General features: G+C 63.7%; 46 protein-coding genes and 3 tRNA genes. 37 read left to right on the top strand and 12 right to left on the bottom strand.

The annotated features are described in order from the left end of the window. Both QQF40_RS12910 and QQF40_RS12915 read left to right on the top strand, forming a co-directional pair. On the top strand, positions 1-335 hold a 335-nt coding region (locus QQF40_RS12910; RefSeq protein WP_285461584.1), incomplete at its 5' end, for a hypothetical protein. 296 nt (positions 336-631) lie between these two features. Then, positions 632-910 carry a hypothetical protein gene (locus QQF40_RS12915; RefSeq protein ID WP_175089081.1) on the top strand — a complete coding sequence of 93 codons (279 nt, stop codon included), beginning with the start codon at positions 632-634 and terminating at the stop codon, positions 908-910. Positions 911-1,067: 157 nt separating this feature from the next. Here QQF40_RS12915 and QQF40_RS12920 read toward each other — a convergent pair whose 3' ends face one another. After that, a complete protein-coding gene (locus QQF40_RS12920; protein ID WP_175089082.1) occupies positions 1,068-1,913 on the bottom strand; it encodes an acyl-CoA thioesterase in 846 nt (281 codons plus the stop codon). 200 nt (positions 1,914-2,113) lie between these two features. On the opposite strand from QQF40_RS12920, the gene tadA reads away from it, so the two are divergent. After that, positions 2,114-2,560 carry a tRNA adenosine(34) deaminase TadA gene (gene tadA / locus QQF40_RS12925; RefSeq protein ID WP_175089083.1) on the top strand — a complete coding sequence of 149 codons (447 nt, stop codon included), beginning with the start codon at positions 2,114-2,116 and terminating at the stop codon, positions 2,558-2,560. Between the two features lie 84 nt (positions 2,561-2,644). Here tadA and QQF40_RS12930 read toward each other — a convergent pair whose 3' ends face one another. Both QQF40_RS12930 and mltF read right to left on the bottom strand, forming a co-directional pair. Next, positions 2,645-4,600, bottom strand: a complete 1,956-nt coding sequence (locus QQF40_RS12930; RefSeq protein WP_175089084.1) for a GGDEF domain-containing protein — start codon at positions 4,598-4,600, stop codon at positions 2,645-2,647. 82 nt (positions 4,601-4,682) lie between these two features. Beyond that, on the bottom strand, positions 4,683-6,176 hold the full coding sequence (gene mltF, locus QQF40_RS12935) for a membrane-bound lytic murein transglycosylase MltF (protein ID WP_285461585.1): 1,494 nt from the start codon (positions 6,174-6,176) through the stop codon (positions 4,683-4,685). Between the two features lie 172 nt (positions 6,177-6,348). Here mltF and purL point away from each other — a divergent pair, with 172 nt between their 5' ends. From purL to nadA, 12 genes are all read left to right on the top strand, one after another. After that, positions 6,349-10,263, top strand: coding sequence for a phosphoribosylformylglycinamidine synthase (gene purL / locus QQF40_RS12940; RefSeq protein ID WP_175089086.1), 3,915 nt, complete (start codon positions 6,349-6,351; stop codon positions 10,261-10,263). A 189-nt stretch (positions 10,264-10,452) separates the two neighbouring features. Next, positions 10,453-12,147 carry an FMN-binding glutamate synthase family protein gene (locus tag QQF40_RS12945; RefSeq protein ID WP_285461586.1) on the top strand — a complete coding sequence of 565 codons (1,695 nt, stop codon included), beginning with the start codon at positions 10,453-10,455 and terminating at the stop codon, positions 12,145-12,147. 213 nt (positions 12,148-12,360) lie between these two features. After that, on the top strand, positions 12,361-13,182 hold the full coding sequence (locus tag QQF40_RS12950; RefSeq protein ID WP_285461587.1) for a crotonase/enoyl-CoA hydratase family protein: 822 nt from the start codon (positions 12,361-12,363) through the stop codon (positions 13,180-13,182). A 243-nt stretch (positions 13,183-13,425) separates the two neighbouring features. Further along, entirely contained in the window at positions 13,426-15,216 is a 1,791-nt protein-coding gene (gene radD, locus QQF40_RS12955) for a DNA repair helicase RadD (RefSeq protein WP_175089088.1), read from the top strand. A gap of 131 nt (positions 15,217-15,347) precedes the next feature. Next, on the top strand, positions 15,348-16,562 hold the full coding sequence (locus tag QQF40_RS12960; RefSeq protein WP_285461588.1) for a nucleotidyl transferase family protein: 1,215 nt from the start codon (positions 15,348-15,350) through the stop codon (positions 16,560-16,562). 126 nt (positions 16,563-16,688) lie between these two features. Beyond that, on the top strand, positions 16,689-17,726 hold the full coding sequence (locus tag QQF40_RS12965; protein ID WP_285461589.1) for a segregation and condensation protein A: 1,038 nt from the start codon (positions 16,689-16,691) through the stop codon (positions 17,724-17,726). Beyond that, on the top strand, positions 17,723-18,802 hold the full coding sequence (gene scpB, locus QQF40_RS12970) for an SMC-Scp complex subunit ScpB (RefSeq protein ID WP_285461590.1): 1,080 nt from the start codon (positions 17,723-17,725) through the stop codon (positions 18,800-18,802). The genes QQF40_RS12965 and scpB overlap by 4 nt, the downstream gene beginning before the upstream one ends. A gap of 32 nt (positions 18,803-18,834) precedes the next feature. Continuing rightward, positions 18,835-19,887 carry a 23S rRNA pseudouridine(2605) synthase RluB gene (gene rluB, locus QQF40_RS12975; RefSeq protein WP_254627043.1) on the top strand — a complete coding sequence of 351 codons (1,053 nt, stop codon included), beginning with the start codon at positions 18,835-18,837 and terminating at the stop codon, positions 19,885-19,887. A 268-nt stretch (positions 19,888-20,155) separates the two neighbouring features. Next, a tRNA-Lys gene (locus QQF40_RS12980) sits at positions 20,156-20,230 on the top strand. A gap of 36 nt (positions 20,231-20,266) precedes the next feature. After that, positions 20,267-20,341: transfer RNA gene (locus QQF40_RS12985), tRNA-Lys, on the top strand. Between the two features lie 16 nt (positions 20,342-20,357). Then, positions 20,358-20,432: transfer RNA gene (locus QQF40_RS12990), tRNA-Lys, on the top strand. A gap of 317 nt (positions 20,433-20,749) precedes the next feature. After that, positions 20,750-21,808 carry a quinolinate synthase NadA gene (nadA, locus tag QQF40_RS12995; RefSeq protein WP_285461626.1) on the top strand — a complete coding sequence of 353 codons (1,059 nt, stop codon included), beginning with the start codon at positions 20,750-20,752 and terminating at the stop codon, positions 21,806-21,808. Between the two features lie 110 nt (positions 21,809-21,918). Here the strand turns inward: nadA and QQF40_RS13000 are convergent, their stop codons facing one another. Then, on the bottom strand, positions 21,919-23,421 hold the full coding sequence (locus QQF40_RS13000) for a M48 family metalloprotease (protein WP_175089092.1): 1,503 nt from the start codon (positions 23,419-23,421) through the stop codon (positions 21,919-21,921). A 255-nt stretch (positions 23,422-23,676) separates the two neighbouring features. Here QQF40_RS13000 and QQF40_RS13005 point away from each other — a divergent pair, with 255 nt between their 5' ends. Both QQF40_RS13005 and QQF40_RS13010 read left to right on the top strand, forming a co-directional pair. Then, positions 23,677-23,943, top strand: a complete 267-nt coding sequence (locus QQF40_RS13005) for a sulfurtransferase TusA family protein (protein WP_175089093.1) — start codon at positions 23,677-23,679, stop codon at positions 23,941-23,943. Next, on the top strand, positions 23,940-25,031 hold the full coding sequence (locus QQF40_RS13010) for an AI-2E family transporter (RefSeq protein WP_285461591.1): 1,092 nt from the start codon (positions 23,940-23,942) through the stop codon (positions 25,029-25,031). The genes QQF40_RS13005 and QQF40_RS13010 overlap by 4 nt, the downstream gene beginning before the upstream one ends. Before the next feature lie 136 nt (positions 25,032-25,167). Here QQF40_RS13010 and QQF40_RS13015 read toward each other — a convergent pair whose 3' ends face one another. Beyond that, the gene (locus QQF40_RS13015) at positions 25,168-25,644 is read right to left on the bottom strand and encodes a peroxiredoxin (protein WP_175089095.1); all 477 of its coding nucleotides are present in this window, start codon (positions 25,642-25,644) and stop codon (positions 25,168-25,170) included. Positions 25,645-26,091: 447 nt separating this feature from the next. On the opposite strand from QQF40_RS13015, the gene dapA reads away from it, so the two are divergent. The 4 genes from dapA to purC all read left to right on the top strand — a co-directional run bounded on the left by dapA (position 26,092) and on the right by purC (position 29,763). After that, positions 26,092-26,976, top strand: coding sequence for a 4-hydroxy-tetrahydrodipicolinate synthase (dapA, locus tag QQF40_RS13020; RefSeq protein WP_043336386.1), 885 nt, complete (start codon positions 26,092-26,094; stop codon positions 26,974-26,976). Then, on the top strand, positions 26,976-27,914 hold the full coding sequence (locus QQF40_RS13025; RefSeq protein ID WP_175089096.1) for a hypothetical protein: 939 nt from the start codon (positions 26,976-26,978) through the stop codon (positions 27,912-27,914). Before dapA ends, QQF40_RS13025 begins: the two co-directional genes overlap by 1 nt. 155 nt (positions 27,915-28,069) lie before the next feature. Further along, the gene (locus tag QQF40_RS13030; RefSeq protein ID WP_285461627.1) at positions 28,070-28,852 is read left to right on the top strand and encodes an MBL fold metallo-hydrolase; all 783 of its coding nucleotides are present in this window, start codon (positions 28,070-28,072) and stop codon (positions 28,850-28,852) included. 194 nt (positions 28,853-29,046) lie between these two features. Beyond that, positions 29,047-29,763, top strand: coding sequence for a phosphoribosylaminoimidazolesuccinocarboxamide synthase (purC, locus tag QQF40_RS13035; protein ID WP_175089098.1), 717 nt, complete (start codon positions 29,047-29,049; stop codon positions 29,761-29,763). Positions 29,764-29,905: 142 nt separating this feature from the next. On the opposite strand, the gene QQF40_RS13040 is transcribed toward purC, so the two are convergent. Together QQF40_RS13040 and tsaA are read right to left on the bottom strand one after the other, a co-directional pair. Next, positions 29,906-30,484 carry an NADPH-dependent FMN reductase gene (locus QQF40_RS13040; protein ID WP_043333775.1) on the bottom strand — a complete coding sequence of 193 codons (579 nt, stop codon included), beginning with the start codon at positions 30,482-30,484 and terminating at the stop codon, positions 29,906-29,908. Positions 30,485-30,669: 185 nt separating this feature from the next. Continuing rightward, positions 30,670-31,410 carry a tRNA (N6-threonylcarbamoyladenosine(37)-N6)-methyltransferase TrmO gene (tsaA, locus tag QQF40_RS13045; protein ID WP_285461628.1) on the bottom strand — a complete coding sequence of 247 codons (741 nt, stop codon included), beginning with the start codon at positions 31,408-31,410 and terminating at the stop codon, positions 30,670-30,672. Between the two features lie 359 nt (positions 31,411-31,769). Between tsaA and QQF40_RS13050 the strand changes: the two genes are divergently transcribed. The 4 genes from QQF40_RS13050 (at position 31,770) to QQF40_RS13065 (ending at position 34,320) form a co-directional block, all read left to right on the top strand. Further along, entirely contained in the window at positions 31,770-32,435 is a 666-nt protein-coding gene (locus QQF40_RS13050) for a methylthioribulose 1-phosphate dehydratase (protein ID WP_285461592.1), read from the top strand. Continuing rightward, a complete protein-coding gene (locus QQF40_RS13055; protein WP_285461593.1) occupies positions 32,432-33,028 on the top strand; it encodes a 1,2-dihydroxy-3-keto-5-methylthiopentene dioxygenase in 597 nt (198 codons plus the stop codon). Before QQF40_RS13050 ends, QQF40_RS13055 begins: the two co-directional genes overlap by 4 nt. Beyond that, on the top strand, positions 33,025-33,705 hold the full coding sequence (gene mtnC, locus QQF40_RS13060) for an acireductone synthase (protein WP_107335985.1): 681 nt from the start codon (positions 33,025-33,027) through the stop codon (positions 33,703-33,705). Before QQF40_RS13055 ends, mtnC begins: the two co-directional genes overlap by 4 nt. Before the next feature lie 93 nt (positions 33,706-33,798). Then, on the top strand, positions 33,799-34,320 hold the full coding sequence (locus QQF40_RS13065) for a GNAT family N-acetyltransferase (protein WP_254627044.1): 522 nt from the start codon (positions 33,799-33,801) through the stop codon (positions 34,318-34,320). Positions 34,321-34,459: 139 nt separating this feature from the next. Here the strand turns inward: QQF40_RS13065 and QQF40_RS13070 are convergent, their stop codons facing one another. From QQF40_RS13070 to nadC, 3 genes are all read right to left on the bottom strand, one after another. Then, a complete protein-coding gene (locus tag QQF40_RS13070) occupies positions 34,460-35,254 on the bottom strand; it encodes an SDR family NAD(P)-dependent oxidoreductase (RefSeq protein WP_285461594.1) in 795 nt (264 codons plus the stop codon). A 136-nt stretch (positions 35,255-35,390) separates the two neighbouring features. Then, positions 35,391-36,050: a class I SAM-dependent methyltransferase gene (locus QQF40_RS13075; RefSeq protein ID WP_285461595.1), complete on the bottom strand. Its 660-nt coding sequence runs from the start codon at positions 36,048-36,050 to the stop codon at positions 35,391-35,393. A gap of 110 nt (positions 36,051-36,160) precedes the next feature. After that, positions 36,161-37,024 (bottom strand): carboxylating nicotinate-nucleotide diphosphorylase, encoded by an 864-nt coding sequence (nadC, locus tag QQF40_RS13080; RefSeq protein ID WP_175089103.1) that lies wholly within the window; start codon positions 37,022-37,024, stop codon positions 36,161-36,163. 171 nt (positions 37,025-37,195) lie between these two features. Between nadC and ampD the strand changes: the two genes are divergently transcribed. From ampD to QQF40_RS13120, 8 genes are all read left to right on the top strand, one after another. Next, positions 37,196-37,807 carry a 1,6-anhydro-N-acetylmuramyl-L-alanine amidase AmpD gene (gene ampD / locus QQF40_RS13085; protein WP_285461596.1) on the top strand — a complete coding sequence of 204 codons (612 nt, stop codon included), beginning with the start codon at positions 37,196-37,198 and terminating at the stop codon, positions 37,805-37,807. A gap of 448 nt (positions 37,808-38,255) precedes the next feature. Beyond that, the gene (aceE, locus tag QQF40_RS13090; RefSeq protein WP_285461597.1) at positions 38,256-40,931 is read left to right on the top strand and encodes a pyruvate dehydrogenase (acetyl-transferring), homodimeric type; all 2,676 of its coding nucleotides are present in this window, start codon (positions 38,256-38,258) and stop codon (positions 40,929-40,931) included. 105 nt (positions 40,932-41,036) lie between these two features. Beyond that, the gene (gene aceF / locus QQF40_RS13095) at positions 41,037-43,085 is read left to right on the top strand and encodes a pyruvate dehydrogenase complex dihydrolipoyllysine-residue acetyltransferase (protein WP_285461598.1); all 2,049 of its coding nucleotides are present in this window, start codon (positions 41,037-41,039) and stop codon (positions 43,083-43,085) included. A 272-nt stretch (positions 43,086-43,357) separates the two neighbouring features. Next, positions 43,358-44,119 (top strand): TerC family protein, encoded by a 762-nt coding sequence (locus QQF40_RS13100; RefSeq protein WP_043333781.1) that lies wholly within the window; start codon positions 43,358-43,360, stop codon positions 44,117-44,119. A 554-nt stretch (positions 44,120-44,673) separates the two neighbouring features. Beyond that, on the top strand, positions 44,674-45,330 hold the full coding sequence (adk, locus tag QQF40_RS13105; protein ID WP_175089108.1) for an adenylate kinase: 657 nt from the start codon (positions 44,674-44,676) through the stop codon (positions 45,328-45,330). Positions 45,331-45,620: 290 nt separating this feature from the next. Beyond that, positions 45,621-46,316, top strand: a complete 696-nt coding sequence (tsaB, locus tag QQF40_RS13110; protein WP_285461599.1) for a tRNA (adenosine(37)-N6)-threonylcarbamoyltransferase complex dimerization subunit type 1 TsaB — start codon at positions 45,621-45,623, stop codon at positions 46,314-46,316. Between the two features lie 204 nt (positions 46,317-46,520). Next, a complete protein-coding gene (locus tag QQF40_RS13115) occupies positions 46,521-47,339 on the top strand; it encodes an undecaprenyl-diphosphate phosphatase (RefSeq protein ID WP_285461600.1) in 819 nt (272 codons plus the stop codon). Positions 47,340-47,635: 296 nt separating this feature from the next. Continuing rightward, positions 47,636-48,334, top strand: coding sequence for a class I SAM-dependent methyltransferase (locus tag QQF40_RS13120; protein WP_285461629.1), 699 nt, complete (start codon positions 47,636-47,638; stop codon positions 48,332-48,334). Positions 48,335-48,454: 120 nt separating this feature from the next. On the opposite strand, the gene plsB is transcribed toward QQF40_RS13120, so the two are convergent. Beyond that, positions 48,455-51,067, bottom strand: coding sequence for a glycerol-3-phosphate 1-O-acyltransferase PlsB (gene plsB, locus QQF40_RS13125; RefSeq protein WP_285461601.1), 2,613 nt, complete (start codon positions 51,065-51,067; stop codon positions 48,455-48,457). 289 nt (positions 51,068-51,356) lie between these two features. On the opposite strand from plsB, the gene QQF40_RS13130 reads away from it, so the two are divergent. Next, complete coding sequence (locus QQF40_RS13130) at positions 51,357-52,478, top strand: phospholipase D-like domain-containing protein (RefSeq protein WP_175089112.1); 1,122 nt, start codon at positions 51,357-51,359, stop codon at positions 52,476-52,478. 103 nt (positions 52,479-52,581) lie between these two features. Here the strand turns inward: QQF40_RS13130 and QQF40_RS13135 are convergent, their stop codons facing one another. After that, on the bottom strand, positions 52,582-53,310 hold the full coding sequence (locus tag QQF40_RS13135) for a YecA/YgfB family protein (protein WP_175089113.1): 729 nt from the start codon (positions 53,308-53,310) through the stop codon (positions 52,582-52,584). 181 nt (positions 53,311-53,491) lie between these two features. Here QQF40_RS13135 and QQF40_RS13140 point away from each other — a divergent pair, with 181 nt between their 5' ends. The 3 genes from QQF40_RS13140 (at position 53,492) to QQF40_RS13150 (ending at position 57,625) form a co-directional block, all read left to right on the top strand. Next, positions 53,492-54,148 (top strand): SprT family zinc-dependent metalloprotease, encoded by a 657-nt coding sequence (locus tag QQF40_RS13140; protein WP_175089114.1) that lies wholly within the window; start codon positions 53,492-53,494, stop codon positions 54,146-54,148. A 276-nt stretch (positions 54,149-54,424) separates the two neighbouring features. After that, a complete protein-coding gene (gene acs, locus QQF40_RS13145; protein WP_175089115.1) occupies positions 54,425-56,371 on the top strand; it encodes an acetate--CoA ligase in 1,947 nt (648 codons plus the stop codon). Positions 56,372-56,668: 297 nt separating this feature from the next. Next, complete coding sequence (locus QQF40_RS13150; protein ID WP_254627045.1) at positions 56,669-57,625, top strand: DMT family transporter; 957 nt, start codon at positions 56,669-56,671, stop codon at positions 57,623-57,625. Positions 57,626-57,671 lie beyond the last annotated feature (46 nt).

Raw genomic sequence — 57,671 nt, forward strand, 5'->3', positions numbered from 1 at the left:
TCCATGTGAGAGTAGGTCATCGTCAGGCACTTATACTGAACCGCCCCTGTAGCCTTGCTGCAGGGGCGGTTCTCTTTGTGCGCAGGAAAAATTGGCGCAAAAGAAAAGCCGTGAGCAGAAAGACGTGCATGGAAAAGTGGTGCGAGAGAAAAGCCTTCCCAGGCTGCGCAAGAAGAAAGTCTTTGGCTCATCATCATGCTGTGATGGTTCTGTCATTGACGGAAAATGATGTGCGCTCTTTCTTTATCCCCGGTCTTGCCAAGAACCTCTCCTTGAGCCTTTACTGTGAGGGTGTATTTTTATACGGCTTGAAGCGCCTGGTATGGAGCTCTTAGCGGTGGGTCCATCATATTGATATTCATTTGGTAGTGTAGAGTTTCTTCATGTGAAAGTAGCGGATGGCCGCCCCGGCCCTCGTCAGGCACTTATCCCGAACCGCCCCTGTAGCCTTGCTGCAGGGGCGGTTCTCTTTCTGCTCAGGAAAAGTTGGGCTCTATCGAGGGTGATTCCCACCGGCAGGCATTCCACGCTATCGAGAGATATCTTTGCTGTTGCAGCACCTGCTCGGTGTCTGCGCTGTCATTGAATATCACTCATTGAAGCTATCCGTGAACAGGCGCAAGGAGGCGACATGTCGAGGGGCTTTTCGTGTTCTTCATCAAGACTTCTATTGGCAGGAATGATGGCTCTTTTGGTGGGGCTGATGTCATCAGAAATGGCATCTGCCGGGGAGCGAGAGAGGAAGATAGAGCGCTGTCAGTTCATCAAGGACAAGATCGAATATTATACCGATAGGCGTCGCGGCGGCGGATCGTCGGGCCAGATGCGAAGTTGGCAGTCACAGCGTAATGACTACAAACAACGCTATCGAGATGAAAACTGCACGCGTGTCAGGGCAGCGCTGAAGTGACCCTCGTAATGCCGAAATAATGGTGAATAGCAGTGCGCTACTCTCAGCGCTGTAGATTGTAGGTTGTAGATAGACGCAGCCAAAATGACAATGCCCCTCCTGAGAATGTCTCAGGAGGGGCATTGTTGTTCAGGACGATTCGCTCAGAGCGATTCGTTCAGGGGCGTTTTCGCAGGCGGGTCAGGCCTTCCTGGGCGCTGGATGCTACCAGCTCGCCGTACCGGTTATACAGACTGCCGCGAGCGAAGCTGCGTGCGCCTCCTGCCCATGGGCTGTCCATCTCGTAGAGCAGCCAATCATTGACGCGTACATCACGGTGGAACCATAGCGAGTGATCCAAGCTCGCCATTTGCAGTTCGGGCGAACCGAACCGCACACCATGTCCGCCGAGGCCGGTCGCCAGCAGGTTGAAGTCGGAGCTGTATGTCAGCAGGTAGCGATGCAGGGCATCATCTTCCGGCAGCTCGCCTGCCAGTCGGAACCATAGCCGCTGGCGTGGTGGTGGGCAGGCGTCATCATCACTCGCCGTGATCGGCGCCTTCAGGCGCAGGAACTCGATGGGGTGGCCTTCGTAGCGCTCGATGCGTGCCCCCTGCTCGATCAACCGCTCTGGCGATTCGATGTCGGGCATGGCGAGTTGATGCTCGAAGCCTGCCTCCTTGCCATGGAAGGAGGCGCTGCAGAAGAAGATGGTCTTGCCATTCTGGATGGCACTGATGCGGCGGGTCGTGAAACTGCCGCCATCGCGGACGCCATCAACCTGATAGATGACAGGCTTGTGGGCATCGCCCGGGCGCAGGAAGTAGCCATGCAGAGAGTGGACCTGGCGTTCGACCGGTACCGTGCGTGTCGCTGCGGACAGCGCTTGTCCGAGTACCTGCCCGCCAAACAGCTGAGGGAAGCCGAGGTCCTGACTGTGCCCCCTGAACAGGTTCTCTTCCAGGGTCTCAAGACCCAGCAGGGTGACCAGAGCCTCAAGAGGCGCAGTAGCTGTTTGGGTCATGAATCTATCCTTGTGCTGAGGGGCAGGCGCTCGGAGCAGTGCCATCCCGCGCGGGGCGGCAATGCAGGAGGAAGCGCGAGCGCCAAGCCGTTATCATGGTGAGCGAAACAATGGCCTCAGGATACCGGAGAACAACGGTGAGTGACGAGTTGGCGATAGCGCCTCAGGCCCGGAGTGGGCCACGTGGGGATCATTACTATATGCATCGGGCGCTGGACCAGGCGCGGCTGGCATTCGAGGCTGGCGAGGTGCCTGTCGGCGCGGTGGTGGTCAATCCCCAGGGCGACATCATCGGCACTGGCTACAATGCACCGGTCAGCACCCCGGACCCGACGGCACATGCCGAGGTGCAGGCCTTGCGCGCGGCGGCGGCCCGACTGGGCAACTATCGTCTCGACGATTGCACGCTGTATGTGACGCTGGAGCCCTGCATGATGTGCAGTGGCGCCTTGATCCACGCGCGGGTGAAGCGGGTCGTCTACGGGGCGGCAGAGCCGAAGACCGGCATGGTGGTATCGCGTGCCAATCTGTTTGCACAGCCTTGGCATAACCATCACGTCGAGGTGGAAGGGGGACTGTTGGCCGCTCACGCCAAGCGCTTGCTCAAGTCGTTCTTCGCTGAGCGGCGCGGTGAGCTTCCGCGCTGAACCTTTCATGTTGAACCTTTCGCTCAGATCCGCCCGCGATGAGCCTCCCGCACAGATCTCTCCGCGTTGCGAACGTGTTGGCCGTCAGGCAGCGACCTGAACCTGATTGCGACCACTGGACTTGGCACGATACAGCGCCTCATCCGCCGCCTGCAGCAGTGCATCCAGCCGCAACGGAGCGCGTGCCACACATGCCATGCCCACGGATACCGTGACGACGCTGTCCGTGGCAGGCTGCGGCAGTCCTGCAGCCTGAACGGCGCGCCGCAACTCTTCCGCCAGAGTGCGGCCTACCGCGCGCGGGCATTCCGGAATGCACACCACGAACTCCTCGCCACCGAAGCGCGCCAGTATGCCGCCGGCAGACTCCACGGGCGCTCGTGAGACGGCGGCAATCTTCTGCAGGTAGCGATCTCCCTCCAAGTGTCCCAGCTTGTCGTTTATCGTCTTGAAGAAGTCGATGTCCAGAATCATGACCGTCAGGGGCATCTTGCCGCTGAAGCTCTGCACCTGCTCGAGGAAATAGCGACGATTGGGCAGCTGTGTCAGCTCGTCGTGACGCGCCAGCCACTGGATCTCGTTCTGCAGTCGCTCCCGCCGTACCATCTCTTCGCGAAGTGCATCATTGGCATTCTTGACGATGCCGTGCTCCTGCGAGACGCGGCGATACATGTAGATCACGAGAAAGAGCAGGTAAGCCAACAGAATCCCCGTCAGCAATGTCACTTCCGGCAGACGGCCACGAGTGGCCGCCAGGAACTGCTGTGTCGGCTGCAGGCCCAGTGTCAGGTCGGTGGCGGGTAGCTCGATGGGAATGCGATGCCCCCAGGGCGCCAGACGGCTCTCCGGCCCGACATGGATATAGATGTTGCCGCGCTCTGACAGGGTGACCGCAAATGCCTCATTGCGTGCCGTGTCCATGGCGCTGTCGAGCAAAGGGGCCAGGTCCACCACCATGGCGATCGCCCCCAGGATGGTGCCATCACGAGGATCGCGCACCGGCAGGTAGGACACCATGCCCTTGCCGCCCTGAATCAGGTCGATGATGCCGGTATGACCCTCGATGCCGAGCTCCAGCGGATTGCGCAGCGGCGTGTCCGGCTGGGCATCCAGCAGTCGTATGCCCAGCACGTCATGATTGCGGCCCTTGTCCGGGAAGACGCGCGTTATCACGCTGTCCGAGTCGATGAAGGCAATGTTCTGGAAGTAATCGAAATCCTTGTAATAGCTTCGCGCCAGGCGTTGCCACTCTCCGCGTGACGGTGTCTGCCCCATCAGGCTCCAGAAACCGGCGAAGCGCCGCATCGCATTGAGCTGATCGTTGATCTCGCGAGACAGCTCCGTGGCGATCTTGTCGCCCAATACGTAGGTCGCCTGATTGATGCGATTGTTCTCGTCCTGGCTCTGCTGTTGCCAGGCGAGCAGGCATATCAGGGTGATCGTGGAGGAGATGACCAATGGCACGACAGTGCGGCGCCACATATGCATGAGTGCCGGCTGCACATCGATCCATTGTGCGATCAACAGCAGACTGACAAAGCTGGTCAGCGTGATGCGCTCCGGACCTGCCAGTACCATGCTGGCGACGGAAAGGCTGGCGTCTGTCGTCATGGCAAACAGCAGCAACAGCGTGACTTGCGTCAGCTGGATGGCAGAGCCGAAACCCAGTCGCATGCGCAGCAGGGCGCAGGTCGTGAGGCCAAAACAGGTGAACAGGATCAAAATGGGTGGCCGGATATTGGCGATATGCCAGTCGCCCGGCAGATTGATCAGCAGATCTCCCCAGTGATCCACCCCCACCCAGCTTTCCGGTAGCAGGAAGGTACAGATCAGCAGGATGTTGAGGATCAATGACGCGCCGAGGAACAGCTGACTGAGGAAGGTATTTCGCCAGTGCCAGGCCGCCTGGCCGGCGGCTTGCAGGGTCAGCATCATCAGCAGCAGCGCATTGGCTTCATTGCCGGCAGACGGCCAGAGCCCCAGCAAGGCGATGCCGAACGCGATCAGGCTTAGCGACATCAAGACGAGTCTGCGTGTCATTCCCTGTCCTTAGAGGCTCTTGATGTGTGGTGAAGATGCGTGCACTTGAGGCACCGGAGTGCTGACGGTCCGAACTCCATCCTCAGAGAATCGGAGGCACTGTATCGAAGGGGTTGCTGTCGCCTTCGTCGTCGGTAATCGGACGCTCGTCCAGCTGATAGAACTGCTGCTGGCTACGGTAAACATAATTCAGTATTTCATAATAACGACGGATATTGCGGACATAGATGACAGGTTCTCCGCCGCGTGCATAACCATAACGGACTTTCTGGTACCACTCACGATTCTGAAGCAAGGGCAGGGCCTCGCGGACATCCTTCCAGCGATTCGGGTCGCCGCCCTTCATCTTCACGATCCGTCTGGCGTCAAACAGATGACCCAGGCCGACATTGTAGGCTGCCAGCGTCATCCAGGTGCGATCCGGTTCCTTGATCTCGTCCGGCAAACGTCCCTTTATACTCACAAGATAGCGTGAGCCACCATCGATGCTCTGAACGGGGTCCAAACGGTTGGCGATCTTCATTTCGCGCGCCGTCACATTGGTCAGCATCATCAGGCCGCGCACCCCTGTAGGAGAGGTGGCCTTGGGCTGCCAGTGCGATTCCTGATAGCCCGTGGCGGCCAGCAGTTTCCAGTCGATACCGGTTTCGCGTGCGGCTTCCTTGAAGGTATCGATATAGCGCGGCAGGCGATCGCGTGCCTGGCGGATGAAGGTACGGGCGCCGACGTACTCGAGATAGTCATCATGGCCGAAATAGCGCTCGACCAGTCGATCGAGGGTGCCATCCTGGCGGCGTGTCTCGAGAAAATCATTGGCGGCGGTCAGCAATGAGATGTCGCCATGCGCGGGGAAGGCCCAGGCCAGCGTCAGAGGGTCGCCCACGTCGAAGCCGTTCTCCACATTGGGGAAGAACAGGCGGTTGAGCTTGAATTGATGGGCATAGACGACCGCCGCATCCAGCTTGTCTTCCTCGATGCGTTGCAGCAGGTCCGCCACCTCAAGCTCGCCGGTTTCCTTCCAGCTGAGCTCGGGGATGTCCTGCTGGACTTCCCGCAGTACCAGGCTGGTGCCGGCGCCCTTGATGACACCGATGCGCTTGCCGACCAGATCCTTCAATTCCTTGGGCGGGTGCATGCCGCGTCGATAGACCACCATCGCCTGCAATTCGAGGATGGGGCGCGAGAAGCGCAGGTCCTGTTCGGAGAGGTCCAGCGGCAGGGTCGCGGCCGCGAGGTCGGCCTGATCATTGAGCACGCTCTGGGTCAGGCTCTCGATATTGTGCTCGGAATCCATCGACAGACTCACGCCAAGATAATCTGCGAAGTCCCGTGCCAGTTCGTATTCGAAACCGGTAGGCCCCTGACGGCCACGATAGAAGGTCGTGGGGGTGTTGCGTGTGGCGACCTGAATGAAATCGCGCGCGCGGACATCGTCCAGCCGCGTGGGCATCTCGATGAGAGTGCGCTCGGGCAGTGTCAGCAAGGCGAGGGCCAGTGCCGTGACGAGGAAACGCCGCGCGTGGAGCAGCAGCTGTCTCACGGGCTGAATGAGAGAAGAGGGCGAAGTCTTGAGCATGCGTCAGCATCATTCACGGCAGGGCTTCCACCATACCGGCAGCTCAACACACTGTCATCCAACGCATGTCGCCTGCGGGCTTCGTTAAGGCTCGGCTTTCACGTATGATATGCGCTTGCTGCCGCCGTTTGGCGGTTGTCCGTTCACGCTGCTTCAGAGGCTTTCCCTGACCATGCTCGAACTGCGAGGCGCGCCTGCCCTTTCCGCCTTCCGTCACACCCGTCTACTGGCTTCGTTACGCGAGCTGGTGCCGGAGGTGGAATCTCTTCATGCCGAGTACCTTCATCTGGCCGAGGTCGATGGTGAACTGAGCAGTTCCGATCGGACAACACTGGAGCGCCTGCTGGACTACGGCCCCAGCCGTGACGAGAGCGCTCCGGAAGGACATCTCTTCCTCGTCATCCCCCGCCTCGGCACGCTGTCCCCCTGGTCTTCCAAGGCCACTGATATCGCCGCCAACTGCGGCCTGCCGCAAGTCCGCCGCCTCGAGCGTGGCATCGCCTACCGCATCAAGCTGAACGCGCCCCTCAGCGAAGAGCTCTTCGCCACGCTGTCCTCCCGACTGCACGACCGCATGACCGAGACGGTCTTGACCCGTACTCAGGACGCGGCACGTCTATTCCAGCATCAGGCACCTGCCAGGCTTGCCCATGTCGACATCCTCGGCGGTGGCCGCGAAGCTCTGGCCAAGGCCAACGATAGCCTGGGGCTGGCGCTGGCCGATGACGAGATCGATTATCTGGTCGAGTCCTTCAAGACACTGGGCCGCAATCCTGCCGACATCGAACTGATGATGTTCGCTCAGGCGAACTCGGAGCATTGTCGCCACAAGATCTTCAATGCGGACTGGACCATCGACGGCGAAGCGCAGCCGCACTCGCTGTTCAAGATGATCAAGAACACCTACCAGCATCATCCGGATGGCGTGCTGTCCGCCTACAGTGACAACGCCGCCGTGATGGAAGGTCCGACTGCCGGGCGTTACTTCCCGACAGGCGAAGGCCACATCTATACCTACCATCAGGAACCGATCAACATCCTGATGAAGGTCGAGACCCACAACCACCCGACCGCCATCGCCCCCTATCCGGGCGCCGCGACCGGTGCCGGTGGCGAGATTCGTGATGAAGGCGCGACCGGTGTCGGTTCCAAGCCGAAAGCGGGTCTGACCGGCTTCAGCGTTTCCAATCTGCGTATCCCGGGCTTCGAACAGCCTTGGGAGCACGACTACGGCAAGCCGGAGCGCATCAAGACCGCCTACGACATCATGCTCGAAGGCCCGATCGGTGGCGCTGCGTTCAACAACGAATTCGGCCGTCCCAACCTCAACGGCTACTTCCGTACCTACGAGCAGGATGCCTTCGGTGCCGGCGGCATCGAGCGTCGCGGTTATCACAAGCCGATCATGCTCGCCGGCGGTTACGGCAACATCCGCAGTCAGCACGTCGAGAAGGGCGATATTCCGGTCGGCGCCAAGCTGATCGTGATGGGCGGCCCGGCGATGCTGATCGGTCTGGGCGGCGGTGCTGCCTCTTCCATGGCCTCCGGCAGCTCCAGCGAAGACCTCGATTTCGCCTCCGTGCAGCGTGACAACGCCGAGATGGAGCGTCGCGTGCAGGAAGTCATCGATCGCTGCTGGGCGCTGGATGACAAGAATCCGATCTGCTTCATCCATGACGTCGGCGCGGGCGGTCTGTCCAACGCACTGCCGGAGCTGGTCAAGGATGGTGGCCGCGGCGGTCTGTTCGATCTGCGCGCCGTACCGAGCGCCGAATCCGGCATGAGCCCGCTGGAAATCTGGTGCAACGAATCCCAGGAGCGTTACGTGCTGGCGGTGGCACCGGAGAATCTGGCCACCTTCGAAGCCCTGTGCAAGCGCGAGCGTTGCCTGTACGCCGTGGTCGGTGAAGCCCTCGAGGAGCACGAGCTGATCGTCAAGGATGGTCACTTCAATACGCGTCCAGTCGATCTGCCGATGGACGTGCTGTTCGGCAAGCCGCCCAGGATGTCACGCAGCTTCGAGCGCCAGACGCTGGAGCTGCCGGCGCTGGGTCTCGACAACCTCGACCCGCGCGAAGCGATGACCCGTGTGCTGCAGCTGCCCACCGTCGCCTCCAAGAAATTCCTGATCACCATCGGCGACCGCTCGATCACCGGCATGGTCGCGCGCGACCAGATGGTCGGTCCGTGGCAGGTGCCGGTGGCCGATTGCGCCGTCACCACCAGCTCCCTCGACAGCCATGTCGGTGAAGCGATGGCGATGGGCGAGCGCACGCCGGTCGCACTGATCTCGCCGGCGGCGTCCGCGCGTCTTGCCGTGGCCGAGGTGATCACCAACCTGGCTGCCGCGCCGATCGCCAAGCTGTCTGACATCAAGCTGTCCGCCAACTGGATGAGCGCCGCCGATCACACCGGTGAGAATCAGGCGCTGTTCGATGCCGTCCATGCCGTCGGCATGGAACTGTGCCCGGCGCTGGACCTGACCATCCCGGTCGGCAAGGACTCCATGTCCATGCGTACCGCCTGGCAGGACGAGAACGGCGAAGACAAGTCGATCACCGCGCCGCTGTCGCTGGTGATGACAGGCTTCGCGCCGGTCACCGATGCCATGCGTACCCTCACGCCGCAGCTGCGTCGCACGCTGAATGGCGAGGCCGTGGAGACAGACCTGATCCTGATCGATCTCGGCCATGGCGCTCACCGCCTCGGTGGCTCCGCGTTGGCGCAGGTCTATGGTCAAGTCGGCAACGAAGCGCCGGATCTCGCCAAGCCTGAAGACCTCAAGCACTTCTTCGCGGCCATCCAGCGCTTCAACCTCGAAGGCAAGCTGCTGGCCTATCACGACCGCAGCGATGGTGGTCTGTTGACCACCCTGATGGAAATGTCCTTCGCGGGACGTGTCGGTCTCGACATCTCCCTCGACTGGACCGCCGCCGAGCCGGGTCAGGCTACCGGCGCGCTGTTCGCGGAAGAGCTGGGTGCCGTGGTGCAGGTGCGCCGCGAGCATACCGAGTCCATCCTCGCCGAGCTCAAGGCCGTGGGCCTCGAGCACAGTGGCGTGATCGCCACGCCGCGTGCCGATGAGCAGATCAACATCACGCTGCTGGGACAGAACCTGCTCTCCACGACTCGCGCCAGCGCCGAGCGCCTGTGGGCCGAGACCAGCTATCGCATGCAGGCCGCGCGTGACAACGCCGATTGCGCCAAGAGCGAATTCGAGTCCATCAACGACGTGCGTGACCCGGGCCTCACCGCCCAGGCCACCTTCGACGTCAACGAGGACATCGCGGCACCGTACCTGAACGCCGGTGCACGTCCGCGCATGGCGATCCTGCGTGAGCAGGGCGTCAATGGTCAGCTCGAGATGGCGGCAAGCTTCGACCGTGCCGGTTTCGAGGCCGTCGATGTCCACATGAGCGACATCCTCGAAGGGCGTGTCGATCTGGACACCATGCGCGGACTGGTCGCCTGTGGCGGCTTCTCCTACGGTGACGTGCTGGGTGCCGGCGGTGGTTGGGCCAAGTCGGTGCTGTTCAATGCGCGTGCGCGTGACCAGTTCGAGCGCTTCTTCAACCGTGACGACAGCTTCGCGCTGGGCGTCTGCAACGGCTGCCAGATGCTCTCCCAGCTCAAGGAGCTGATCCCGGGTGCCGAGGCCTGGCCGCGCTTCGTGCGCAACGAGTCCGAGCAGTTCGAGGCCCGTGTCGCGATGGTCGAAGTCGAGAAGAGTGCCTCGCTGTTCCTCGATGGCATGGAAGGCTCGCGCCTGCCGATCGCCATCGCGCATGGCGAAGGGCGTGCCGAGTTCCGCGACAGCGCTCACCTGCGCAAGATGCAGAGCAGCGGCCAGGTCGCACTGCGTTACGTCGACAACTACGGCCAGACCACCACGCGCTATCCGGCCAACCCGAACGGCTCGCCGTCCGGTATCACCGGTCTGACCACCGATGATGGTCGCGTGACCATCATGATGCCGCACCCGGAGCGCGTGGCGCGTGCCGTCACCAATTCCTGGCGTCCGGATGACTGGGAGCAGGACGGTGCCTGGTTGCGCATGTTCCGCAATGCCCGTCGTTGGGTCGATTGATCCCTCGGTCGGTCATCACGGGATGACAGCATGAGAGACGCCCCCATGGCAAAGGCCATGGGGGCGTCTTGCGTTGGGGCTGAAGCAAGGCGGGTGATACGGGAGTCGCGTCTGGCTTGCTCAACGTGGCGTTCCATGGTGGGAGCTGGGTGACGGACGCCGGGTAGCTTAAGGTGGAGGCCAGGCCTCATGTCCGAGGTCGTGAATCCCTGCCTGACACATTACAAGGATGTCGTGATGAAGCTGAAATGGTCGCTGTTGCCTCGTTATTCCGTCTTTCTGCTCTGTCTCCTGGGGGCGCTCATCTGCCTTCCACTGGCGATGCAGAATGCCTGGCTGTGGCCGTTGGCCGTCCTCTTTCTGCTGCTGGTCGCGGTTGGTCTCAATGACTTGCGGCAAGCGGATTACGCCGTGCGTCGCAACTATCCGGTGATCGGCAACATGCGCTATCTGTTCAAGGCGCTGCGTCCGGAGATGCGTCAGTACCTGATCGAGTCGGACACCGATCAGCTGCCGTTTTCCCACAAGCAGCGCGAGCTGGTCTACGCGCGTGGCCGTCAGCACAATTCCTCTCAGCCGTTCGGCACCTTGCTCGATGTCTATTCCGACAGCTACGAGTTCATCGGTCACTCCATGCAGACTTCGAGCGTGCCGGACCCCAAGGGCTTTCGTCTCAACGTCGGCAACTCCCAGTGCTCGCATCCTTACAATGCCTCGCTGTTCAACATCTCGGCGATGAGCTTCGGCTCCTTGAGTGCCAATGCCATCCGCGCCCTGAACAAGGGGGCCAGGCTGGGCAACTTTGCCCATGACACCGGCGAAGGCAGCATCAGTCCCTACCACCGCGAATTCGGGGGCGATCTGATCTGGGAGCTGGGCAGTGGCTACTTCGGCTGTCGCGACGAGGAAGGGCGCTTCGATGGCGAGAAGTTCGCCCGTCAGGCGGCCAGCGAGCAGGTCAAGATGATCGAGATCAAGCTCAGTCAAGGTGCCAAGCCCGGCCATGGGGGCGTCTTGCCGGCCAGCAAGATCAGCGAGGAGATCGCCGAGACGCGCGGGATCCCGATGGGCAAGGACTGTATCTCGCCCTCCAACCACGGTGAGTTCTCCACACCCCTTGAGCTGTTGAGCTTCATCCAGCGCCTGCGCGGGCTCTCGGGTGGCAAGCCGGTGGGCTTCAAGTTGTGCCTCGGTCAGCCGTGGGAGTTCATGGCCATCGTCAAGGCGATGCTCGAGACGGGAATCGTGCCCGATTTCATCGTCGTCGATGGCAGTGAGGGCGGTACGGGCGCCGCACCGACCGAATTCACCGACCACCTCGGCACCCCGCTGCGTGAGGGGCTGCAATTCGTCCATAACACGCTGGTGGGTGCAGGGCTGCGTGATGAGGTGCGCATCGGGGTCAGCGGCAAGATCATCAGTGCCTTCGATATCGCCTGCGTGATGGCGCTGGGGACGGACTGGGTCAATGCCGCGCGTGGTTACATGTTCGCACTGGGCTGTATCCAGTCACTGAGCTGCCACACCAACAGGTGCCCGACGGGGATCGCTACCCAGGACGATCTGCGCCAGAAATCGCTGGTCGTGGAAGACAAGGCCGATCAGGTGCGTCACTTCCACCACAACACCTTGCATGCGCTGGCCGAGATCCTGTCGGCGGCGGGCCTGCATACGCCCTGGCAGATTACCCCGGACCACCTGGTGCATCGTGTCTCCGAGAATGAGGTCAAGCTGTTCTCGCACCTGCATCCCTTCCTGACCAATGGCGCACTGCTGACGCAAGGGGACGACTACCCCTTCTATCGTCGTGTCTGGGCCATGGCTCAGGCCGAGAGCTTCCAGCCACGATCGCTGTCAGAGGTGTCGGGGGCCAAGCGCGAGTAGACAATCGTCGCCTCTGCGACCAAACGACCGTTCAACAACTTGGCGCAGGCAGTCACACTAAGACGTCGCGAGTCATGTCTGCGGGCAGCTCGACGAACGCAGTGTGGTTGCCTGCGCCTTTTGGGTTTATCACTGGATGAGTGCCATCGCTCGGCACTGTCGTGAAATCGTTCGAGCGCGTGCTTGCTCGTTATCCGTCGCAGGGAGACCGCCATGTCTGACGCTACCCACCTCACGACTGAACGTTGTGTGACCCTCTCGATCAGTGAGCATGTCGCCGACGTGCGCCTCAATCGTCCTGACAAGCACAACGGCATCGACTGGAAGATGATCGATGCCCTGCTGGCGGTGCAGCAGGAGCTGCATGCCCGCGCCCGGGAATCGGGCCTGCGCGCCATCGTGCTATCGGGCGAGGGGCCCAGTTTCTGTGCGGGGCTTGATATCGCCGCCATCATGGGCGACGCCGCCCGCGTGCCGCAGTTGCTGGTCGCGGGGGCCAATGGCTGTGCACCGCAGCGCAATACCGTGCAGCAGCTGGCGCTGGGCTGGCGAGATGTCGGGGCGCCGGTCATCGCCGCCTTGCATGGCAACGTCTTCGGTGGCGGCCTGCAGATCGCGCTGGGGGCGGACATTCGCCTGTGTGATCCTGATGCGCGCCTGGCGGTGCTCGAGATCGACTGGGGCATCATTCCGGACATGGGCATCAGCGTCACTGCGCGTGGCGTACGACCGGACTGGCTGCACGAGTTGACGTGGAGCGGGCGCAAGGTCGAGGCCAACGAGGCGCAGAGCGCCGGTCTGGTCACGCGCATCATCTCCAGCCCGCAGGAGGAGGCGCTGGCCTTGGCGCGCCAGATTGCCGGGCGCTCTCCCAGCGCCGTCCGCGCGATCACGCGTCTCTACGACGAGGCCCTTGATGCGCCGGAAGCCGAGGCACTGGCGCTTGAGGCAGAGCTGCAGTCCTCGCTGCTGGGACGCGCGGAGCAGACCGAATGTATCAAGGCCAAGCTTGAGGGGCGCGCGCCGCGCTTCTGATCCTGACGGGCCGGGAGAGATGGGCTTGGCTTGACGGGCGAAGGTTGGCGGACTCTGGTTATCCACACCCACTTTGCCGCTGCAGTCGCTGATGCGGATAATGGGGACATTGTCCCTTCCTGCGATTCGGCGGCCCTTTGATGTCAATTTCCCTGTCAGCCCTCACTCCACTGTCAGCCATCACTCCCCTGGGCCTGCCTGCCGGCAGCGCCCCCACTCGCGTGTCTCGCTGGGCGGCGCTGAATGTTTGAGCTGCGCCCGTATCAGCAGGAGGCCGTGCGGCGTACCGTCGAGCACTTTCGCCGCAGTGATGAGGCGGCGGTGATCGTGCTGCCCACCGGCAGCGGCAAGTCATTGGTGATCGCGGAGCTTGCGCGTATCGCGCGTGGGCGTGTGCTGGTGCTGGCGCATGTGCGCGAGCTGGTCGAGCAGAATCACGCCAAGTACGAATCCTATGGCAAGGACGCTGACATCTTCAGTGCCGGCCTCAAGCGCAAGCAGGCTTCGCGTCAGGTGGTGTTCGGCTCGGTGCAGTCAGTGGTGCGCAATCTTGATGCCTTCACGCCGGAGGAGCTGTCGGCTGGGGGGCAGGCGGCGCCCTTCACGCTGCTGGTGATCGATGAGTGTCACCGGATCTCGCTGGAGAAGGACGCCAGCTATCGCAAGGTCATCAACCATCTGCGCGGACACAATCCGCGCCTCAAGGTGCTGGGGCTGACGGCGACGCCGTATCGTCTCGGTCAGGGCTTCATTTTCCACCGTCATTATCACGGCATGGTGCGCGGGGATGATGACTGCTTCTTCCGTGATTGCGTCTTCGAGCAGCCGCTGCGCCTGATGGTGCGCCAGGGCTTTCTGAGTGAGCCGCGGCGCGTCGATGTCGCGGTGGCGCGCTATGACTTCTCGCAGCTGGCGCCTGGCATCGGCGGCAGCTTCCAGGAGGCGGAGCTCAACGAGGTGGTGCAGGGCTCGCGCGCGACGCCGGGCATCGTGCTGGATATCGTCGCCCAGGCGCGCGAGCGGCGCGGCGTGATGGTGTTCTGTTCCACCGTCGAGCACGCCGAGGAAGTCACCGCACTCCTGCCTGAAGGCGAGGCGGCGCTGATCACTGGCGAGACGCCCGGCGAGGAGCGTGAGCGGCTGATCAATGCCTTCAAGGCCCAGCAGCTCAAGTATCTGGTCAATGTCGCGGTGCTCACCACCGGCTTCGATGCGCCGCATGTCGACCTGATCGCCATCCTGCGACCCACGGAATCCGTCAGTCTCTATCAGCAGATCGTCGGACGTGGCCTGCGTCTGAGCCCCGGCAAGACGGACTGTCTGATTCTCGATTACGCCGGCAATCCCTGGGACCTCTACGCGCCGGAGGTGGCGACGCCGAAACCGGCCGGCGACACCGAGATCGTCCAGGTCGAGTGCCCGGTATGCGGCAATGCCAATCTGTTCTGGGGGCGCAAGGATGGCGAGCTGGTGGTCGAGCACTTCGGGCGCCGGTGTCAGGGACTGGTCGAGTCGCCGGAAGGCGCGGGCAGGCCGCTGGTGCAGTGCGACTTCCGCTATCGTGCCAAGGCCTGCCCGCAGTGTGGCGAGGCCAACGACATCGCCGCACGCCATTGCCACGCCTGTCAGGCGCGACTGGTCGACCCGGATGACAAGCTGCGCGATGCGCTCAAGCTGCGCGATGCGCGGGTGCTTCGCGTCAGCGGCTGGCAGCTGGAGGAGGCGCGCAACGGGCGCGGTCTGCCACGCTTGAAGGTGACCTATTACGACGAGGATGGCACCGATTTGTCCGAGTGGTTCGCGCTCGAGACCCCCGCCCAGCGCCATGCCTTCCGCTTGAGCTTTCTCGCGCGCCATATGCGCGCGCCGGGGAGTGACTGGGCACCGAAGGACATCGCCGAGGTGCTGGCAGGCGAGGAGCGTCTCAAGGCGCCGGACTTCGTCATCGGGCGAAAGAGCGGCCGTTACTGGCAGATCCGCGACAAGCTGTTCGACTACGCCGGGCGCTATCGCACCGGTATCGCCGCCGGCTGAGCGGCGTGCTGGCCGCTGCGTGATCCGGTCGCGTGGCGCATGTTGTCAGGGACACGACGTCGCGGGGATGCTGAGCGGGGCCTCGGGTTGCTAGACTGGCGGCTTCATACGCCTCAGGGAGAACTCACAAGGTGAGTGCCACCGATACCTCGGCCAGGCTGGTGTCCGGCTTACGCCCCACCGGACACCTGCAACTCGGACACTATCAATCAGTGATCCGGCGCTGGACCGAGCTGCAATACCATCACGATGCCTATTTTCTGGTCGCCGACTGGAACGCGCTGGCGGTCAGCGGTCACGCGCCTCACGAGATCGAGCAATACAGCTGGGCGATGGTGATCGACTGTCTCGCCTGTGGGGTCAATCCCAAGGTCGCTACCCTGTTCATCCAGTCCTGGGTGCCGGAGCTGACCGATGTGCACATGATCCTGGCCAGCGTCACGCCCAAGGCCTGGCTGGAGCGTCTGCCCAGCTACCGCGAGATGGTCGCCGGGCTCGGTGAGCAGCAGGGCGCCAGTCTGGCCATGCTCGGTGCGCCCCTGATGCAGGCGGCCGACATCCTGGCGCTGCGGGGGGAGGTGGTGCCAGCCGGGCCCGAGCAGCGTGCGCATATCGAGTTCACCCGTGAGGTCGCCCGGCGGTTCAATCATCGCTATGGCCGCGACGCCGGCTTCGAGGAGCAGGCTGAGCGCGCCATCGCGCGCCTGGGCAAGAAGAGCGGTCGCCTGTATCGTGAATGGTTGAGCGCCTATCAGGAAGAGGGCGATCTCGAGGCCTTCGAGCGTGCGCGCGGTCTGCTGGCCGAGACCAGCAAGCTCAACCGCAACCAGCAGGAGCGACTGCTCGGCTATCTGGAAGGTGGCGGGCGGCGCATCCTCGGCGAGCCGGAACACTGGCAGGGGGAGGTCGAGCCGCTGCTGGGCATGGAGCTCAAGACGCACAAGGCCGCGCGTGAAGATGCCATCTTCCTGCGTAGCGGACGCGACGATATCGCGGCCTGCGTGCGCGAGATGCCCACCGACCCTGCGCGCGTGCGTCGCAAGGACCCCGGCGACCCGCAGCGTTGCCCGCTGTGGACGCTGCATGAAAGCTTCACGCCCGCCTCGGACCGCCAATGGGCGGAGGAGGGCTGCCGCGATGCCAGCATTGGCTGCCTGGACTGCAAGGGCTGTCTGATCGAGCATGTCGATGCGGCGCTGGCGCCGATTCGTGAGCGTGCCGAGGTGCTGGAAGGGGAGCATGGCAAGGTGCGCACCATGATGACAGAAGGGGCCGAGCGGGCCCGCGACACCGTGCGTGACACCCTGGATGAGCTGCGGCGCGTGATCGGCCTGACCTATCGCTAGACGCGGGCGGCGTCGAGCGCGGCCCCGGCGTCTCACCGGCGGCGTAAAGACTTGGGGGATGGGGCGCGAGCCGCTAGAATGCCCGTCCCCCAGACCCACCTTCACCCGCCTCCTGCAGGAGATGTCATGAGCGACCTGCTCGATGGCGCCAGTTTTGCCCTCACTGATGGGCATCAGCCCGCACCTCTCGTCACGCCCCCGACGGCGGCGTCGACGGTGCTGGCGCGCGTCAATGACACCGCGCTCACCGAGATGCCGCAGGACCTGTACATCCCGCCGGAGGCGCTGCGTGTCTTTCTCGAGACCTTCGAGGGCCCGCTGGATCTGCTGCTCTACCTCATCCGTCGCCAGAACCTCGATATCCTCGCCATCAATGTCGCGGCCATCACCCATCAGTACATCGAGTATGTCGAGCTGATGCATGCCATGCAGATCGATCTGGCAGGGGAATACCTGCTGATGGCCGCGATGCTGGCGGAGATCAAGTCGCGCAGCCTGCTGCCGCGTCAGCCGAAGGAGAGTGATGACGACGAGGAAGAGGATCCGCGCGCCGAGCTGATTCGTCGTCTGCAGGAATACGAGCAGACCAAGCTGGCTGCCGAAGGACTGGATGAGATACCGCGCCAGGGCCGCGACTGGTTCGTGGCCACGGCAGACCTCCCCGAACTCGAGACGCGCGTGGTGCACCCTGATGTCGACCTGTCGGAATTGCTCGGCGCGCTGTCCGGCCTCTTGCGTCAGGCGGACCTCGTCCAGGCGCACACCATCTCGCGTGAGGTGATGTCGACCCGCGAGCGCATGCTGGCGATCATGAATCTGTTGACCCATGAGCACTTCACGCCCTTCGAGAAGCTGTTCTCGCTCGAGGAAGGGCGTGCCGGGGTGGTGGTCAGTTTCATGGCGATTCTGGAGCTGGCCAAGGAATCGATGATCGAGATCGTCCAGAACGCGCCGCTGTCACCGATTCACGTTCGCGCCCGCACGCCGGAACCGGACCCCGAGGATGACGAGGACTGGCTGGCGCTGGAATTCGCCGACGAAGACGAGGTGGCGGCCGATCAGGGGGCGTTCGATGACGCAACGTACGATGACGCAGCGTCCGATGATGCGCAGACGTCACCTTCCTTACCCCCATCCGACGAGCAGGAGAACGCGGCGTCATGAGTTTGCGCGATGTCCCGCTGGACCAGATCATCGAAGCGGCCCTGCTGGCCGCTGGCGAGCCGCTGACGCTAGAGCGCCTGGCCGGTCTGTTCGATGAGTATTCAAGCCCGACCAAGCCCGCGCTGCGTGAGGCCTTGAGCAAGCTGGAGGCGCGTCACCCGGCCGACAAGAGCGCGCTGGAGCTGATCGAGACCGCCAGTGGCTGGCGGCTGCGCGTTCGCCAGCAGTACTCCCCCTGGGTATCGCGGCTGTGGGAAGAGCGTCCGCAACGTTATTCACGCGCCTTGCTGGAGACCCTGGCGCTGGTGGCCTATCGTCAACCGGTGACCCGCGGCGATATCGAGCAGGTGCGTGGCGTGACGGTCAGTTCCTCGATCATGCGCACCCTGGTCGAACGCGGCTGGGTGAGAGTGGTCGGCCATCGTGATGTGCCGGGGCGTCCGGCGGTATTCGCCACCACGCGTCAGTTCCTCGATGACTTCGGGCTCAAGACGCTGGAAGAGCTGCCGCCAGTGCATGAACTGAAAGGCTTCGAAGGACTCGAACAGCTCGAGGCAGACCTGTATGATGTGCCGCCCTCTCAGACCTTGTCGCTGCCGGATGACCCGGACGGCGAGACGAAGAAGGCGTCGGTAGACAGCGCTGATGCGGTAGCCGACACGGGGACTGATCCAGAACATGAATCAGCACCTGAGGCAAAGACCGGGACAGGCGCTGAGACAGGTCTCGAGTCAGGTCTTGAGTCAGGGGGTGAGAATGACACTGGCAGCCCGGTGCCCGACGACTGGCAACCGCCGGACGTCACCGCCGAGCAGCTGGAAGAGGCGCTGAGGATGCGTGCACTCGATACCTCCGGCGTCTCGGATGAAACACAGGACACAGCAGTATCCTCCGCCTCACAGGCGGAAGATGATCACGCCGGGATGGCGTCCACCGGCTCGGGGTTCGACTTCGCCACACTCGAAGCGCGCCTCAGCCAACGTTTGCGCGGTGCAGACGAGGATGACGACGCTGCCGATGCGCAGCCGCACGACTCCTCCACTGCCGGGACCGTCGATGATGACGACCCTGCGTAGGCGAAACTCCTATAGATGAAATGGTTATTGTCATGAGCAAGACAGACTCTGATAAGCGCAAGACCTCTCTCCCCGGCAGCAGCCAGGCAGGCAACAAGCACGCCGGTGGCAAGGCCGCGACCGGCAAGTCCACGCGCGGCAGCAAGGCCAATGTCGGCAAGAAGCCGGCTGCCGGCGATGCGCCGGAGCTGCGTCCGCTGCCGCCGCAGGCCAAGGGCGACAAGCTGGCCGAGGACGAGAAGCTGCAGAAGGTGCTGGCACGCTCCGGTCTCGGCTCCCGCCGTGAGATGGAAGTCGCCATCAGCGCCGGCCGCGTCAAGGTCAACGGCAAGGTCGCCCAGCTGGGTGACCGCGTCGGCCCGCGTGACCAGGTCAGCCTCGATGATCGCCCGCAGAGCCTGAAGGGCGCCGAAGAGACTGCACGTCGTGTCATCATGTACAACAAGCCGGAAGGTGAACTGTGCACGCGCAAGGACCCGGAAGGTCGCCGCACCGTATTCGAGCGTCTGCCGCGTCTGAAGGGCGAGCGCTGGATCGCGATCGGTCGTCTCGATATCAACACCAGCGGTCTGTTGCTGTTCACCACCGATGGTGAGCTGGCCAACCGTCTGATGCACCCGTCGACCCAGATCGAGCGCGAGTACGCCGTGCGTGTCATGGGTGAGGTCAAGCGCGAGCATGTCGTCAACATGGTCAATGGCGTGATGCTTGAAGATGGCCCGGCACGTTTCACCGATGTGCAGGAATTCGGTGGCGAAGGTATCAACAGCTGGTTCCACGTCGTGATCATGGAAGGCCGCAACCGTGAGGTTCGCCGTCTGTGGGATTCCCAGGGGCTGACCGTCAGCCGCCTGAAGCGCGTGCGCTACGGCAACATCTTCCTCGACAAGCGCGCTCGCGCCGGAGAGTGGGTGGAGATGGAGCAGAGCGAGATCGATGAACTGTCCACACTGGCAGGTCTCGAGCATCGCAAGGCGCCGGCCCTGACGCCGGATGAGCAGAACCGCTGGAGCCGCGACAAGCAGAAGCGTCGTCCGGTGCGCGCCATGAAGAAGCCGCCGCAGCGTACGCGCAAGCCGCGCTGATGGCGCAGACGGTGAGGGCGGCGATGTGCCGTCATTCACTGACATGGCATGAGATCGTGGACATGCCACAAGCTCGTGCGACCTAAGTGGTAGCCCGCAAGCCCGCGCCCATCGCGGGCTTGCGTGTCTTTGTCACAGGGGCTGGTCCATGCGCTGGCGCGGGCGTTTCACGAGGCGCCAGCGGACAAGCTGGTCATTTACTTGAAGTTTTTTTGCAAAAGACTTGCGTCGAAACGGGATCGGCGGTATCTTACGTCCCGCTTCGCAAGGGTCGTTAGCTCAGTGGTAGAGCAGTTGGCTTTTAACCAATTGGTCGAAGGTTCGAATCCCTCACGACCCACCATTCTCTGGAATGGTCTCTTGCAAAGCACCCGGCGGCGGGTCGTTAGCTCAGTGGTAGAGCAGTTGGCTTTTAACCAATTGGTCGAAGGTTCGAATCCCTCACGACCCACCATCCGCCACCCAGTTTTGGGTCGTTAGCTCAGTGGTAGAGCAGTTGGCTTTTAACCAATTGGTCGAAGGTTCGAATCCCTCACGACCCACCAGATCTTGCCCCGTGCCTTCATTGGCGCGGGGCAATTTTTGTTACGCGAAAGGAAAGGGTCCGTTGCCCCCAAGTCGACTGGAGCCGCGATCGCGCCAGGCGTATCCTTGTGGGCGAGCCGAGGCTCATGTCCGCCCAGTGCGGACGACGCTGCGGGCGATAGACGCCCAAGGCACACGCCGCAGTCTGGGGAGCCCAGCTGCAGCGCTGGCAGGGCCGCCACGGGCCGTTCGTGTCCGGGCCGAGTCCTGACCCACTCAGCACAGGGGGAGCCCCTGTGGGCTAGGTGAGAGACACATGAACAGCCTGACTAATGCCATGCCGGGTCGTGAGGCCCACAATGCCGTCCGTGAGCAGGTGCGCGAGCATCTGGCCCGCGCTTACTGCCCGACACGCCCCGCCGCCGAAGACGCCGCGCTGATCGACGAGATCAAGCAGCTGCTCATCGAGCGTGATGCCGCACTGGTCGCGCATTACTACTGTGACGATGCTATCCAGCAGCTGGCCGAGGAAACCGGCGGCTGCGTGGCCGACTCGCTCGAGATGGCGCGCTTCGGTGCCCGCCATGAGGCCTCGACACTGATCGTCGCCGGGGTGCGCTTCATGGGCGAGACCTCCAAGATCCTGTCGCCGGAGAAGCGCGTGCTGATGCCGACGCTGGAGGCGACCTGCTCGCTGGACCTCGGTTGCCCGGAAGACGAGTTCGCGGCCTTCTGTGATGCCCATCCCGACCGCACCGTGGTGGTGTACGCCAATACCTCGGCGGCCGTGAAGGCGCGTGCCGACTGGGTAGTGACTTCCTCGATCGCCGTCGATGTCATCGAGCACCTGCATGCCCGGGGCGAGAAGCTGATCTGGGCGCCGGACAAGCATCTGGGCGCTTACGTGCAGAAGCAGACCGGTGCCGACATGCTGCTGTGGGACGGCGCCTGTATCGTGCATGACGAGTTCCGCGCCCAGGGGGTCAGCGATCTACTCAAGGTCTACCCGGACGCCGCAGTGCTGGTGCACCCGGAATCACCGCAGTCGGTGGTCGAGCTGGCCGATGTCGTCGGTTCCACCTCGCAGCTGATCAAGGCTGCCGTCGAGCTCGAGAATCAGCAGCTGATCGTCGCGACCGATCGTGGCATCTTCTTCAAGATGCAGCAGGCCGCGCCGCACAAGCAGCTCTTCGAGGCGCCGACTGCCGGCAATGGCGCGACCTGCAAGAGCTGTGCGCACTGCCCGTGGATGGCGATGAGCGGCCTGGAGAATCTGGCCGCCGTGCTGCGTCGCGATCCGGCGGAAGCCAATGCCGAGGAAGTCTTCGTCGATGATGACCTGCGTGAGCGCGCCCTGAAGCCGTTGACGCGGATGCTGGAATTCAATCGTGGCTGAGCGCTGACGCTGATCGTCACCGATTGTTGCTCGCATGAACCAGGACCGCCGCTCCCGATTCCCCGGGGCGGCGGTTCTTGTTTGTCTGGTGCAGTGAGAGGGAGGGTGCCTCAGAACTCCTCGATGGCATTGCGATAGCGCTTGAAGTCCTCCCGGCGTGAACTGATACGGTTGGCCATGCTGAAGTCGCCGTTCTTGCGCGCGGCCTCGTCGGCCAGCTTGAGCTGAGCGAAGGCCTTGTCCATGCGGCCCTCCAGCTGGTCGAATTCGGCGCGATACAGGAAGGCCTCGGCGGTGTGGCCGCTGCGTCCACTGGCTTCGGAGGCCAGACTCCAGACCTTGGGGTCATCGGGATGATCGCGGCGCATGTCCTCCAGCTGCTGGCGCGCAGCGGCGGGGTCCTGTTGCAGCGCGACTTCCGCCATGGCCAGGCGGGTCGGCAAGTAGTCGGGTTGCAGGCGCAGCAGGCGTCTGGCGCGGCGGGTCGCTTCCTCGTAGCGCCGGGCATCCCGTGCGACCTCGACCGCACTGGCGCTGATCAGGGTCAGGTCAGGATGCTTGTCATGCAGGCGGTCCAGTGCGGCCAGTGCCTTGTCGACCTGGTTGTGCTCCGCCGCGGCCAGCGCCTGATAGTAGGCAATCGCGTCGGGGTCGGGGTTGTCTTCGCGCAGTGTCGTCAGTCCCTGCTCAGGCTGGCGCAGATTTAGCGCCAGCAGGGCGCGGGCACGGATCATCGCGTAGGCGAGCTGCGCAAGCGGGTCGGGTGTCACCTTCTGCATGGCGTCGGCACGGGCCTGGGTGTCGCCGATACGCGCCTCCGTCACCGGGTGCGTGAGCAGAAATTCCGGCGCATTGCCGCCCTGCAGGCTGGCCATGCGTTGCATGGCGCGGAACATGCGCGGCATGGCCTCGGGGTCGAAGCCGGCGCGTGCCAGCGCATCGACGCCGACGCGGTCGGCCTCCTGCTCGAAGCGCCGTGAATAGGCCAGCTGATCGGAAATGGCAGCGGCCTGGGTGCCGGCCATGGTCGCGATGCCCGCTGAACCGCCTCCGCCCGCCGCGATCACCATGCCGGCGAGGAAGCCGGCCAGTGTCGGCAGGCGTGTCTCGGCCTGGCGCTCCATGTTGCGCGCGAAGTGATGCTGGGAGAGGTGGCCCAGCTCGTGGGCGAGCACCGAGGCAAAGGCGTCGCGGTCCGGCGCGAAGGTGAACAGCCCCGTATTGACGCCGACCACACCGCCGGGCACGGCGAAGGCATTCAGCTGGCTGCTGGCGACCAGCGTGATGATGAAATTGCGGTCATCCAGCTCGCTCCACGGCGCCAGTTGACGCACGATGCTACCGATCCAGTCCAGAGTGATGGGATCATCCCATTCACGCACATGGGCACGGAACTGACGCAGCCAGGCGCGACCGATACGATATTCATCGTTGCTGGAGATGCCGCCACTCGCACTCCCCAGGTCAGGCAGTCCATAGTCGTTGTGGGATGCGGCCGGCGCACTGGCGACCGGCGCGCCCATCAGCAACAGGCCGAGCAGGGCGCTCGACAGGGTGGCAAGCCCGCGGCGACCGATGCGGACACGTCCGCTCAAGGGGGGCAGCAACGACATGCAGGCAATCCTCTTCGATATGGCGCAAGGTGCGGGCGGCTCGCAGGATTGCCGGGCGCCGCACTGGCATTGACGGCCCTGCGTGAGTCCGGGCAAGACGCAGCCGCGCAGGGCGGAAAGTTGCTTTGTCAGGCAAGGTGCCCTTAAATCGGGGCGTTTTCAAGCTGCACCCTCCATGGTGTGCGGCAGAACATCATAACGAGAACGGAAGGGCAGATGGCATTCGAACGACCTGGCGCTGAGACTGCGAATCCGATGGCTGACTCCACGGCCGATACCCACCTGCAGACGCTGGATGCGCGCGGCCTGCACTGTCCGTTGCCGCTGCTGCGCACCAAGCTCAAATTGGCTGGCATGAGTGCCGGCGAGCAACTCGAGGTCCTCGCCAGCGACGCCGGCGCCTGGGGCGACATCCCTGCCTATCTGGCGCTGAGCGATCACGCGCTGGTCTCGCGTGAAGAAACGTCAGAGGGCGATTACCGCTTCGTGATCAAGGCGCTGTGCGAGGAAGATCCGTCATGACCATGAAGACGTTGTTGCGTGGCTGGATCGAGCGCTATTTCTCCGACGAAGAAGCGGTGGTGCTGTTTCTGGTGCTGGTGCTGGTGTTCGCCGCCGTCATCTGGCTGGGCAGCATGCTGGCGCCATTCTTCACCGCCCTGATCGTCGCCTTCCTGCTGCAGAGCGGCGTGAGCTGGATGGAGCGCCGTGGCCTGCCACGTCTGGCGGCGGTCAGTCTGATGACGCTGGTGTTCATGGGCATCATGCTGGCCAGTGCGCTGATCCTGCTGCCGCTGGTCTGGCATCAGCTGGCCAATCTGATCCAGGAGATCCCCGGCATGTTCGCCTCCGGGCAGCGCTGGCTGGGCGAGCTGCAAGAGCGCTTCCCCGGCCTGATCACCCCAGAGCAGGTCCAGCAGTGGGTCGGCGCCGCCGGGCGAGAGCTGACCCAGTTCGGGCAGCGCGCGGTATCGCTGTCGCTGGCGTCACTGGGCAACCTGATGGGCGTGGTGATCTACCTGGTGCTGGTGCCGATCCTGGTGTTCTTCATGCTCAAGGACCGAGAGCGGCTGGTGGACTTCACGCTGGCGCTGCTGCCACGCAAGCGCCTGCTGATGAGCCGGGTCTGGAACGAGATGGATGACCAGATCGCCAACTTCGTGCGTGGCAAGGTGATCGAGATCGTCATCGTCGGTGGCGTCAGCTACGTCACCTTCGTCGCCTTCGGGCTGCCGTATTCGGCGCTGCTGGCGATCGTGGTCGGCTTCTCGGTGCTGATTCCCTACATCGGCGCGGCAGGGGCGACCTTGCCGGTCGCCGCCGTCGCCGGTTTCCATTACGGGCTGGGCGATACCTTCATGTACGTGATGATCGCCTACGGCATCATCCAGGCGCTGGATGGCAACGTGCTGGTGCCGCTGCTGTTCTCGGAGGCGGTCAATCTGCATCCGGTGGCGATCATCCTCGCGGTGCTGTTCTTCGGTGGCATCTGGGGCTTCTGGGGGGTGTTCTTCGCCATCCCGCTGGCGACCCTGATGAAGTCGCTGCTCTACGCCTGGCCGCGCCGGGCGCGCGCCGAGGAGAATCGGGTCGCGGACAAGAGCGCCTGATCGAAAAAAGCCCCGCCAATCGGCGGGGCTTTTTTCATGGCTGAGGCGGCTGGCGCACAGGCGCTCTCCGCTCAGCTGTTTCTCCACGAGCTGCTGTCACGCGGGCTGCTGCCACTCGAGCTGCTGCCACTCGACACTAGCGGTCAGCGTTGAGCTCGCGAGCGGCTTCCAGCACTTCCTCGACATGGCCCTTGACCTTCACGCCACGCCATTCGCGCGCCAGATTGCCGTCGGCGTCGATCAGGAAGGTGGAGCGCACCACGCCGAGACTTTCCTTGCCCATGAATTTCTTCATGTGAATGACGTCAAAGATCTTGCACAGGGTCTCGTCCGGGTCGCTGATCAGCTCGAACGGGTAACCCTGTTTCGCGCGGAAGTTCTCGTGGGTGCGCAGGCTGTCGCGGGAAACGCCGAGAATCACGGTGTTGGCCGCTTCGAATGCCTCGAGGTTGTCGCGGAAGTCACCGCCTTCGGTGGTACAGCCCGGCGTGTGGTCCTTCGGGTAGAAATAGATGACGGCTTGCTTGCCCTTGAGGCTGGCCGGAGTGACTTCGGTGTCACTGGTGGCCTGGGCGGTAAAGTCGGGAATTGGCTGACCGAGGCTGACGCTCATCGTGCTCTCCTGGCGATGACTGACGGCCATGTGGCGGCTGACAGTGCTGAATGATGAAAAAAACCGGCAGTGATGGGCATCGCGCTTGCCCGCTTCTGCGGTGTGTCCTGCATTACACGCAGGGCGTCCTGACTTGTCAAAGACGGGGCAGAACTCTTGTGTTTCACCGTCTTGGCGACCGGTGCCATCGCGCCCATCCACCGTGCATCCGCCCCTTGAACAGGCGAGGGAATCCACCGCTTTGCACAACCGGTGCAGATGGCGTCTGTACAGGCTTCGATGGTCTTTGTAACATCATCACCCTTGACGCGACTCGCGTGTCGGCGTGCCCACGCAATCAGAGTCCTGCGTCAACCAAATCTATGTCAGATGTCTGTCCCGGGATCCGTTGTTTCAACAGCGCAGGGGCACGCCTGGCGCATCAGGCACCAGAGGAGAATTCGAGGGATGATCACAGGTAGCATTGTCGCACTGGCGACCCCGATGAAGGCCACCGGCGAGATCGACTGGGACGCCCTGCGCCAGCTGGTCGCCTTCCACCTCGAAAATGGCACCGATGCCATCGTCGCCGCCGGCACTACCGGCGAGCCGACCACCATGTCCTTCGCGGAGCACTTCGATGTCATCCGCTGTGTGGTCGAGACGGTCGCCGGCAAGATTCCGGTCATCGCCGGCACGGGCGCCAACGCCACCTCCGAAGCGGTCGAACTGGCTCGCTACGCCAAGGAAGTCGGTGCGGATTACTGCCTCTCCGTGGCGCCGTACTACAACAAGCCGACCCAGGAAGGGCTCTACCAGCACTTCAAGGCCGTCGCCGAGCAGGCCGGTATTCCGGTCATTCTCTACAACGTGCCGGGTCGTACCTGCTCTGATATCTACAACGAAACGGTCTTCCGCCTCGCCGAGCTCGACAACATCGTCGGCTTGAAGGATGCCACCGGCAACCTGGAGCGTGGTCAGGAACTGATCGACCGCCTCAAGGGCACTGACTTCGCGCTCTACTCCGGCGATGACCCCACGGCCTGCGACTTCATCCTGATGGGCGGCCACGGCGATATCTCCGTGACGGCCAACGTCGCGCCGCGCCTGATGCACGAGATGTGTGAAGCCGCCGTGGCCGGCGATGCCGAGCGTGCCCACCAGATCAACACGCGCCTGATGCCGCTGCACTCCGCGATGGGCGTCGAGTCCAACCCGATTCCGGTCAAGTTCGCCATGCATCGCATGGGCCTGTCGCCGGAATCCGGCGTGCGTCTGCCGCTGACCTGGCTGTCCGAGCAGTATCACTCCACGGTCGAGGAAGCACTGCAACTGGCCGAGGTGCTCAACTGATGAGTCAGCGTTTCGTGCCACTGGCCCTGCTGACGGCGCTCGCGGTCGCAGGCTGTTCCAGTGATGGCTACTACTACGATCGCAACAGCGAGTATGCCGATGCCAGCATCGCACCGCCGCTGGAGCTGCCGGACACGATCAATCGTGGTGATTACCAGGATTCCATGCCGGTACCTCAGGCCAGCAGTGACTTCCTGGCCAGCGACGACTTCGAGGCACCGCGTCCCCAGCCGCTGGCGACCAGCGAGCAGGGCGGGCGAGAGTTCGTCGCCATGCGTCAGAGCGGCGATGCCCGCTGGCTGGCCGTGAACGCCGCGCCGGCAGCGGTGTGGACACGCCTGCAGTCCTTCGTGCGCGACCAGGGCCTCGATGTGCAGAGCATCGATGCCGGCAAGGGCGAGATCACCACGGCCCAGGGCATCATCAGCGTCAGCCAGGGGCTGCGTGCCGATGCCTCCGAAGTGCGTTGTCAGCAGGGCGGCGATGTCGCCGGCAGCTGCCTGAACGCGCTGAGCGGCTATCTGGCCGCGTCTTCCGCCGATAGCGGTGTCTCGCTGGCAGCCCAGTCGCTCAGTCGTGATGACCGCGTGCGCCTGGAAGGCCGCGATGGCACCTGGCAGGTCGATCTGGCGCTGGACATCGAGCGCAGCTGGGCCGAGCTGCTCTATCAGCTGCAGAAGAACTTCAACACCGACTACCAGACGCTGACCGATCAGGACCGCTCGCGTGGCGAGTTCATGGTCGATTACATCCCGCGTGAAGAGCGTGATGGCGGCTGGTTGGGTATCGGGGGCGATGGTGATCCGGTGCCGATGATACTCAAGCTGCGCGCCGAGAATGACCACACCCTGGTCACGGCGACCCGTGCCGATGGTGAAGAGACCACGCCGGCACTGGCGCGTGAGCTGCTCGACGCCGTGGCGTCGACACTGCGCTGAGCATGTGGCTCGACACGCCTTGCGCCGCCTCATCTGACGACTCGTCGGGTGAGGCGGCTGCGTCGTTTCAGATCCCCCTCCCGGTAGCAGGCACTGGGGCGCTGGCGGATGGCCTGACGGCCGCCCGTGGGCCGAGTGACGATGCTCAGGGCGTGATGGCGATGGCTTCGCTGGGCAGCGGCAGCAAGGGCAACGGCACGTTGATCCGCACCCGCGAGGCATTGGTGCTGGTCGATTGCGGCTTCACCCTCAAGGAGACCGAGGCCCGTCTGGCGCGCCTTGGCGTGCATCCCTCGCAGCTGGACGCCGTGCTGGTCACCCATGAACATGGTGATCATCTGAGCGGCGTGGGGCCGTTGGCGCGTCGCCACGCTGTGCCGGTGCATCTGACCACTGGCACCTGGCTTGCCGGGCGCGCGAAGAAGCTGGGCACGTTGCCGAGTCGCCATCTGATCACGCCGCAGCAGGAATTCGCGATCAAGGATCTCGAGATTCTGCCGGTCACGGTGCCCCACGATGCGCGCGAGCCGGTGCAGTTCGTGTTCAATCGGCGCGGTGAGGCGGCCGCGCGTCGCCTCGGCGTGCTGACCGATCTCGGCCATGTCAGTGAGCATGTGCTGCAGTGCTTTGCCGATTGCGATGCGCTGGTGATGGAGTTCAACCACGATCCGCAGATGCTGGCCAGCGGGCCGTATCCGCCCAGCCTCAAGCGGCGGGTCGGAGGTCGGCTCGGCCATCTGGCCAATGCCCAGGCGTGCGCCGCCTTGCCCTATCTGGGGCTGTCGCGCCTGCAGCGGCTGGTGGCCTCGCACCTGTCGGAGAGCAACAATCATCCGTCATTGGCCCGGGAAGCACTGGCCCCCTGGCTTGCGGATGACGATAGTCGCCTGATCATCGCCGCGCAGGACAGCGGCTTTGGCTGGCAGGCCATCGCCTGATTTTCATGACGCCCGGTCGCTTCGCGATCGGGCGTTCGTGATTCTGGATGAGCTGACCAGATGGACAGCTCTCGAATCACGTCATACACCAACGCCACAGTCCCTCTCGACTGGGCGTGACAGACTCAAGCGTGATCGATTCATCGTCGACCGCCTCAACACTCGACGCGTCTAGCGTCATCAGGGGGAATCTCATGGAAAAGCGTGAAGAGCTCTACGCTGGCAAGGCCAAATCCGTCTTCGTCACTGACGACCCGGATCTTCTGCTGCTGGAATTCCGCGACGATACCAGCGCCTTCGACGGCAAGCGTATCGAGCAGCTCGACCGCAAGGGCATGGTCAACAACAAGTTCAATGCCTTCATCATGGAGAAACTCAAGGCGGCCGGTATCCCGACCCACTTCGAGCGTCTGGTCAGCGACAACGAGTGCCTGGTCAAGCGTCTCGACATGATGGCGGTGGAGTGCGTGGTGCGTAACATCTCCGCCGGTTCACTGGTGCGTCGTCTGGGTGTCGAGGAAGGCCTCGAGCTCAATCCGCCGACCTTCGAGCTGTTCCTCAAGAACGACGAGAAGGGCGACCCGATGATCAACGAGTCGCTGGTCGAGACCTTCGGCTGGGCAGAGCCCAAGCACCTGGCGCGCGCCAAGGAACTGACCTTCCAGGTCAACGACATCCTCAAGCAGCTGTTCCTCGACGGCGGCATCCTGCTGGTCGACTACAAGCTCGAGTTCGGCGTCTTCAAGGGTGAGGTCGTGCTGGGCGACGAATTCTCGCCGGACGGCTGTCGTCTGTGGGATGCCGAGACGCGCGAGAAGCTCGACAAGGACCGCTTCCGTCAGGGCCTGGGCGGCGTGATCGAAGCCTACGAGGAAGTCGGTCGCCGTATCGGTATCGATTTCTCGGCCTGAGCCTGAGCTTGGGTGACAGACAGGGGCCCTGAGGTTCCGACGTCACGCAGACAGCGCATCAAGGAACGGCCCCCTGCCATCGGCAGGGGGCCGTTCCTGTTGTTCGGGCGTCAATCAGGAAGGCGCCATGAACGGGGGCCGCTTACGACGCGCGCAGGCTGGCCAGATCGATCACCTGGCGTGCGACAGCCGCGAGGGCGTGGTCCTGGCCTTCGTCATCCAGGCTGCCATCCTCGTGGAAGGCGCTGGCGGCACGCGAGACCGCGATCTGCTGGGGCGCGACCAGCATGCCGAGATTGTTCAGGTACAGGCGCACGAAGGGCAGTGCGCGCATGCCGCCCATGGCGCCGGGTGAGGCCGAGACGATGCCGACCGGCATGCCGCGCAGGGCATCCATGCCGCTCTGGCCATCCGCCGCCGGGCGTGACAACCAGTCGAAGGTGTTCTTGAGCAGCGGGCTGAAGAAGCCGTTGTATTCCGGTGTCGCCAGCAACAGCCCCTGATGGCTGGCCAGCATCTCCTGCAGGCGGTCGGCGCTGGCGGGACGGCCATTGGCCTCTTCGCTGTCGCCATCGTAGAGCGGCATCGGGAAGTCGTTGAGATCGAGCAGGCTGACCTCGGCACCTTCCTGCCGGGCGTGGTGCGCCAGGCGCTCGATCAGGCGTCGATTGACGGAGGCCTTGCGGGTACTGGCGGCAAAGGCAAGCAGACGGATACTCATGCGGCGGACTCCCGGTGAAACGAGTGGAGATGAAGGAACGCACGCCCAGTATGGTCGGGTCTCGTGACGGTTCGCCAATCCAATCTGGCATTGTCTTGATCTGGCGCGGGCAATCCTGCGATCCGCACCATGCAAGGCGTTGCCCCCCAGGACAAGGCGCTGCTCTAGTCCGCGCAGGGGGTTGATCAGACGGCCACGATGGCCGCGACCTCCATCGTCAAGGAGCCATCGGGTTGTGTGCGGGCCGTGAAGCGCACATCCACGTCCACCAGCCTCACGCCATACTGGCGCTTGCCATCGGCGGGCCTGGCGGCGTGATAGGCGGGGCGCGGGTCCTGGGCGAGCACTTCCTCGATCAGCGCGCGCAGCGTGGCGCTGTCGGCCCGCGTTGCCAGTGTCTGCTCGGCCTGGGCGCTGAGGACGACGGCGTGGCGCGGCGGTGGCGCAGGCGCGTAGCCGGCACGCGCCTCGGGCACCGCATCGACCCACGGCAGATACGGCTTGATGTCCATCACCGGCGTGCCATCGAGCAGGTCGTGACCGCGCAGCAGCAGGCGCACGCCGTTGTGCTTGCCCGACTGCCCGCCATCCGGTGTGGTATTGGCCACCGTCTCGACATCTGCCAGTTCGACCACCGATTGTCCCAGTCGGTTGGGGCGATGGGTGCTGCGTGAGGCGAAGACGCCAGTGCGTGCGTTGCCCCCCAGGCGCGGCGGGCGGATCAAGGGCGTCCAGCGTGTGGGGCTGGCGTGGAACAGGAAATGGATCCACAGATGGCTGAAACCCTCGATGTCGCGCACGCAGTCCGGGTCATCGAAGGGTGGCAGCAGGTGCAGGATGGCGGTGGCGTGGCGCGCCAGTCCCGGCTGGCGGGGAATGCCGAACTTGTCCGGGTAGCAGCTTTCGATGATGCCCACCGGCTGCATGGCCTGTTGACCCAGTGCCGTGGCCTGCTCACGCAGATGAGGGGGCAGCAGCGGCAGGCGTCTGACCAGTGCGGTGTCGCTCATCGGGCGCTCGGCCGTGTCGGCGGTCGGGTGGGGGCTGGCGGGCTGATCGGAAGAGGACATGGCAAGACCGTGGCAGAGGCTGAAGTGATGATGGCGCAGAATGTCGTGTGACATTCCAGGCCGCCATGATGCCATGCCCGTCGTCGCACGGCATGACTGGTCTCACTGGGTCGGCTTGTGTAGTCTGCCGCGAGAGCAGCGCCGCATGGCGCTGAATCGTGATGCTGGCGACGGGGCGTGAAGGCTCCGCGCGACTCTTGAGGGCAACTTTGATCATGTCAGACCCTATCGCCATTGCCGCTGCCGACGGCCTGCCGTCGACACTGGACCTCGACCGCCTTGCACTGGCGAGCCAACAGTTGATCGAGGCCGGTCAGGCGCTGGACGCTGCCGGGCAGGTACCGGCCACCGGTGGCAACTTCTCCTGTCGTCTCAGTGATCGTCTGATGGCGGTCACCGCCTCGGGCTGCCATAAGGGCCGCCTGACCAGTGGCGACATTCTGGTCAGCGATTTTGCCGTCAGGCTGCAGGGCACTTCCCGCAAGGCCTCTGACGAGGCGCGCCTGCATGGCCAGCTCTATGAAGACCTGCCCCACGCGCAGGCGATTCTGCATACCCACTCCAGGGCCGCCACCGTGCTGTCGCTGTGCCATGAGGGCGACACCCTGAGCCTGGAGGGTTTCGAACTCAACAAGGCGCTGGAAGGCGTCAAGAGTCATGAGACGGCGGTACGTCTGGCCGTCTTCGGCAATACTCAGGATATCGAGGCGCTGGCGCTGGATGTGCGCGCCCGGCTGGCCGCCGATGCCGGTCTGCACGGCTACCTGATCCGCGGCCATGGCCTTTACACCTGGGCCAGCAGCATGACGGCCTGTCGCCGCCATGTCGAAGCGCTCGATTTCCTGATGGGGTGTGAACTGGAACTGAGGAGACAGCGATGAGCTTTCTGGCCATCTACGCCGAGCAGGACGCCTCGCGTCCGCAGTTGATCACCAATGATGGCGCGCAGATCGCCAGCGAACTCGAGGCCGAAGGCATTCGCTTCGAGCGCTGGACGGCGGGCTGCGAGATGAGTGATCCCACCGACCAGACCCAGGTACTGGCTGCCTACGCCGACGATGTCGCGCGTCTCAAGTCCGAGAACGGTTTCGTCACCGCCGACGTGATCGGCCTGACGTCGGATCACCCTGACCGTGATGCCCTGCGCGGCAAGTTCCTCGATGAGCACCGCCACGCGGAGCATGAGGTGCGCTTCTTCGTGCGCGGCAGCGGCATCTTCTACTTGCATCTGGGCGAGCGCGTGCTGGCGGTCGGTTGCGAGAAGGATGACCTGATCGCTGTACCGGCCGGTACGCCGCACTGGTTTGACATGGGGCCGACGCCGGACTTCACCGCCATCCGCCTGTTCACCAATCCGGAAGGCTGGATCGCCAACTTCACCAACAATGACATCGCCGCCCGCTTCCCGCGTCATGAAGCGCTGGCCGAGCACTTTACCCAGACCGCAGCCCCGCATTCCCAGGAGTCCGCATGATTCGCGCCATCGTCACCGACATCGAGGGCACGACCGGCTCGATTCGCTTCGTGCATCAGGTGCTGTTCCCCTATGCGCGCGCCAATCTGGGCGATTTCGTGCGTGCCAACGCCGAGCGTGAGGACGTCGCCGAGCAGCTGGCCGCCACCCGCGAGCTGGCCGAGGCACCGAAGGCCGATCTCGAGGCCGTGATCGCCATCCTGGAAGGCTGGATCGATGCCGACCGCAAGGCCACGCCGCTCAAGGCGCTGCAGGGCATGGTCTGGGCACAGGGCTACGCGGACGGTGACTTCACCGGCCATGTCTATCCCGATGCCGTGAAGGGATTGCGTGACTGGAAGGAACGCGGCCTGTCCTTGTATGTCTACTCGTCAGGCTCCATCCAGGCCCAGAAGCTGCTGTTCGGGCATTCCGATGTCGGCGATCTGACTCCGCTGTTTGCCGGCTACTTCGACACCACCACGGGCCCCAAGCAGGAAGCCGAGAGCTATCGCCGCATCGCCGGTCAGCTGGGGATCCCGGGCGCGGAGATCCTGTTCCTGTCGGATGTCGTCGCCGAGCTGGACGCCGCTGCTGCCGCCGGCTTCCATACCTGGCAGCTGGTGCGAGAACCGGACATGGTCACGGGAGATCACCCCCGGGCCAGCCGCTTCGATGAGGTGTCCTTCAGCGGCTGAACAGGACGCTTCAGTGACAGGTGTCAGCCGTGAGCCTGTCAGGTTTTTCATGAATACAGCGTCCTCGTTCGAGGACACAAGGAGGACGAACGATTGCACAGCCAGACCGATAGCCGTGAAGTGGCCAGGGAGCGTGTTCATATCGTGGCGGCGCAGCCGCAGCATGCCGCGGATCAGGCCGAGGTGTTCTACCAGGCCGTCATGCAGGGGGCTGCCGGACACTATGATCTTGAGCAGCGGCAGCAGTGGGCCGCGCGTGTCCCGCGCGACGCCGAACGCTGGGCCGCGCGTCAGCATCGCTTCGAGGTGCTGGTCGCGGAGCGTGATGGCCGCTGTATCGGCTTCTGCGAGTACGCCCCCGAATGGCCGCTGGCGCGAATCGAGATGCTTTACGTCTATCCGAGTCTGATGGGGCAGGGCATCGGCAGCCAGTTGCTGGCGGCGGCCGAGCGCGACCTGCGCGAGCGCAAGGTGCGCGTGATGAGCCTGGAGGCCAGTCTGACACTGTCGCCGGGCCTGGCCCGCCGTGGCTGGCACAGCCTGGGGCTTGAGCACGTCAAGCTCAACGATGTCTGCCTCAAGCGCGAGCGCTTCGAGAAACGCCTCGACGAGTGACGCGTGCGTCATGGTGATATCGGAAATGAAGACGCCCCCGCCGGTCATCCGGCGGGGGCGTCTTGTGTCTGGCATGGTGTCGCGTCTGACATGGTGTCGCGTCTGGCATGGTGTCAGTCATGCCGCGTGATCAGATCGATCACGCCATGGTGTCGACGATACCGCCTTCCACACGCAGGGCAGCGCCGGTGGTGGCGCTGGCCTGCTCGGAGGCAGCGTAGACGCTCATGTTGGCGACTTCCTCGGGGCTTGCCAGGCGCTGCAGGATGGAGGTCGGGCGGGCCTGCTTGACGAAGTCGGCCTCGACTTCCTCAAGCGTCCTGCCTTGCTCCTCGGCATTCTTCTTGAGCATCTCGAGCACGCCTTCGGAGCGGGTCGGCCCCGGCAGGATGGCATTGACGGTCACCTGGGTGCCGGACAGCACCTTGGCGAGCCCGCGCGAGACGGACTGCACCGCCGACTTGGTCATGCCGTAGTGGACCATCTCGTCGGGAATGTTGAGCGCCGATTCGCTGGACAGGAACTGGATGCGGCCCCAGTCACGCTCCTTCATGCCGTGCGCATAGTGGCGGGACAGGCGCACTGCTGACATCACGTTGATCTGGAAGAACTGCTCCCAGGTGTCGTCGTCGGTGTCGAAGAAATCCTGCGGGGCGAAGATGCCGACATTGTTGATCAGGATATCGGTGTCCGGCACGGCGCGGATCAGCGTGTCACAGCCTTCGCGTGTGCCCAGGTCGGCGGCCACGCCTTGTACCTCGCTGCCCGGCGCCTTGTCTCTGAGGCTGGCGACGGCCTCATCGACGCGCGCCTGGGTGCGGCCGGTCAAGGTGACGCTGGCGCCTGCACGGGCAAGCCCTGTGGCGATGGCAAAGCCGATACCGGCAGTGGAACCACTGATGATGGCGCTGCGGCCGTGTAGATCAATCTGCATGCAAACCTCCTTGCAGGGAGCGACGGCGAGGAGAGCCCAGGCCGATGCCATGAGCCTTGTCGCTTTCGTCATCCGGGTGTGCTCATTGCGTGGCGATGCCGGACGCGCAATGCAAGGGGGGGAGTGGCGGTGCAGATCAGATCTTGCGCAGATGCATGTGGCGCAACGCCCCGCCGGGGCCGAGGTCGCGGTCCTCGAGTCGTTGCACCGCATGGCCCTCCAGCAGGTTGTCCAGCGGCACATTGAGATTGGTCGCCACCAGCCGGGCCAGTGGATTGAGCAAGCGCCGCAGCCGCCCGGCCGGGCGATTGCCGCGCAGGCCCTTGTCGAGCAGTGACAGCTCGCCATCACTGGCCAGCACGCGCAGCGCTTCATCGAAGGCGCGCTGGGGTTGGGGCACCACGGCGATGATCAGGTGGGCGATGACGACATCGAAATAGCCATCGGGGAAGTCGAGCTCCATGGCGTCGCCCGGCTTGACGTTGGCATCGAAGCCCAGCGTCTCGGCGCGCTCGCGACAGCGGCGCAGCATGGCGGGGGAGGCGTCGATCACCTCGAGTTCGATGTCGCGGGACAGGAAGGGCAGGTCGAGCCCGGTGCCGCCGCCGAGCAGCAGCACGCGGGAGCCCGCCTGGATATCGAGAGTCGCGATGGCCTCGCGCCGCGCGGAGCGCAGGGTGCGGGCGGCCACACGGTCGTAGATCGGCGCGTAGAGATTCCAGCGGCGCGTCTGCCAGCATCCGCCTGATGCCCTGGGGACTTCAGGCGGATGCTGATGAGGAGATGGCGGGGACATGGGACGCCTCCCTGGCGGCATGGCAATGCGTCGTGACAGATGGATCGCCGTCAGCGACGACTTCTGCAGGACAGGAGTTGGCCAGCAGGAAGGCATTCACCTGTCGTTGGCTAGCGGGTCTCGACAGTGTAGATGCGCATCGACAGGTCGATTGAGGTCACATCCTTGGTCAGCGCGCCGATCGAGATGCAATCCACGCCCGTGGCGGCGATACCCGGCAGGGTCGCTTCGCTGACGTTGCCGGAGGCTTCCAGCACGGCCGGCTTGGCATGCGCCTTGTTGCGTGCCACGGCCTCGATGAGCTGATCGTTGTCGAAGTTGTCGAGCATGATGACGTCGGCTCCGGCATCCAGCGCCTGGGCCAGTTCCTCGAAATTCTCGACTTCCACTTCACAGGTGACGTCGGAAGCGATGTCGCGCGCCTCACGTACCGCCGCCGCGATGCTGCCACAGGCAGCGATATGGTTTTCCTTGATCAGGAAGGCGTCATAGAGGCCGATGCGATGATTGTGGCCGCCGCCGCAGCTGACGGCGTACTTCTGGGCGACCCGCATGCCCGGCAGGGTCTTGCGGGTATCGAGCAGGCGCACGCCACTGCCCTCGACCAGCGAGGCATAGTGGTTGGCGCGGGTCGCGGTGCCGGAGAGTGTCTGCAGCAGGTTGAGCGCCGCACGCTCGCCGGTCAGCAGCGAGCGTGCCGGGCCTTCCAGCTCCAGGAAGGGCGCGTCGGCCTCGAGGCGATCGCCGTCGCTGGCCAGCCACTTGAGGCTGACGCGCGGATCGAGGCGACGAAACAGCTCATCGACCCAGGGCACACCGCATAGGATGGCCGGTTCACGGCTGATCACACGCGCCTTGGCCCATTGGCGCTCCGGAATCAATTCGGCGGTGATATCGCCACCGCCGACATCCTCGGCGAGCAGGCGGGCGGCGCTGGTACGGATATCCTCGGCGAGGGCGTCGTGGAAGTTCATGCGCGTCTGATCCTTGTACGAAGAGTGCTGCCGGAGCCGGGGTCTGTCCGTGTGCCAGGACAGTGGCACAGACCCGTGGCTGCCGAGCATGCCATAATGTGCGCCATTATAGGAAAAGCCACGCGAGCGGTCAGTCCCCGCGTGCGACGACCTTCCCGTCTGGAGTCTTCGATGCCCCCCTTGTCCTCTTCCCCGCGGTCGGGCCACCTGACGCGTCTGGCGGTCACCCCCGAGCACTGGCTGGAGAGCGCCCGTCAGGTGCCGTCTCCCAATCACAATGCTCGTCCCGAGGGAGAAGTCTCGGCGCTGGTGCTGCATTCCATCAGCCTGCCGCCCGGACGCTTCGGTGGCCCGGCCATCGAGCAGCTGTTCACCAACCAGCTCGACCCCGGCGCCCATCCCTACTTTGCCGGTATCCATCAGTTGTGTGTCTCGGCGCATGTGCTGATCCAGCGCGACGGTCGCCTGGTACAGTTCGTGCCCTTCGATCGTCGTGCCTGGCACGCCGGTCGCTCGCGCTGGCATGACGGTCAGCGTGAACGTGTCGAGCTCAATGACTTCACCATCGGCATCGAGCTCGAAGGCGATGAGGTGCATCCCTATCGCGATGTCCAGTACCGCACCCTGGCACGCACCGTGGCCGGCCTGATGGCGAGCTATCCCGCGCTGACACGCGAGCGCATCACCTCGCATGCGCGGATTGCGCCGTTGCGCAAGACGGATCCAGGTCCAGCCTTCGATTGGGCTTACTTCGATCGCCTGCTGGGCGGCATTCAGGACTAAGGTCGCAGGCGCCTCGCGATGGTGCGTTGCAGCATCATGCGGCGTCGCCGAGCAGGAAACGCCCAGTGGCGGGGCGCGTTGGTAGTTTTACTACATCACGGCTGTCGAGGGCGGCTCAGTCTGGCGCATGAGTCCCGATCGCAAGGCGCATGAGGCCAGTGCTGCCGCGGGGCAGCCAAGCGTTGCACCTGCCCGATGAGTCTTGCTGCCCTGAATTGGCACGCGGGGGTGTTTGCGGTATCTTTCACGCCAAATGACTGCATCTTGTGCCCTGCTTTGGCGCAGGATGCGCGTCGAGATTGACGGCCGGCAAGACCCGGTCACGACAGGTCTATCGGAGATGCGACCCACTCAGAAGGTCGTGCCCACACTGAAGAGCGCCACTGGTTTCGATATCGCTGTTCGTCGAAACGTTTGACAAAAAATTTCTTCACTCGGAGAGACGTCTATGAGTCTGGAGGCAAGAGAAGATCTCGATCCGATCGAAACCACGGAATGGTTGGACTCCCTGGAATCGGTTCTGGATCGTGAGGGTGAGGATCGTGCCCAGTACCTGATGACACGCCTGGCCGACCGCCTGCGTCGTGATGGCCATCAGGTGCCCTTCTCGGTGACCACGCCCCATCGCAACAGTATCCCCGTGCACCGCGAAGCGCGCATGCCGGGCGACCTGTTCATGGAGCGTCGTATCCGTTCGCTTATCCGTTACAACGCCATCGCTCAGGTGATCCGCAACAACCGTGCCCACAAGGGCCTGGGCGGTCACATCTCGAGCTTCATGTCCAGTGCGACGCTTTACGACGTAGGTTTCAACCACTTCTTCCGTGCACCGGAAGGAGATTTCGAGGGCGATCTGCTCTACATCCAGGGTCACGTGGCGCCGGGCATCTACGCCCGCTCCTTCCTGGAAGGTCGTCTCAGCCAGGAGCAGATGGACAGCTTCCGCCAGGAAGTCGACGGCAACGGCCTGTCTTCCTACCCGCACCCGTGGCTGATGCCGGATTACTGGCAGTTCCCGACCGTCTCCATGGGTCTGGGCCCGATCCAGGCGATCTACCAGGCGCACGTCATGAAGTACCTCAACTCGCGTGAGTTGAAGTCCATGTACGACCGCAAGGTGTGGTGCTTCATGGGGGACGGCGAGTGTGACGAGCCGGAATCCCTGGGTGCCATCTCGCTGGCTGGCCGCGAGAATCTCGACAACCTGATCTTCGTCATCAACTGCAACCTGCAGCGTCTTGACGGTCCGGTGCGCGGCAACGGCCGCATCATGGACGAGCTGGAAGGTGTCTTCCGTGGTGCCGACTGGAACGTGCTCAAGGTCACCTGGGGTCGCTTCTGGGATCCGCTCTTCGAACAGGACAAGAAAGGCATCCTGCAGAAGCGCATGGACGAAGCGGTCGATGGCGACTACCAGAACTACAAGGCCAATGGCGGCGCTTACACGCGCGAGCACTTCTTCGGCAAGTACCCGGAGACGGCCGATCTGGTCAAGGACATGTCGGACGACGATATCTGGCGTCTGAACCGTGGTGGCCACGACCCGTACAAGGTCTACGCGGCGTATCACGAGGCGGTCAACAACGCCAACGGTCGTCCGACCGTCATCCTGGCGCACACCGTCAAGGGTTACGGCATGGGCATGGGCGATGGCGAAGCGGCCAACGAAGCCCACCAGGTCAAGACCATGGAACACGAAGCGCTGAAGACATTCCGCGATCGCTTCGGTATCCCGCTGACCGACGAACAGCTCGAGGAAGTGCCGTACTACAAGCCGGCGGACGACAGTCCGGAAATGAAGTACATGCACCTCATGCGCGAACGCCTGAACGGCTACCTGCCGCAGCGTCGCACCGAGTACGAAACGCTGGAAATCCCGCCGCTGGACGACAAGATCTTCGCGTCCCAGCTCAAGGGTTCCAACGGCCGCGAAGTGTCCACCACCATGGCCTTCGTGCGCGTACTCAACGGTCTGGTCAAGCACAAGACCCTCGGCGAGCGTGTCGTGCCGATCATTCCTGACGAAGCGCGTACCTTCGGCATGGAAGGCATGTTCCGTCAGCTGGGTATCTACACCGCGGCAGGCCAGAAGTACGAGCCGGTCGACAAGGGTCAGATCATGTATTACCGCGAGGACCAGAAAGGTCAGGTCCTCGAGGAAGGTATCTCCGAAGCAGGCGCCATGTCTGCGTGGGTGGCGGCGGCGACGTCCTATGCCAACCACAACCTGCCGCTGATGCCGTTCTACGTCTACTACTCGATGTTCGGCTTCCAGCGCATCGGTGATCTGGCGTGGGCCGCAGGCGACCTGCAGGCACGTGGCTTCCTGGTCGGCGGTACTGCCGGTCGTACCACCCTGAACGGTGAAGGTCTGCAGCACCAGGATGGCCACAGCCATATCCTGGCCTCGACCATCCCGAATTGCCGCACCTACGACCCGACCTACGCTCACGAAGTGGCGGTCATCGTGCAGGACGGCATGAAGCGCATGTTCGAGCAGCACGAGCCGGTCTTCTACTACCTGGCGGTGATGAACGAGAACTACGAGCAGCCAGCGCTCGAGACGGTGCCCGCAGAGGACATCATCAAGGGGATGTACCTGCTCAAGGAAGGTGGCAAGGACGGCAAGGCACGCGTTCAGCTGCTGGGTTCCGGCACCATCCTGCGTGAAGTCGAGGCAGCCGCCGAGATGCTCAAGCAGGACTACGGTGTCGATGCCGACATCTGGAGCGTCACCAGCTTCAACGAGCTGCGTCGTGAAGCGCTGGAACTGGATCGTCAGGCCTTCCTCAAGCCGGAAGAGGCCCCGGCCAAGCCGCACATCACTCAGTGTCTGGAAGGACGTGACGGCCCGGTCGTGGCTGCCACTGACTACATGAAGCTGTTTGCTGACCAGGTTCGTGCCTGGGTGCCGGCTGACTATCACGTGCTCGGTACCGACGGTTTCGGTCGTTCCGATACCCGCGAGAAGCTGCGTCACTTCTTCGAAGTCGACCGCAACTTCGTCACCGTCCAGGCCCTGAAGGCGCTGGCGGATCGTGGTGAGATCGACCGCAAGGTGGTCGCGGAAGCGATCAAGACCTACGGCATCGACCCCAACAAGCCGAATCCGCTGAACGTCTGAGCGGAGATCGCGGAACAGGCGAGCGGCACTCCCTTTTCGACATCATGATGATGCGAAGGTGATTCGGGTGTCGCTCCCCGTGCACGTTTTGGAAGGAGCACGATCTTGAGCAGCGAAATCATCAAGGTTCCCGACATTGGCGGTAGTTCCGATGTCGAGATCATCGAGATAGCGGTGGCGGTGGGGGATGTCATCTCCGCCGAAGACACCATGATCACTCTTGAGTCCGATAAGGCCAGCATGGATGTGCCGGCTCCGAAGGGCGGCAAGGTGGTGAAGATTCTCGTCAAGGAAGGCGACACCGTCTCCGAAGGCGACGATATCCTGGAGCTGGAAGCCGAGGGCGGTGGTGACACCTCCTCTGACGCTTCTGACGAGCAGGAAGCGCCGAAGGAAGAGGCTCCCAAGCAGGAAGCCTCTGAGCAGCAGGCGCCGAAGGAAGACGCTTCTGCACCGAAGGCAGCTTCCGGTGGCACCCGGACCGTCGACATCGTCGTGCCGGACCTGGGCGACTCCGAGGCCGTGCCGATCATCGAGATGGCCGTCTCCGAGGGCGATGAAGTCGATGCCGAAGATGCGCTGATCACGCTGGAATCCGACAAGGCCAGCATGGACGTCCCGAGCCCGCACAAGGGCAAGATCGTCAAGCTGACCGTCAAGGAGGGCGACAGTGTCTCTTCCGGTGACGTCATCGGTCAGATGGAAATCGCCGGTGACGGCGGTGACAGCGCGTCTGATTCTGCGCCGGCCGAGCAGGCCTCTGCTTCCGAGTCCGCCTCTGAGGATGCGTCTTCCGAGGCACCGGCTGCTGAAGAAGAGCCGGCCTCCGGTGAGCCGGCCTCCGGTGAGCCGGAGCGCAAGGAATTGCGTGTCCCGGATCTGTCCGGCAGCGACAGCGTGCCGATCATCGAGATGGCCGTGGCCGTCGGTGACGAGGTCAACGAAGAAGACGCGCTGATCACGCTCGAGTCCGACAAGGCGACCATGGACATTCCGAGCCCCTACAAGGGCAAGGTGGTGGAGCTTTCCGTCAAGGAAGGTGACACCGTCTCCGAGGGTGACCTGATCGGTTACATCGAGGTCGCGGGTGCCGCGCCTGCGCCGAAGGCTGCCAAGTCCGAAGCGCCGGCTGCTCCTAAGGCGGAAAAGAGCGAGCAGAAGCCGGCTCCGACACCGGCCGGTGCGCCGAGTCCGGAAGCCCAGATGGCCGCTCACAAGCCGAGCAAGGGTGCCAAGGTCCACGCAGGGCCTGCGGTTCGCCTGCTGGCACGTGAGTTCGGTGTCGACCTGGCGGATGTCTCCGGCAGCGGTCCGAAGGGCCGTGTGGTGAAGGAAGATGTCCAGGCCTACGTCAAGCAGATGATGCAGAAGGCCAAGTCCGCACCGGCAGCCCCTGCCGCGCAGGCCACCGGCGGTGCCGGTATCCCGCAGGTGCCGGATCAGGACTTCAGCCAGTTCGGTGAGATCGAAGAGAAGAAGATGGGCCGCCTGATGAAGGCCGGTGCCACCAATCTGCATCGCAGCTGGCTCAATGTCCCGCACGTGACCCAGTTTGATGAAGCCGACATCACCGAGCTCGAGGCCTTCCGCAAGTCCATGAAGGCCGAGGCGGAAGCGGCAGGTGCCAAGCTCACGCCGCTGCCGTTCATGATCAAGGCGGCGGCTCACGCGCTGGCCAAGTATCCGCAGTTCAACGTCAGCCTCAAGGCCGACGGCGAGACCCTGGTGCACAAGAAGTACGTGCATATCGGTATCGCGGTGGATACGCCGGACGGCCTGATGGTGCCGGTGATCCGCAATGCGGATCAGAAGAGCCTGCTGGAACTGGCCAAGGAATCCGTGGAGCTGGCCAAGAAGGCGCAGACCAAGAAGCTCAAGCGCGAAGAGATGACCGGTGGTTGCTTCACCATCTCGAGCCTTGGCTCCATTGGCGGTACTGCCTTCACACCGATCGTCAACACGCCGGAAGTCGCCATTCTGGGCGTCTCCAAGGCGCAGATGAAGCCGGTGTGGGACGGCGCAGCCTTCCAGCCGCGTCTGATGATGCCGCTGTCACTGTCCTACGATCACCGTGCGGTGAACGGGGCGGATGCCGCGCGCTTCACGGCGTATCTGGCTCAGGTGCTGACCGACGTGCGTCGCATGCTGCTCTGATGACGCCTGTGGCATGAAGCGCGGGTGCCGTGACCTTCCTGGAAGGTGTCGGCATCCGCGTTGACAGGCCTGGCTGACAGGTCTGGCTGAAATAACGGCCTCCTTCGGGAGGCCGTTTTTTTGTGCATGTCCGTTGGCGTGGCAGGGCGGCGACCGCTGTTGCTGCCCTGCTCAACATGCGATGCTTCTCGCCAACCTGCCGCGATCTGCCGCAGCGTGCTGGCACGACCCGGAAAGACGGCCGGTTCTCGCAACACACAAGGAGCAAGACAATGGAATGGTTGATGGACCCTTCGGCATGGGTGGCTCTGGCGACCCTGACCGCGCTCGAGATCGTGCTGGGCATCGACAACATCATCTTCCTGTCGATTCTGGTCGCGCGACTGCCCGAGTCCCAGCGTCAGCGCGGGCGGATGATCGGCCTGGGCCTGGCGATGGGCATGCGTATCGTGCTGTTGATGTCGCTGTCATGGCTGATGTCGCTGACTGCCCCCCTGTTCAGCGTGGCCGACTTCAGCTTCTCTGGACGTGATCTGATTCTGGTCTTCGGGGGCCTGTTCCTGCTCGGCAAGAGCACCCACGAGATCCACGCCAACCTCGAAGGCGAAGACCCCGCCGAAGAGGGAGCGAAGAAGGGCAGCGCCAGCTTCATGGCGATCATGGTCCAGATCGCCTTGATCGATATCGTCTTCTCGCTGGATTCGGTGATCACGGCGGTGGGCATGGTCGATCACCTGATGGTGATGGTCATCGCCATCGTCATCTCGGTGGGCATCATGATGGTGGCTGCCAAGCCCATCGGCGATTTCGTCGATCGTCACCCGACCATCAAGATGCTGGCGCTGTCCTTCCTGATCATGGTCGGCATGATGCTGATGGTCGAAGGCTTCGGTGTTCACGTGCCCAAGGGCTACATCTACGTGGCGATGGCCTTCTCGCTGGCGGTGGAAATGCTCAACATCCGTCTGCGCAGCAAGCGCGCCAAGGCCGTGCGCCTGCGTCGCAGCAGCCAGGCGGAAGACGTGACCGAGTGAGACATTGGCACACCAACGGCTGACATGACTCAGCCTGATCACGCCATGGCGACCGAGCAAGGTGGCCCGGCGTGAGTGGAAAGACGCCCTCTGCGACCGCGTGCCGCATGGGGCGTTTTCGTGTCATGCCAGCCGTGTGTGGCAGGTCGGGAACCGGAGAGGAGGGCGACAGGCCCTCCCGCGCGCCAAAACAGTGCCAAAGGGCGGCATACGCGCCTTTGGTGTGCTTGTGCCGGCGTCGTGTGAACGGTATCGTCAGCTCTACATTGCATGGCGATGACATAATGAGATCATCCGTGCGCGCCGTCGTTTCGCGCAGCATATATTGATCCGCTGCCCATATTCATCCTGGTCATCGATACGCTCGATGCGTTCGGCCCTCATGAGGTAGTCGAGCGTCTCGACGCCGCGAGTTTCGCCGCTTCACCTCGATCATGTCGACGACCAGAGCGCCTTGGATGGCTATCTGCCGCCGAGGGCAAGGTGCACCAGCGCCAGATGACCCTTTACACCCGTTTGATGCTTTTCATTTGCACACTCAAGGAGCAGTACCGATGCGTTTGATCCTGTTGGGCGCCCCCGGCGCCGGCAAGGGCACCCAGGCCCAGTTCATCTGCGAGCGTTTCAACATCCCGCAGATCTCTACCGGAGATATGCTGCGCGCCGCGGTCAAGGCCGGCAGCGAGCTGGGACTCAAGGTCAAGGAGATCATGAATACCGGCGGACTGGTGTCCGACGAGATCATCATCGCCCTGGTCAAGGAGCGCATCAGCCAGCCCGATTGCGAGAATGGCTTCCTCTTTGACGGCTTCCCGCGCACCATTCCGCAGGCTGACGCCATGAAGGAAGCGGGCGTGAAGCTGGACCACGTGGTCGAGATCGCCGTCGCTGACGAAGAGATCGTCAAGCGTCTGTCCGGTCGTCGTGTGCACCCGGATTCCGGTCGCGTCTACCACATCGAGTACAACCCGCCGCGCGAAGAAGGCAAGGACGACGTCACCGGCGAAGCCCTGATCCAGCGTGAAGACGACCGCGAAGCCACCGTGCGCAATCGTCTGTCCGTCTATCACGAGCAGACGGAACCGCTGGTCGAGTACTACTCCAGCTGGTCTGCCATTGGCGATGCCCAGGCACCGGCCTACCACCGCATCGAAGGCGTCGGCTCCGTCGACGACATTCGTGCCCAGCTGGTCAGCGCGCTGGAGCACTGATTGCCTGGTACGCCTCAGGTGGCTCAGCTGGAACAGACCGGCACGCGCTGGTGAAGCCGGCCGCCTGACGAGAAACGCCCGTAGACATTGTCTGCGGGCGTTTTTTTGTTCTTCGCATACTGGCGCGAATCAGGAATGAGGCGTTGCGGCAGGCCGCTTGACGGCGATGGAGCGGGGGTTGCAGCAGGAGTGACGCCCGCGGCCGACACCAGACGTGGACAGCCTGCGTCTTTTGCTGCCCGCGGGGGACGGGTAGAATCGCGTCACATTTTTCTGACGACGAACCGCCCATGACCACGCTTCTGGCCATTGATGCATCCTCTTCCGCCTGTTCCGTTGCCCTGTGGCAAGACGGCGTTGTTACTGCCGAGCGCTGTGAGGCTCCCCGTCAGCACACCCAGCGCATGATGCCGATGATCGAGACGCTGCTGGCCGCCGCCGATCTGACCCTCAATGACCTCGATGCCCTGGCCTATGGCCACGGACCGGGCTCGTTCACCGGGTTGCGCATCGCCGCCGGCACCATCCAGGGACTCGCCTTCGGTCTCGATGTGCCGGTGATCGGCGTCTCGACGCTGGCGGCCCTGTCACTGCAGGCCCACCGCCTGCATCACGCGCGTTTCGTGCTGCCGATGCTGGATGCACGCATGGGCGAGCTCTACACCGGCGCCTATCGCGTCGTGACGCGCGCTGACGGCGAGATCGCAGTCGAGCAGGTGCTACCCGAGCAGGTCTGTGCTCCGGGCCTGCTGGAGCTGCCTGTGGCGCTGCGCGAACACGACTGGCTGGCGGTCGGCTCGGGGCTGGTAATGCACGACGAGCTGCCCCAGAGCGTGCGTGCCAGCCTGGCACTGCAACTTCCCGAGCCGCAACCGGATGCCGAGGCCATGGTGATGCTGGCCGCCCAGGCGTATGCGCGCGGTGAAGCGGTGTCGGCGGTCGAGGCCCAGCCGGTCTATCTGCGCAACGAGGTGGCATGGCGCTGATGGCGCCAGGGATCGCCATCTCGTTGCGTCATCGTGGTTCAGCCAAGGCTGACATAAGGTTCGCGCATCATCATGTCGCGCCCGACACTCGCGGCGCGGCTTGACGCAAAGCGTTGTTCTGTCACTACGGCACGTGCAGTGCCACAGACGATGTCTGTCGTCCGTGTGGGCCATTGAGGCCCGTCTCTCTTAAAAGGATGTTTCATGGAACTCATGCATGTGGTGGCGTTGGCCGTCATCCAAGGTCTGACGGAATTTTTGCCGATTTCCTCCTCCGCCCACCTGATTCTGCCATCCCAGGTGTTCGGCTGGCCGGACCAGGGGTTGGCATTTGATGTTGCGGTACACGTCGGTACCTTGCTGGCCGTGGTGATGGCCTTCCGCAAGGATGTCGCCAATATTCTCGCTGGCTGGTTTGGCCAGTTCAGTGGCGGCGGCACGCTGGCGGCGCGCCAGACCGAAGACAGCCGTCTGGGCTGGGCAGTGTTGCTGGCGACGCTGCCGGCCGTGATCTTCGGCGGCCTGCTGGGCGATGTGGTGGAAACGGCCGGGCGCTCGATCGCGGTGATCGGTACCACCACCATCGTCTTCGGTCTGCTGCTGTGGTGGGCGGACGTCAAGGGCGCACGCACGCGTGACCTGGCGACGCTGACGCTCAAGGGTGCGCTGATCATCGGCCTGTTCCAGGCACTGGCCCTGATTCCCGGTACCTCGCGTTCGGGCATCACCATCACCGCCGCGCTGCTGCTGGGCTTCGAGCGACAGAGCGCCGCGCGCTTCTCCTTCCTGCTGTCGATTCCGCTGATCGTCGCGGCCGGCCTGCTCAAGGGCCTGGAGCTGATCGAGACCGGCAGTGAAGCCCAGTTGTTCGATGTCGCCCTCGGCGTGGTGCTGTCCTTCATCTCCGCGCTGGTGTGCATCAAGCTGTTCCTCAAGGCCATCGACAGCATCGGCATGTTGCCCTTCGTCGTCTACCGTCTGCTGCTGGGCATGATGCTGTTCGGCATGCTGTTGCTGCTGTAAGCCATGCGCGCGATGACGTAAGCTTGTCCCCTGACGGCGTCGCTCTTGCGGCGCCGTCGGCGTTTGTCAGCCTGATCGCATGCCATGCGAGTTTCCCTTTTCCTGCGTTCCCCGTTTATCTTCACCGTTTCTCATAGAGCCCATCCATGCTGCCACCCGAAGACTCCCTTGCTGCCCATGATGCAGCCGCCGATGCCGCTCCCGTGATCGCCATTGCCCGTTCACGGCTGCAGGCGCGCCCGGAGCTCGCCATGCTGGCGGCACATTTCGGTATCGCGCTGCGGGAAGATGACGAGATGCCGGCGCTCAAGCTTGAGGTGGCGCTGGACGAGCAGGGTGCACCGCGCCTGGTGATCGCCGGAGACGAGCGCGAATACGGCAAGCCGCTGTACGTCGATTTCGTCGCCGGTCGCGCCGATCATCGCCGTCGTTTCGGCGGCGGTCGCAACCAGCTGATCGCACGGGCCTGTGGCCTGAATCGAGGCGCACTGCCAAGCATCGTCGATGCCACCGCAGGACTCGGGCGTGATGCCTTCGTGCTGGCGAGTCTCGGGGCACCGGTATTGATGATCGAGCGCGTGGCGGCCACGGCGGCGATTCTGGTCGATGGCCTGACTCGGGCACAGAGCTGCGCAGACGACGAGATTCGCGAGATCGCGCTGCGCATGCAGGCGTTGCACGGCGATGCCACGCGGGAGCTCGGGGAGCTGGTGACGCAGTGGGACCAGCCGCCTCAGGTGGTGCATCTCGACCCGATGTACCCGCACCGTGACAAGTCGGCACTGGTCAAGAAGGAGATGCGTGTCTTCCGCGCCTTGGCCGGTGATGATGCGGACGCCCCGGCGCTGCTCGAGGCGGCGCTGGAGGTCGCGACGCATCGTGTGGTGGTCAAGCGGCCACGCAAGGCCGAGCCGATCGGCGGGCTCGCGCCGAGTCATGTGGTGGAGGAGAAGACCAGTCGCTACGACGTCTATGTGAAGCAGGCGCTGCGCTGATAGCACTGACGCTTGGCGATGGCGTCAGTGATGTAACTGCCTCCGCCAAACGCACAAGCCCCCGCTCGCGATCTGATCGCGGCGGGGGCTTTTTTGCTCCAGGGACCTCGGCCCATCATCTCATTCGCGCTGAGGGGTGGCGTCGGATGCCTTGCGGTCTGCTGATGCAGTTTCGTCAGCGGTCTCGCTGTCGTCGAGGGCTGGATGCTGCTCCTCGACCATGCCTTCCGCCGGGGCGTCGCTCTCGTTCTCGGCCTCGCTGTCGCGCAGTCGCACATGCTGCAGGCGGTGGCGCAGGGCGGGGTCAAACAGGTCACGGCCGTGCACCTGCAGGTCTTCCAGCGCTTCGCCGAAGCATAGCTGGCCGCTCTCCAGCCAGATGAATTCCAGCTCCAGCAGGGTATCGAGCAGGCCGCTGAACAGACGCTTGTCGAAGAACTCCGGTGCATTGAGGCCCGACAGCAGGGTCAGACGTTCGGCCAGGGCGCCGGAATGGCTCTCGAGGGACTCGCGGTCCAGCGTGCCACTGCCGTGCTGCAACAGGGCGGCGATCAACAGATAGCCGCGTTCCAGCGTCGGTTGTACCGGCTGAGCCAGCAGGCGAAGCTGCTCGGAAGGCTCCTGACTGGCCACCGGACGTGACCAGCGCTCCGGGGTGTCGCCAGTCGCCGCTTGATGCTCCAGCAGGCCTTCCTCGCTCATCAGAGCCAGCGTGGCGGCGATATCCGCCTTCAGCTCAGGCGCCTCGGGGACGAACAGCTCGCGCACCAGCAGCGGCCAGGCGGGGCTGATCTGAGCTTCCAGTGCCTCGAGGGTGTACTGGGCCGTATTGCGGAAGGCGAAGGCGATCAGCGCGGGCAGCGCCAGCAGGTGCAGCACGTTGTTGCGATACCAGGTCAGCAGACTGGCCTGCTCCGGGGTGGCGATCACCAGCTCGCCAAGACTCTGTGGACGCAGGGTGATGAGCCCCAGATGCGCGCAGTGGGCGACCCACTCATCCGGCGTGCCCTCGGGCAGGCTGTGGTCATGGCGGCCCGGTAGCTTGTCGGCGAGGCGCACCAGCATCGCCAGCTGGCGTTGCAGCAGGCTGGCCTCGATGGCGTGGTGGGCGGTGGACAGCAGCACCAGCGCCGTCAGCGAGACCGGGTTGAGCGCCGCGGCGGCGTTGATGCGCGTGGCGATTTCATGTCCCAGTTGCGGCACCGCCTGGGTCAGCCATTCTGGGCGGCGCTGATGGCGGCTGGCCTTCCAGCCCGGCGCGGTGTCATCCAGCCATTCGCCCAGCTTGAGCGGCTCGCCGATGTTCAGGTAGACCTTGCCGAAAGGCTGCTTGAGCTGGCCGAGCACGCGGATGAGGTCCAGCGGTGATTCCTTCTTCTTGCTGGCTCCCGACAGCTCGCGCTGATAGCTCAGGCTCTCGAAGACCTTCTCGTAGCCGATATAGACCGGCACGAAGGCCACCTCGCGGCGTGTATCACGCAGGAAGGAGCGCAGGGTCATCGCCAGCATGCCCGGGCGCGGGGGCAACATGCGGCCGGTGCGTGAGCGGCCACCCTCGATGAAGTACTCCAGTGGATGACCGCGGGTGATCAGCTGGTGCACGTACTCGTCGAAGACGGTGGCGTACAGACGATTGTTGCGGAAGCTTCTGCGCAGGAAGAAGGCGCCGCCACGGCGCAGGATCGGGCCGATGATCGGCATGTCGAGGTTCTTGCCTGCGGCGACGTGGGGCGTCATCAGGCCCTCGTGGAACAGCACGTAGGACAGCAACAGGTAGTCGATATGGCTGCGATGACAGGGCACGTAGATCAGCTCGCAGTCGCCGGCGATGGCCTTGACCTGCGACATGCCGCGCACCTCGACGCCGTCGTAGAGCTTGTGCCACAGCCGCTTGAGGGCATGCGCCAGAAAGCGCTGCACCGGATAGCCCATGTTGGAGGCGATCTCGCGACCATACTGCAGGGCGCGTTTTTCCAAGCGTGCCGGCGCTTGATTCTGCTCGCGTGCCAGCTCGCTGATCACGTCCTGCACGGCGGGTGCCTTCTGCAGATTGCGAATCATGGTGTGGCGGTGGGAGAGGTCCGGTCCCAGCAGGCGGGTTCGCACGCGACGGAAGTGCACGCGCAACAGGCGCGAGATGCGGCGATGCGCCAGTGCCGAGTCCTGTGGGCCTTCCCTGAGCGCTTCGTGCAGCTTGAGCGGCTGGCCGAAATGCACATCCACCGAGCGCCCATGGACCAGAATCGCGATGGCACGGCGCAGCACGCCCGTCACCCGCCAGCTATCGGCGGAGATGAACTTCCAGAAGCCGAATTCCTTGCCCGGTGCACGCCCCCAGAACACGCTGACCGGCACCAGCTGCACCTCGACATCACTCGGGGCGTCTTCCAGCGCGGCGATCAACTTGGCCAGTCGACGTGACAGCAGGCTCCTGTCGCTGCGCGAGCGCCGTAACAGGCGGAGACGAGAGTGGCTCAGGCGCAGGTCGCCTATGCTCAGAGACAGTGTCGGAGAGGGCAGGCCGCGTGCCTCGCACAGCTGCTCGACCACCAGCTCGTCGGACAATGCCTGGTATGGGAAGACGTAGACCACCGGCAGCGCCGGGTCGAGGTTCAAGGCGCTGTGGTCCAACGCATTGATGTCGGGCTCCACCGCGCGCATTTCCACCCACTTGTCCAGCAGACGGCGACTGACATTGCGCAACGGGCGCAGGACTAAGGTGACTGGCGACATGGTGAGGCTCTCGCAGGTGTGGACAAGGACGGACTACCGGAAACGACAATCTGTCGGCGTTCACGAATAAAGCATCGGGTCGATGAATCAGGGTTGAAGGCGACGTTTTCATGGTCTGGCTGGTAGCGCTCAGCGCGAGCATGATATTGAGCATTATACGCATTCTATCCGTGGACGCCGTGGCAGGGCTCTGTGATGACAGAGCGCACAGTGCCAGCATCTGGCGGTGCATCGTCATGGGCATCGTCATCGGTATCGTGCCGTGCAGGGAAATGACGGGAGGCAAGGCATGCTGGGAATGTGGCGATCAGGCAATCGATTCACCTTGCTGCCGGAAGGCGCGCGTTTTCTGCCCAGCATGCTGGAGGCGGTGGAAACCGCGCGCCATTCCATCCTGCTGGAGCTGTATCTGGCCGAGAGCGGCCACCTCAGTCGTGTACTGATCGATGCTCTGTGTGGCGCGCGCCGCCGCGGCGTGACGGTGCTGGTGCTGCTGGATGGCTTTGGCTCGCTGGGCCTTGAGGAGGCTGACCGTCAGCGCATGATCGAGGCGGATATCCAGCTCAGGATCTACAACCCGCTTTCCTGGTGGCGACTGGGGCGCAACCTGACACGGGACCATCGCAAGCTTTTGGTGGTCGATGGAGAGGTGGGCTTTACCGGCGGCTTCGGGGCGGTGGATGTCTTCGCCGAGGCCTGGTCGGAAGTCGCGATACGCATCGAGGGGCCGTGCATCAGTGACTGGGTGCGCCTGTTCGCACGCGTGTGGGACTCCGCGGCCAGTCGTGGCCATGGCAGTCGGCTGGCGGTACGCAGCATCAATGTGCGTGCGGGCCGGGTCGAGGGCTATCTGGGCATGCGTGGGCGGGTGGTCTGGGGGCATGGTTTCCGCTATCAGGCCATCCGTCATTCCCTGCAGCACCAGGCCAGTAGCTCACGCAAGCGGCTGTGGGTCTGCACGCCATACTTCGTGCCGACCTTCAGCATGCGGCGGCGTCTCAAGCGCGCGGCGCGCCGGGGTGTCGATGTCCGGTTGCTGATCGCCGGTCAGCATCATGATCACCCGGGCGTGCGCTCGGCGGGGCAGCGCTTCTATGCCGGGCTGCTCAAGGCGGGCGTGCGTATCCATGAATTCCAGCCACGCTTTCTGCACGCCAAGTTCTCGCTGGCGGATGACTGGGTGACGCTGGGATCGTGCAACTTCGATCATTGGAGCCTGCAGTGGAATCTGGAGGCCAATCAGGAGGTGCAGGACCATCGCTTCGCCGCCGACGTCGCCACGCTGTTCGAGCATCATTTCGCTCACAGCGTCGAGATCACCCAGGCCGCCTGGCAGCGTCGGCCGCTGATGCAGCGCTGTCGCGAGTGGGGGTATGGCACCCTGGATAGCCTGGTGACGCGGCTACGCTGAGAGGCGCACACGGCCTGGTGAAACGACAACGCCGGATGACCCATGAGGTCGCCCGGCGTTGTCGTTTTCAAGGCTGCATGGCGTTAAGAGCGCCATGGCAGGCTCAGCGCTTCTTGCCGCTGCCCTTGCCGCCGCTCTTGTTGCCACCCTTGCCACTGCCCTTGTTGCCGGCATGCTTGCTGCGCGGAATGCCGGCCGCACCCGGTGCGGCGGACCCCTTGCGACGCGGCGACGGCTTGGGGCTCTCCGGCGGGACACGGTAGAGCAGGTAGAGATCCAGCAGCAGTTCCGGCAGCTGGTTGACGAAGCGCTGGGCACCGATCGGGTCGGCGATCAGCTCACCGATCTCCGGGTCTTCATCCTCGAAGACGCCAGAGATGGCCATGAATGGCAGCAGCAGTTCGGCGGCAGTCTCTTCCTGGGTACCGAACCAGGCCTCCTCGTCCATGAACACGCCTTCCATGAAGCCGGCACACCAGTCTCCGATCGGCGTCTCGACCGGGTCGGCACCGCCCAGCTCCAGCTCGAACAGCAGTTCCGGCAGCACGCCGTGCTCTAGGGCATCGATGGCGTTGGCGCGCATCTGCTCGAACAGGGAGACGACTTCCGCTTCCTGCTGCGGGCTTTCATAGCTTGGCTGCCCCTGGAAGAGTTCCGGCAGCCACAGGCTGGAGGGCACTTCGCGCGGCGCGATGGCCAGTGCCAGCATGAAGCCATGCGCACTGATGATATCGAGAGCTTCCGGGCCGACGATGTCGGACTCGAGGAATTCGTCGAGGATGTCGAGGGATTCATCATCCAGCAGCGGCTGGGTCTGGACAGGCTCGGCCATGGGGGAGTCTCGCGTGCGATAAGGGGAGAAGTCGAACAGTGCCGCCTGGCTACCAGGGTGAATCAAGGGGAACCGGGCAGGCGTGAATGGCGCTAGTGTATCATTTCACGCCCCGAGGAGTGGTACGCTCGCTCATCATCAGCTCATCCGTTCCTTCGCTCTGCTGTCTGGTCTTCGTGTCATGTCATCATCCACTCGTCGTGTCGTCAGTCGTCACCGCTTTCCGCCCGACCATGCTCTGGCCTGCCTGGGGGAGGCCCCCGCCACGCCGCTGCCGCTGGCCGATGCCGCCGCGCTCGAGGCGCTGACGGCACCTGCCCTGCACGCGACGCTGGAGGCGCAGGTGCTGGCATGTCTGGCACGGGCGCGCGCCCTGTTCCCAGAGCTGCGGATGCCGTCAGTCTCCTGCCGCCTCAAGGGGCGCACGGCGGGCACGGCGGATTCGGCGCGCCAGCGGCTGCGCTTCAATTGGCAACTGCTCAGCGAGAATCGCCATCACTTCCTCAGTCAGACCGTCCCTCACGAGGTCGCTCACTGGGTGGTGATGGAGGTGGTCGAGCGCGCCGGCAAGACGCGCGTCAAACCCCATGGCCCCGAGTGGCAGCAGGTGATGACCAATCTCTACGGCGTCCCGCCGGAGGTGACGCATCGCATGGATGTCTCGACTGCCAGCCCGACGCCCTGGGCCTATGGCTGTGGCTGCGATACCGCGCACCATTTCAGCTCGCGACGCCACGCCAATGCCCAGCGCGGACATCGCTATCGCTGTCGGCGCTGTGGCCAGGAGTTGAGCGGGCCCTTGAATGACCCGGCGCGCAATGCGTCGATTGCGCGTTGAGGCGCTTTTCGCTCGCCAGCATGTCATTGCAAAGTGCGAGTCGTGTCAGAAGGTGTCTTTTCAGGCGGTTTCTGTCCTCCGAACGTCGCTGTGACCTTGGTGTAATTTGTTGATAAACAGTTGAAATAATTAGTAAAAATTTATCTACCAAGGTCTAGTGTGTGGCCCCCCCATGCTTGGGTTTAAGCTGAAATGGACTTGCCTCGGCTCGCCTGCGCTTCACGCATGCCGCGTGGGACAGCGAGTCGCCAGCCAATCCGTCAGAGGTCACGCCACATGAGCGAACATGCCAAGGTTCATCCGGTCACTCCCGATGCCGCCGCCCACGCCTGGGCAGACCGCGAGCGCTATCAGGCCATGTATCAGCAGTCCGTCGAGGCACCGGAGACATTCTGGGCCGAGCAGGCCCAGTCACTGGACTGGTTCGATGCGCCCTCGGTGATCCGCAATACCAACTTCGGTCCCGGTGACGTCGATGTGCGCTGGTTCGAGGATGGCAAGCTCAACGTGGCGCACAACTGCCTCGATCGCCACCTCGCCGAACGTGGCGATCAGGTCGCCATCATCTGGGAGGGGGACGACCCGAACGAGTCCCAGTCGATCACCTATCGCGAGCTGCACGCGCGTGTCAGCCAGTTTGCCAATGGCCTCAAGGAGTTGGGAGTCAAGCGGGGCGATGTGGTCACGCTGTACATGCCGATGATTCCCGAAGCCGCGATGGCGATGCTGGCCTGTACGCGCATCGGTGCCGTGCATTCGGTGGTGTTCGGTGGCTTCTCGCCGGACGCACTGGCGGGACGTATCGTCGATTCCAGCTCGCGCATCGTGATCACCGCCGATGAGTCACTGCGGGGTGGCAAGCGCGTACCGCTCAAGGAAAACGTCGATGAGGCGCTGGAGCGTGATGGCACCGACTGTGTCGACCACGTGCTGGTGGTGCGGCGTACCGGCGGTGAGGTGAACTGGGGCAGCCGCGATGCCTGGTTCCATGAGCTGGTAGACCGTCAGTCCAGTGACTGTCCGGCCGAGGCGATGGGCGCGGAAGACCCGCTGTTCATTCTCTACACCTCCGGTTCCACCGGCACGCCCAAGGGCCTGAAGCACACCACGGGCGGCTACCTGCTCTATGCCGCGATGACCCACCGCTACGTGTTCGATTACCACGACGGTGATATCTACTGGTGCACGGCGGATGTCGGCTGGGTGACCGGCCACAGCTACATCGTCTATGGACCGCTGGCCAATGGCGCGACCACGCTGATGTTCGAGGGTGTGCCCAGCTATCCGACCCACGGGCGCATCGGCGAGATCGTCGACAAGCACCAGGTCAACATTCTCTATACCGCCCCGACCGCCGTGCGTGCGCTGATGGCACACGGTGACAGCGTGATGGACTCAAGCTCGCGCACGAGCCTGCGGCTGCTCGGCTCGGTGGGAGAGCCGATCAACCCCGAGGCCTGGGAGTGGTTCCACCGCGTGATCGGCAATGGCAATTGCCCGCTGGTGGACACCTGGTGGCAGACCGAGACCGGCGGCATCATGATCGCGCCGCTGCCGGGCGCGACCGATCTCAAGCCGGGTTCCGCCACGCTGCCGTTCTTCGGTGTGCAGCCGGCGCTTGTCGACAACGAGGGCAACATTCTCGAGGGTGCGACCGAAGGCAATCTGGTGATTCTCGACAGCTGGCCGGGGCAGGCGCGTTCCATCTGGGGCAATCACGAACGCTACGTGCAGACCTACTTCTCCACCTATGCCGGCATGTACTTCACCGGTGACGGCTGTCGTCGCGACGAGGATGGCTACTACTGGATCACCGGGCGCGTCGATGATGTGCTCAACGTCTCTGGCCACCGCATGGGCACCGCCGAGATCGAGTCCTCGCTGGTGGCGCATGAGGCGGTCGCCGAGGCCGCCGTGGTCGGCTATCCCCATGACATCAAGGGTCAGGGCATCTACATCTACGTGACGCTCAATGATGGCATCGAAGCCAGTGATGAGCTCAAGAAGACGCTGACCCAGTGGGTGCGCAAGGACATCGGCCCGATCGCCTCGCCGGACGTCATCCAGTGGGCACCGGGGCTGCCCAAGACGCGTTCCGGCAAGATCATGCGCCGTATCCTCAGGAAGATCGCCGCCAACGAGACCGACGGCCTCGGCGATACCTCGACACTGGCGGACCCGTCAGTGGTGGATGACCTGATCGAGCAGCGCGCCAACCGCTGAACGCGGCGAGTGACGGTCGTCGCGGCCTGACAAGACACGCAGCGACAGCAAAGCGCGGGAGCCTGGCTCCCGCGTTTTTTTGCGTCTGTCTGTGGGCATCTATCGAATCACTTTCCTCTATCGGTTCACTTTCATTGCCCGCGCTTTTGCGCAGTGCGAGACGTGAAAGGTTGGCCATCGAGGAGGTACTGGCTTGATAATGATGTGGCAGCGCATGTGTCAGCGAACTCTGCTCGCACCCTCTGTTTGCGCCTCGCTGCGCATTTCCCCAATCAATTCAAGATCAAGGCCGCCCCCATGTCAGCAGGCAAGTCGGATGCATCCTGCCCCGCCTCTCAGCCAGCCAGTCCCCCTTCCGCGTCGTCGTCCAATGAGGGTGAGAATCGTCCTCGCGCCGTCATCCTGATGTGCCTGTCGGCGATCTCGTTCGCGCTGATGGGGGCGATGGTCAAGCTGAGTGGCGACCTGCCGTTGTTCGAGAAGGTCTTCGTGCGCAACCTGGTCAGTCTCGGCGTGGCGGTGGTGATGGTGCGCATGGCGGGCGCGCGTCTGCTGGGCCACTGGCATCACCAGCCGATGTTGATGGCGCGGTCACTGATCGGGCTTGGCGGCGTGATGAGCTTCTTCTACGCCATCGATCATCTTCTGCTGGCAGATGCGACTATTCTGAATAAGCTATCACCGTTCTTCGTCAGCCTGTTCGCCGGCCTCTTCCTGGCCGAGCGTCTCGGCGGCTGGCGGCTGGTCGGCATGCTGGTCGCCTTCTCTGGCGCGGCGCTGGTCATCAAGCCGCAACTGGCATTTGCCGAGGGTGGGGTGGAGGCGTTGTTGCCCGCCATGGTCGGGCTGGGTTCGGCAATGCTGGCGGGGGCGGCCTATACGCTCATCCGTGCGATGAGAGGGCGCGAGGCCTCGGCGACCATCGTGCTGCATTTCTCGCTGGTCTCCAGTGTGGTGACATTGGTGCCGATGTTGATGAATCCGGTGATGCCGAGCGGCCCTCAGGCGCTGGCCTTGCTGGGCATCGGCGTCTTTGCGGCCGGCGGTCAGATTCTGATGACCACGGCCTATCGCCTCGCACCGGCGGGGGAAGTGTCGATCTATTCCTATCTGACCATCGTGTTTTCGGCACTGGCGGGCTGGGCCATCTGGGGGGAGGTGCCGGATATCGCCAGTCTGATCGGCTTTGTGCTGATTGCCGGTGTCGCATTGATCGGCTGGCATGCCAGTCGCGTTGCGGGTAGGGTTGTCTGACTCACCATCCCCAGGATGCTGTCAGAATCAGCGCACGGATTGTTCG

The sequence above is a fragment of the Cobetia sp. LC6 genome (assembly GCF_030264805.1).
Classification (GTDB): domain Bacteria; phylum Pseudomonadota; class Gammaproteobacteria; order Pseudomonadales; family Halomonadaceae; genus Cobetia.

What these genes read in the sequence shown, in the direction of transcription:
- QQF40_RS12915 (WP_175089081.1), top strand. Translation starts at nt 632, where the DNA reads ATGTCGAGGGGCTTTTCGTGTTCTTCATCAAGACTTCTATTGGCAGGA.
- QQF40_RS12920 (WP_175089082.1), bottom strand. Translation starts at nt 1,913, where the DNA reads ATGACCCAAACAGCTACTGCGCCTCTTGAGGCTCTGGTCACCCTGCTG.
- tadA (WP_175089083.1), top strand. Translation starts at nt 2,114, where the DNA reads ATGCATCGGGCGCTGGACCAGGCGCGGCTGGCATTCGAGGCTGGCGAG.
- QQF40_RS12930 (WP_175089084.1), bottom strand. Translation starts at nt 4,600, where the DNA reads ATGACACGCAGACTCGTCTTGATGTCGCTAAGCCTGATCGCGTTCGGC.
- mltF (WP_285461585.1), bottom strand. Translation starts at nt 6,176, where the DNA reads ATGCTCAAGACTTCGCCCTCTTCTCTCATTCAGCCCGTGAGACAGCTG.
- purL (WP_175089086.1), top strand. Translation starts at nt 6,349, where the DNA reads ATGCTCGAACTGCGAGGCGCGCCTGCCCTTTCCGCCTTCCGTCACACC.
- QQF40_RS12945 (WP_285461586.1), top strand. Translation starts at nt 10,453, where the DNA reads ATGTCCGAGGTCGTGAATCCCTGCCTGACACATTACAAGGATGTCGTG.
- QQF40_RS12950 (WP_285461587.1), top strand. Translation starts at nt 12,361, where the DNA reads ATGTCTGACGCTACCCACCTCACGACTGAACGTTGTGTGACCCTCTCG.
- radD (WP_175089088.1), top strand. Translation starts at nt 13,426, where the DNA reads ATGTTTGAGCTGCGCCCGTATCAGCAGGAGGCCGTGCGGCGTACCGTC.
- QQF40_RS12965 (WP_285461589.1), top strand. Translation starts at nt 16,689, where the DNA reads ATGAGCGACCTGCTCGATGGCGCCAGTTTTGCCCTCACTGATGGGCAT.
- scpB (WP_285461590.1), top strand. Translation starts at nt 17,723, where the DNA reads ATGAGTTTGCGCGATGTCCCGCTGGACCAGATCATCGAAGCGGCCCTG.
- rluB (WP_254627043.1), top strand. Translation starts at nt 18,835, where the DNA reads ATGAGCAAGACAGACTCTGATAAGCGCAAGACCTCTCTCCCCGGCAGC.
- nadA (WP_285461626.1), top strand. Translation starts at nt 20,750, where the DNA reads ATGCCGGGTCGTGAGGCCCACAATGCCGTCCGTGAGCAGGTGCGCGAG.
- QQF40_RS13000 (WP_175089092.1), bottom strand. Translation starts at nt 23,421, where the DNA reads ATGTCGTTGCTGCCCCCCTTGAGCGGACGTGTCCGCATCGGTCGCCGC.
- QQF40_RS13005 (WP_175089093.1), top strand. Translation starts at nt 23,677, where the DNA reads ATGGCTGACTCCACGGCCGATACCCACCTGCAGACGCTGGATGCGCGC.
- QQF40_RS13010 (WP_285461591.1), top strand. Translation starts at nt 23,940, where the DNA reads ATGACCATGAAGACGTTGTTGCGTGGCTGGATCGAGCGCTATTTCTCC.
- QQF40_RS13015 (WP_175089095.1), bottom strand. Translation starts at nt 25,644, where the DNA reads ATGAGCGTCAGCCTCGGTCAGCCAATTCCCGACTTTACCGCCCAGGCC.
- dapA (WP_043336386.1), top strand. Translation starts at nt 26,092, where the DNA reads ATGATCACAGGTAGCATTGTCGCACTGGCGACCCCGATGAAGGCCACC.
- QQF40_RS13025 (WP_175089096.1), top strand. Translation starts at nt 26,976, where the DNA reads ATGAGTCAGCGTTTCGTGCCACTGGCCCTGCTGACGGCGCTCGCGGTC.
- QQF40_RS13030 (WP_285461627.1), top strand. Translation starts at nt 28,070, where the DNA reads ATGGCGATGGCTTCGCTGGGCAGCGGCAGCAAGGGCAACGGCACGTTG.
- purC (WP_175089098.1), top strand. Translation starts at nt 29,047, where the DNA reads ATGGAAAAGCGTGAAGAGCTCTACGCTGGCAAGGCCAAATCCGTCTTC.
- QQF40_RS13040 (WP_043333775.1), bottom strand. Translation starts at nt 30,484, where the DNA reads ATGAGTATCCGTCTGCTTGCCTTTGCCGCCAGTACCCGCAAGGCCTCC.
- tsaA (WP_285461628.1), bottom strand. Translation starts at nt 31,410, where the DNA reads ATGCAGCCGGTGGGCATCATCGAAAGCTGCTACCCGGACAAGTTCGGC.
- QQF40_RS13050 (WP_285461592.1), top strand. Translation starts at nt 31,770, where the DNA reads ATGTCAGACCCTATCGCCATTGCCGCTGCCGACGGCCTGCCGTCGACA.
- QQF40_RS13055 (WP_285461593.1), top strand. Translation starts at nt 32,432, where the DNA reads ATGAGCTTTCTGGCCATCTACGCCGAGCAGGACGCCTCGCGTCCGCAG.
- mtnC (WP_107335985.1), top strand. Translation starts at nt 33,025, where the DNA reads ATGATTCGCGCCATCGTCACCGACATCGAGGGCACGACCGGCTCGATT.
- QQF40_RS13070 (WP_285461594.1), bottom strand. Translation starts at nt 35,254, where the DNA reads ATGCAGATTGATCTACACGGCCGCAGCGCCATCATCAGTGGTTCCACT.
- QQF40_RS13075 (WP_285461595.1), bottom strand. Translation starts at nt 36,050, where the DNA reads ATGTCCCCGCCATCTCCTCATCAGCATCCGCCTGAAGTCCCCAGGGCA.
- nadC (WP_175089103.1), bottom strand. Translation starts at nt 37,024, where the DNA reads ATGAACTTCCACGACGCCCTCGCCGAGGATATCCGTACCAGCGCCGCC.
- ampD (WP_285461596.1), top strand. Translation starts at nt 37,196, where the DNA reads ATGCCCCCCTTGTCCTCTTCCCCGCGGTCGGGCCACCTGACGCGTCTG.
- aceE (WP_285461597.1), top strand. Translation starts at nt 38,256, where the DNA reads ATGAGTCTGGAGGCAAGAGAAGATCTCGATCCGATCGAAACCACGGAA.
- QQF40_RS13100 (WP_043333781.1), top strand. Translation starts at nt 43,358, where the DNA reads ATGGAATGGTTGATGGACCCTTCGGCATGGGTGGCTCTGGCGACCCTG.
- adk (WP_175089108.1), top strand. Translation starts at nt 44,674, where the DNA reads ATGCGTTTGATCCTGTTGGGCGCCCCCGGCGCCGGCAAGGGCACCCAG.
- tsaB (WP_285461599.1), top strand. Translation starts at nt 45,621, where the DNA reads ATGACCACGCTTCTGGCCATTGATGCATCCTCTTCCGCCTGTTCCGTT.
- QQF40_RS13115 (WP_285461600.1), top strand. Translation starts at nt 46,521, where the DNA reads ATGGAACTCATGCATGTGGTGGCGTTGGCCGTCATCCAAGGTCTGACG.
- QQF40_RS13120 (WP_285461629.1), top strand. Translation starts at nt 47,636, where the DNA reads ATGCCGGCGCTCAAGCTTGAGGTGGCGCTGGACGAGCAGGGTGCACCG.
- plsB (WP_285461601.1), bottom strand. Translation starts at nt 51,067, where the DNA reads ATGTCGCCAGTCACCTTAGTCCTGCGCCCGTTGCGCAATGTCAGTCGC.
- QQF40_RS13130 (WP_175089112.1), top strand. Translation starts at nt 51,357, where the DNA reads ATGCTGGGAATGTGGCGATCAGGCAATCGATTCACCTTGCTGCCGGAA.
- QQF40_RS13135 (WP_175089113.1), bottom strand. Translation starts at nt 53,310, where the DNA reads ATGGCCGAGCCTGTCCAGACCCAGCCGCTGCTGGATGATGAATCCCTC.
- QQF40_RS13140 (WP_175089114.1), top strand. Translation starts at nt 53,492, where the DNA reads ATGTCATCATCCACTCGTCGTGTCGTCAGTCGTCACCGCTTTCCGCCC.
- acs (WP_175089115.1), top strand. Translation starts at nt 54,425, where the DNA reads ATGAGCGAACATGCCAAGGTTCATCCGGTCACTCCCGATGCCGCCGCC.
- QQF40_RS13150 (WP_254627045.1), top strand. Translation starts at nt 56,669, where the DNA reads ATGTCAGCAGGCAAGTCGGATGCATCCTGCCCCGCCTCTCAGCCAGCC.